At 41.8% G+C, this 57,671-nt stretch carries 46 protein-coding genes, 2 tRNA genes, 3 rRNA genes and 2 pseudogenes (2 of these 53 running past the window's edge); 43 read left to right on the top strand and 10 right to left on the bottom strand.

What is annotated here, in order from left to right; translation table 11 throughout:
- The 25 genes from J1N51_RS14715 to J1N51_RS05480 form a co-directional block, all read left to right on the top strand.
- A protein-coding gene (locus tag J1N51_RS14715; protein WP_082653641.1) for a GDCCVxC domain-containing (seleno)protein crosses the window boundary here: on the top strand, positions 1–167 show its 3' portion. 58 nt of this gene lie to the left of the window's left edge; the window shows 167 of its 225 coding nt (coding positions 59–225); its start codon lies off the left edge, out of view; it ends in the stop codon at positions 165–167.
- Between the two features lie 133 nt (positions 168–300).
- On the top strand, positions 301–681 hold the full coding sequence (locus J1N51_RS05595; RefSeq protein WP_058405787.1) for a hypothetical protein: 381 nt from the start codon (positions 301–303) through the stop codon (positions 679–681).
- 107 nt (positions 682–788) lie between these two features.
- Entirely contained in the window at positions 789–1,286 is a 498-nt protein-coding gene (locus J1N51_RS05590; protein ID WP_004589252.1) for a DUF411 domain-containing protein, read from the top strand.
- Positions 1,286–2,713, top strand: coding sequence for a TolC family protein (locus J1N51_RS05585; protein ID WP_208832967.1), 1,428 nt, complete (start codon positions 1,286–1,288; stop codon positions 2,711–2,713). Before J1N51_RS05590 ends, J1N51_RS05585 begins: the two co-directional genes overlap by 1 nt.
- Positions 2,713–4,470 carry an efflux RND transporter periplasmic adaptor subunit gene (locus J1N51_RS05580; RefSeq protein WP_208832966.1) on the top strand — a complete coding sequence of 586 codons (1,758 nt, stop codon included), beginning with the start codon at positions 2,713–2,715 and terminating at the stop codon, positions 4,468–4,470. Before J1N51_RS05585 ends, J1N51_RS05580 begins: the two co-directional genes overlap by 1 nt.
- Before the next feature lie 14 nt (positions 4,471–4,484).
- On the top strand, positions 4,485–7,649 hold the full coding sequence (locus tag J1N51_RS05575; RefSeq protein WP_208832965.1) for an efflux RND transporter permease subunit: 3,165 nt from the start codon (positions 4,485–4,487) through the stop codon (positions 7,647–7,649).
- Positions 7,650–7,737: 88 nt separating this feature from the next.
- The gene (locus J1N51_RS05570; RefSeq protein ID WP_232842865.1) at positions 7,738–8,349 is read left to right on the top strand and encodes a PepSY domain-containing protein; all 612 of its coding nucleotides are present in this window, start codon (positions 7,738–7,740) and stop codon (positions 8,347–8,349) included.
- Entirely contained in the window at positions 8,349–10,181 is a 1,833-nt protein-coding gene (locus tag J1N51_RS05565) for a 2Fe-2S iron-sulfur cluster-binding protein (RefSeq protein WP_208832963.1), read from the top strand. Before J1N51_RS05570 ends, J1N51_RS05565 begins: the two co-directional genes overlap by 1 nt.
- Positions 10,182–10,207: 26 nt before the next feature.
- A complete protein-coding gene (locus J1N51_RS05560) occupies positions 10,208–10,555 on the top strand; it encodes a copper resistance CopC family protein (RefSeq protein ID WP_208832962.1) in 348 nt (115 codons plus the stop codon).
- 18 nt (positions 10,556–10,573) lie between these two features.
- Positions 10,574–11,470 (top strand): copper resistance D family protein, encoded by an 897-nt coding sequence (locus tag J1N51_RS05555; RefSeq protein WP_208832961.1) that lies wholly within the window; start codon positions 10,574–10,576, stop codon positions 11,468–11,470.
- A gap of 21 nt (positions 11,471–11,491) precedes the next feature.
- Positions 11,492–11,956 carry a YybH family protein gene (locus J1N51_RS05550; RefSeq protein WP_208832960.1) on the top strand — a complete coding sequence of 155 codons (465 nt, stop codon included), beginning with the start codon at positions 11,492–11,494 and terminating at the stop codon, positions 11,954–11,956.
- A gap of 27 nt (positions 11,957–11,983) precedes the next feature.
- A complete protein-coding gene (locus J1N51_RS05545; RefSeq protein WP_135923583.1) occupies positions 11,984–13,807 on the top strand; it encodes a copper resistance system multicopper oxidase in 1,824 nt (607 codons plus the stop codon).
- Complete coding sequence (locus J1N51_RS05540) at positions 13,804–14,664, top strand: copper resistance protein B (protein WP_004589262.1); 861 nt, start codon at positions 13,804–13,806, stop codon at positions 14,662–14,664. The genes J1N51_RS05545 and J1N51_RS05540 overlap by 4 nt, the downstream gene beginning before the upstream one ends.
- A 702-nt stretch (positions 14,665–15,366) precedes the next feature.
- Positions 15,367–15,789 (top strand): hypothetical protein, encoded by a 423-nt coding sequence (locus J1N51_RS05535; protein WP_208832959.1) that lies wholly within the window; start codon positions 15,367–15,369, stop codon positions 15,787–15,789.
- Between the two features lie 115 nt (positions 15,790–15,904).
- Positions 15,905–17,107 carry a porin gene (locus tag J1N51_RS05530; RefSeq protein WP_208832958.1) on the top strand — a complete coding sequence of 401 codons (1,203 nt, stop codon included), beginning with the start codon at positions 15,905–15,907 and terminating at the stop codon, positions 17,105–17,107.
- 13 nt (positions 17,108–17,120) lie between these two features.
- On the top strand, positions 17,121–17,648 hold the full coding sequence (locus J1N51_RS05525; protein ID WP_208832957.1) for a c-type cytochrome: 528 nt from the start codon (positions 17,121–17,123) through the stop codon (positions 17,646–17,648).
- An 82-nt stretch (positions 17,649–17,730) separates the two neighbouring features.
- Positions 17,731–18,144 carry a MerR family transcriptional regulator gene (locus tag J1N51_RS05520; RefSeq protein ID WP_138522053.1) on the top strand — a complete coding sequence of 138 codons (414 nt, stop codon included), beginning with the start codon at positions 17,731–17,733 and terminating at the stop codon, positions 18,142–18,144.
- A 101-nt stretch (positions 18,145–18,245) separates the two neighbouring features.
- Positions 18,246–20,489: a heavy metal translocating P-type ATPase gene (locus J1N51_RS05515; protein ID WP_208832956.1), complete on the top strand. Its 2,244-nt coding sequence runs from the start codon at positions 18,246–18,248 to the stop codon at positions 20,487–20,489.
- An 11-nt stretch (positions 20,490–20,500) separates the two neighbouring features.
- Entirely contained in the window at positions 20,501–20,854 is a 354-nt protein-coding gene (locus tag J1N51_RS05510) for a cupredoxin domain-containing protein (RefSeq protein ID WP_063529848.1), read from the top strand.
- A 14-nt stretch (positions 20,855–20,868) separates the two neighbouring features.
- Entirely contained in the window at positions 20,869–21,216 is a 348-nt protein-coding gene (locus J1N51_RS05505; RefSeq protein ID WP_208832955.1) for a P-II family nitrogen regulator, read from the top strand.
- Positions 21,206–21,541 (top strand): DUF2933 domain-containing protein, encoded by a 336-nt coding sequence (locus tag J1N51_RS05500; protein WP_063529849.1) that lies wholly within the window; start codon positions 21,206–21,208, stop codon positions 21,539–21,541. The genes J1N51_RS05505 and J1N51_RS05500 overlap by 11 nt, the downstream gene beginning before the upstream one ends.
- Positions 21,534–22,199, top strand: a complete 666-nt coding sequence (locus J1N51_RS05495) for a methyltransferase family protein (protein ID WP_169075955.1) — start codon at positions 21,534–21,536, stop codon at positions 22,197–22,199. The genes J1N51_RS05500 and J1N51_RS05495 overlap by 8 nt, the downstream gene beginning before the upstream one ends.
- A complete protein-coding gene (locus J1N51_RS05490; RefSeq protein WP_208832954.1) occupies positions 22,183–22,605 on the top strand; it encodes a hypothetical protein in 423 nt (140 codons plus the stop codon). Before J1N51_RS05495 ends, J1N51_RS05490 begins: the two co-directional genes overlap by 17 nt.
- Before the next feature lie 10 nt (positions 22,606–22,615).
- Positions 22,616–22,987, top strand: coding sequence for a cation transporter (locus J1N51_RS05485; protein ID WP_208832953.1), 372 nt, complete (start codon positions 22,616–22,618; stop codon positions 22,985–22,987).
- A gap of 47 nt (positions 22,988–23,034) precedes the next feature.
- On the top strand, positions 23,035–23,385 hold the full coding sequence (locus J1N51_RS05480; protein WP_208832952.1) for a hypothetical protein: 351 nt from the start codon (positions 23,035–23,037) through the stop codon (positions 23,383–23,385).
- 216 nt (positions 23,386–23,601) lie between these two features.
- On the opposite strand, the gene J1N51_RS05475 is transcribed toward J1N51_RS05480, so the two are convergent.
- On the bottom strand, positions 23,602–24,333 hold the full coding sequence (locus J1N51_RS05475) for a MauE/DoxX family redox-associated membrane protein (RefSeq protein ID WP_016708238.1): 732 nt from the start codon (positions 24,331–24,333) through the stop codon (positions 23,602–23,604).
- 1 nt (position 24,334) lies between these two features.
- Positions 24,335–24,709 (bottom strand): annotated as a pseudogene (locus J1N51_RS05470) (DUF305 domain-containing protein); the annotation flags it as partial.
- Positions 24,710–24,767: 58 nt separating this feature from the next.
- Here J1N51_RS05470 and J1N51_RS05465 point away from each other — a divergent pair.
- Together J1N51_RS05465 and J1N51_RS05460 are read left to right on the top strand one after the other, a co-directional pair.
- A pseudogene (locus J1N51_RS05465) lies at positions 24,768–25,187 on the top strand (PhoH family protein); the annotation flags it as partial.
- Positions 25,188–25,233: 46 nt separating this feature from the next.
- Complete coding sequence (locus J1N51_RS05460) at positions 25,234–28,839, top strand: PAS domain-containing hybrid sensor histidine kinase/response regulator (RefSeq protein WP_208832950.1); 3,606 nt, start codon at positions 25,234–25,236, stop codon at positions 28,837–28,839.
- Here the strand turns inward: J1N51_RS05460 and J1N51_RS05455 are convergent.
- From J1N51_RS05455 to nadK, 3 genes are all read right to left on the bottom strand, one after another.
- Entirely contained in the window at positions 28,822–29,802 is a 981-nt protein-coding gene (locus J1N51_RS05455; RefSeq protein WP_208832949.1) for a hypothetical protein, read from the bottom strand. The two genes, J1N51_RS05460 and J1N51_RS05455, sit on opposite strands and share 18 nt — an antisense overlap.
- Positions 29,803–29,844: 42 nt before the next feature.
- Positions 29,845–31,518 carry a DNA repair protein RecN gene (gene recN / locus J1N51_RS05450; RefSeq protein WP_208832948.1) on the bottom strand — a complete coding sequence of 558 codons (1,674 nt, stop codon included), beginning with the start codon at positions 31,516–31,518 and terminating at the stop codon, positions 29,845–29,847.
- Between the two features lie 125 nt (positions 31,519–31,643).
- Positions 31,644–32,525, bottom strand: a complete 882-nt coding sequence (gene nadK / locus J1N51_RS05445) for an NAD(+) kinase (protein WP_208832947.1) — start codon at positions 32,523–32,525, stop codon at positions 31,644–31,646.
- Positions 32,526–32,611: 86 nt separating this feature from the next.
- On the opposite strand from nadK, the gene hrcA reads away from it, so the two are divergent.
- Entirely contained in the window at positions 32,612–33,640 is a 1,029-nt protein-coding gene (gene hrcA / locus J1N51_RS05440) for a heat-inducible transcriptional repressor HrcA (RefSeq protein WP_208832946.1), read from the top strand.
- Positions 33,641–33,702: 62 nt separating this feature from the next.
- Positions 33,703–34,302: a nucleotide exchange factor GrpE gene (gene grpE / locus J1N51_RS05435; protein WP_208832945.1), complete on the top strand. Its 600-nt coding sequence runs from the start codon at positions 33,703–33,705 to the stop codon at positions 34,300–34,302.
- A 101-nt stretch (positions 34,303–34,403) separates the two neighbouring features.
- Here grpE and J1N51_RS05430 read toward each other — a convergent pair whose 3' ends face one another.
- Positions 34,404–35,054, bottom strand: a complete 651-nt coding sequence (locus J1N51_RS05430; protein ID WP_208832944.1) for a DUF2959 domain-containing protein — start codon at positions 35,052–35,054, stop codon at positions 34,404–34,406.
- A gap of 136 nt (positions 35,055–35,190) precedes the next feature.
- On the opposite strand from J1N51_RS05430, the gene dapB reads away from it, so the two are divergent.
- The 5 genes from dapB to trxA all read left to right on the top strand — a co-directional run bounded on the left by dapB (position 35,191) and on the right by trxA (position 42,022).
- On the top strand, positions 35,191–35,994 hold the full coding sequence (gene dapB, locus J1N51_RS05425; protein ID WP_208832943.1) for a 4-hydroxy-tetrahydrodipicolinate reductase: 804 nt from the start codon (positions 35,191–35,193) through the stop codon (positions 35,992–35,994).
- Positions 35,995–36,185: 191 nt separating this feature from the next.
- Positions 36,186–37,322, top strand: a complete 1,137-nt coding sequence (gene carA / locus J1N51_RS05420) for a glutamine-hydrolyzing carbamoyl-phosphate synthase small subunit (RefSeq protein ID WP_208832942.1) — start codon at positions 36,186–36,188, stop codon at positions 37,320–37,322.
- A 27-nt stretch (positions 37,323–37,349) separates the two neighbouring features.
- Positions 37,350–40,568 (top strand): carbamoyl-phosphate synthase large subunit, encoded by a 3,219-nt coding sequence (gene carB, locus J1N51_RS05415; RefSeq protein WP_208832941.1) that lies wholly within the window; start codon positions 37,350–37,352, stop codon positions 40,566–40,568.
- A gap of 1 nt (position 40,569) precedes the next feature.
- Positions 40,570–41,049 (top strand): transcription elongation factor GreA, encoded by a 480-nt coding sequence (gene greA / locus J1N51_RS05410; protein ID WP_208832940.1) that lies wholly within the window; start codon positions 40,570–40,572, stop codon positions 41,047–41,049.
- A 124-nt stretch (positions 41,050–41,173) separates the two neighbouring features.
- Positions 41,174–42,022: a thioredoxin gene (trxA, locus tag J1N51_RS05405; RefSeq protein WP_208832939.1), complete on the top strand. Its 849-nt coding sequence runs from the start codon at positions 41,174–41,176 to the stop codon at positions 42,020–42,022.
- A gap of 62 nt (positions 42,023–42,084) precedes the next feature.
- Here trxA and J1N51_RS05400 read toward each other — a convergent pair whose 3' ends face one another.
- Complete coding sequence (locus tag J1N51_RS05400; protein WP_208832938.1) at positions 42,085–43,413, bottom strand: NAD(P)/FAD-dependent oxidoreductase; 1,329 nt, start codon at positions 43,411–43,413, stop codon at positions 42,085–42,087.
- Positions 43,414–43,423: 10 nt separating this feature from the next.
- Entirely contained in the window at positions 43,424–43,996 is a 573-nt protein-coding gene (locus tag J1N51_RS05395; protein ID WP_232842864.1) for a GNAT family N-acetyltransferase, read from the bottom strand.
- A gap of 728 nt (positions 43,997–44,724) precedes the next feature.
- Between J1N51_RS05395 and J1N51_RS05390 the strand changes: the two genes are divergently transcribed.
- From J1N51_RS05390 to rrf, 5 genes are all read left to right on the top strand, one after another.
- Positions 44,725–46,260: ribosomal RNA gene (locus J1N51_RS05390) — 16S ribosomal RNA — on the top strand.
- Positions 46,261–46,329: 69 nt separating this feature from the next.
- Positions 46,330–46,406: transfer RNA gene (locus J1N51_RS05385), tRNA-Ile, on the top strand.
- A gap of 101 nt (positions 46,407–46,507) precedes the next feature.
- Positions 46,508–46,583: transfer RNA gene (locus J1N51_RS05380), tRNA-Ala, on the top strand.
- 417 nt (positions 46,584–47,000) lie between these two features.
- Positions 47,001–49,876 (top strand): 23S ribosomal RNA (locus J1N51_RS05375).
- A 111-nt stretch (positions 49,877–49,987) separates the two neighbouring features.
- Positions 49,988–50,102 (top strand): 5S ribosomal RNA (rrf, locus tag J1N51_RS05370).
- The 16S, 23S and 5S rRNA genes sit together here with 2 tRNA genes alongside, the layout of an rRNA operon.
- 297 nt (positions 50,103–50,399) lie before the next feature.
- On the opposite strand, the gene J1N51_RS05365 is transcribed toward rrf, so the two are convergent.
- On the bottom strand, positions 50,400–52,589 hold the full coding sequence (locus J1N51_RS05365) for a response regulator (RefSeq protein WP_208832937.1): 2,190 nt from the start codon (positions 52,587–52,589) through the stop codon (positions 50,400–50,402).
- A gap of 108 nt (positions 52,590–52,697) precedes the next feature.
- Entirely contained in the window at positions 52,698–52,997 is a 300-nt protein-coding gene (gene yhbY, locus J1N51_RS05360) for a ribosome assembly RNA-binding protein YhbY (protein ID WP_208832936.1), read from the bottom strand.
- Between the two features lie 85 nt (positions 52,998–53,082).
- Here yhbY and rlmE point away from each other — a divergent pair, with 85 nt between their 5' ends.
- From rlmE to glmM, 4 genes are all read left to right on the top strand, one after another.
- Entirely contained in the window at positions 53,083–53,712 is a 630-nt protein-coding gene (rlmE, locus tag J1N51_RS05355) for a 23S rRNA (uridine(2552)-2'-O)-methyltransferase RlmE (protein ID WP_208832935.1), read from the top strand.
- A 48-nt stretch (positions 53,713–53,760) separates the two neighbouring features.
- Positions 53,761–55,716: an ATP-dependent zinc metalloprotease FtsH gene (gene ftsH, locus J1N51_RS05350; protein WP_208833333.1), complete on the top strand. Its 1,956-nt coding sequence runs from the start codon at positions 53,761–53,763 to the stop codon at positions 55,714–55,716.
- 123 nt (positions 55,717–55,839) lie between these two features.
- Positions 55,840–56,658 carry a dihydropteroate synthase gene (folP, locus tag J1N51_RS05345; protein WP_208832934.1) on the top strand — a complete coding sequence of 273 codons (819 nt, stop codon included), beginning with the start codon at positions 55,840–55,842 and terminating at the stop codon, positions 56,656–56,658.
- A protein-coding gene (gene glmM / locus J1N51_RS05340; RefSeq protein WP_208832933.1) for a phosphoglucosamine mutase crosses the window boundary here: on the top strand, positions 56,651–57,671 show its 5' portion. Its footprint extends 314 nt past the window's final position; the window shows 1,021 of its 1,335 coding nt (coding positions 1–1,021); it begins with the start codon at positions 56,651–56,653; its stop codon lies off the right edge, out of view. The genes folP and glmM overlap by 8 nt, the downstream gene beginning before the upstream one ends.

The following is a 57,671-nucleotide window of genomic DNA, read 5'->3' as shown; positions in this document are numbered from 1 at the left end:
TTGAAGAAATGCCGACAAACGCTTGTCAGTGGTATTATGAATGTGAATCGTGCAAAGTTTTGTTAAAACCATTAAAGGGTGACTGCTGTGTTTACTGTTCATATGGAACAGTAAAGTGTCCACCAATTCAGGAAGGACATAATTGTTGCTCTCATACTGGTGATTAATTAGTTATTTTTTCTCGACTATATTCACTATTCTCCTGTATTAATCAAAATTTTTAAAAGCACCACGGTTTATCATTTACTTAGATATGACTTTAATTTAGTATTGTGATGGTATTTTTCTTAAGAGAACTTTATGTTTAAACCACTTTCAAAAGTCTTAGTTGTTGTAGCTATGCTGATTGCCTTTGTTGGGCAAGCATTGGCTTATACTGCTATGTCTTGTGAAATGTCATCAGGTTCTCACGAATCACACATGAACATGGATCATTCCAAAATGAGTCATCATGAAGGAATGAATCATGGGGATATGAATAAAAGCAGTAATGGTCAATCAGAAGATTGTTGTGACGTTGAATGTATTTGTCCTGCAAATGCTTGCTCATCTACGACAGTCCTAAATTCCAGTATTGATTCGACAGATATTCAAATATTCAGTGAATCTGTAGCTGCTCTGCAATCTAAACAACCTCATTCAATTTCCACTTCCCTTTATCGTCCACCAATTTTTGCCTAATACAGGATTAGTGCGTCCAAATTTCGCGCACATGTAATTAATTTTTCTGTTAGTCAATATAGCGTCGTAGCGCTATAGATATTTTCCAGCGATGTCTGGGGGCAAAAATGATCAATAAGTATTTAAAAATAGCAGTAGTAATGCTGCTTTCACCTGCGTTTGCAAACGCCAACGAACATAACCATGCACACAATAACGACGTAACACCTTTGGAGTTAATCGTTTATAAAACCCCTACTTGTGGGTGTTGTAAAAAATGGATAACTCATATTGAAGACAAAGGGATCGTTGCGCATTCCAAAGATTTCCGAAACATCGGCAACATCAAAACTAAGTATGGTATCAAACCTAATTACCGTTCATGCCACACGGCAGTGAGTAGAAATGGATTTGCCTTTGAAGGTCATATACCTGCTAAATTTATTCAGCAGTTCTTATCAGAAGAACATCCCAATGCGATTGGGCTTTCAGTTCCAGCAATGCCAGTTGGCTCTCCCGGTATGGAAGTCGATGACCGCTTTATGCCATACAACGTGTTAATTCTATTTAAAGATGGAACGAGCAAAGTCTATGCAAAAGTTAAGACATACGAGGAGCAATTCTAATGAAATTGAACTCTTCAAACCTTACTTCACTTTCAACTGCATTAATACTCGGCTTATCTGTATTCTCAGCTCAAGCTGAGAAAGTAGTGTCGCTTGAACAAGCTATCACCTTAGCTCAGCAAAATGATCCTTGGCTTCATGGTAGCCGATTGAAACAAAGTGCAGTTGAAAATAGAAGTATTGCTTCAGGTACTTTGCCTGATCCGAAAGTATCGCTAGGGATAATGAATTTACCAACAGATACTTGGGATTTAGATCAGGAAGGAATGACTCAGCTAAAGGTTGGCGTCTCTCAAATGTTTCCGAGAGGCGACAGTCTAGAGATCAAGCAAGATCAGTTACAAATTGAGTCCACGAAATTTCCACTGCTACGAGAGGATCGTAAAGCTAAGTTGAAAAGCCAAGTGTCACAACTTTGGTTAGATGCTTACTTAGCCCAGAAAACTATTAAATTGATTGAAGATGATTGGTCTCTCTTTGAGCAGATGGCGGAAGTGGCTAAAGCTAGCTATTCAAACGTTGTTGGTAAAACTAGACAGCAAGATGTTATTCGTGCTCAATTGGAAATAGTGCAGTTAGATGACAGATTAACTTCGCAAAAGCAGAAACTAGAAACGACAATCGCTCGCCTTAATGAGTGGCTTCATATTTACGATGCTGACCGATTGAATGAATCATTCAACTTTGACGCGCAACCACTAGAGTTTAGCGTCTCAAAAGAATTGCCTTCGATTCAATTGAATAATCCAACAGTCCTAAAAGCATCTAATTACTCAAGAAATCTATTGGCTCAGGCTCTTGCTAATCATCCAGCCATACTTGCAATTGATGTAAAACGCAAAGCTTCAGAAAAAGGAGTTGAGTTAGCCAAACAGCAATATGAGCCGCAATGGGGTGTCAATGCGAGCTATGCCTATCGTGACAATATGCCTTCTGGTGATAGCCGAGCTGATTTATTTTCTGTTGGGGTAACGTTTGATTTGCCTTTGTTCACTGAGAATAGACAAGATAAGCAAGTTGCAGCTTCTATTGCTGATTCAGAAGCTATAAAAACCGAGAAATTATTGCTGACAAAACAAATGATCAGTGCGGTGGAAAAGGAGCTTAGACAGCTTAAACGTTTATCTGACAGGCAGTCTATTTATCAAAAACAACTTCTCAAACAAACGCATGACCAAGCTGAAGCGTCATTGACGGCTTACACCAACGATGATGGTGATTTTGCCGAAGTTGTTCGAGCAAGAATCGCAGAATTAAATGCCAGAATAGCAGCCTTAAAAATTGATGTTGACGCACTTAAAACAGTTGCTCGCATTAACTATTTCTTTTCGTACTCTCAAACTAACTCAAATGCTGAGCATAAGCCAATGCACACTTCGCACAGAATGAATCAACACTTATCCAATCAGCAATTTGGAGAAAAATAATGTCAACGAATACTAAAACACCAAATTTGAAACTAGTAGCCGCCATCATCATTGGGGCAGCACTAGGTGCTGGAGCATTAAGTTTATATCAAGGTACAGGTTCAAGCGGTAATGGCAATGAAGCTACATCAGGAGAGAAAAAACCGCTGTATTGGGTTGCACCGATGGATTCTAATTACCGTCGTGACAAGCCCGGTAAGTCGCCTATGGGTATGGATTTAATTCCTGTGTATGAAGAAGGATCATCTGGTGATGACTTTGGCCCCGGAGCCGTAAAAATCGCGCCTCATGTAGTGAATAATCTTGGGGTTCGCACTGCTCCTGTTGAGCTTAAAAATATGCATACTGAAATATCAACCGTAGGTTACGTTCAATATGATGAAGATAAGCTAATTCACATCCATCCACGTGTAGATGGTTGGATAGAAAAGCTCTACGTCAAAGCCGCAGGTAATCCTGTTGAGAAAGGGCAGCCTCTATATACACTATATTCTCCTCAGCTAGTTAACGCGCAAGAAGAACTATTAATAGCTATAAAGCGCAATAATAGTTCCTTAATTGCGGCGGCCAAAGATCGGCTTAAAGCGTTACAGCTTTCAGCAGACTTTATTCAAAAGCTAGAAAAGACACGAAAGGTTCAGCAAAACATCACCTTTTACTCCCCTCAGGCAGGTGTTGTTGATGGTTTGAAGATTAGAGAGGGTTTTTATGTAAAGCCGGGAAACACCATATTAAGCATTGGTCAGCTAGATCAAGTTTGGGTTGAAGCAGAAGTGTTTGAACGTGACGCAGCCTTAATTAAAAAAGGACTTCCTGTATCAATGACACTGGATTATTTACCCGGTGAGGACTGGGCTGGTGTCGTTGATTATGTTTATCCAACATTGAACAGTAAAACACGCACACTCCGAGTGAGATTGAAATTTGATAACACAGACTATCAATTAAAACCAAATATGTTTGCACAAGTCTCTATTCACGCTAATCAAGCTGATAGCACCATCCTCGTGCCTAAAGAAGCCGTTATTAGAACAGGTAAACAGGACAGAGTAGTACTTGCGTTAGGTGATGGGCAATTTAAATCTATTGAAGTGACTATTGGCCGGGTTGATATCGACAGCATCGAAATATTAGACGGCTTAAATGAAGATGACGTTGTGGTGACATCTGCCCAATTCTTGATTGATTCTGAATCAAGTAAAAGCTCTGACTTTAAACGAATGACTCATGATGAAGTGCCTAACTCTGTTTGGATGCAAGGGGATGTTAATAGTGTTATGGCAGGGCACCGCATGGTTAATATTTCACATGGCCCTGCTGAAGCTTGGGATTGGCCTGAAATGGTTATGGATTTTACTGTGGCTGAAAAAGTCGATATTGACTCATTAAAGTCAGGTCAATCTTTGCACTTTGAAGTGAGCAAAACCGAAGACGGTGGATATGAAATTACTGGAATTCATATCATGAGTGAGCCTGAAGTATCATCAGCAACAGTATCTGGTTTGATCAATGCGATTGATATTGATACACGGATTCTAAATATTAGCAGAGGCCCAATAGAGAAATGGGATAGACCTGCTGCGACGATGGATTTTATCATCGCGGACAATATAGAAATGGTTGATTTCAATGTCGGTGATAATGTCACTTTCACTTTTGAGGTTAGAGATGACTTAGTTATCACTGACATTTCTCTTGAATCAGATGAACAACACGGCAAGGAAAATAAAGCTGCTGTTGATCATTCTAATCATTAAGTGGGAGAAAAATAATGATTGAATCAATTATTAGATGGTCTATCGGCAATCGTTTCTTCGTTATCTTAGCTACCTTAATTTTGATTGGTGGTGGGCTATTTTCAATAAAGAATACGCCTGTTGATGCACTACCAGATTTATCTGACGTTCAAGTAATAATTAAAACGAATTACCCCGGTCAGGCACCGCAAGTTGTTCAAGATCAGGTTACTTATCCACTGACAACTGCAATGTTGTCTGTTCCCGGCGCTGTTACTGTTCGTGGCTATTCATTTTTTGGTGACTCATTTGTTTACGTCATCTTTGACGAAGACACTGACTTATATTGGGCAAGGAGCAGAGTACTTGAATATTTAAGTCAAGTAGCCCCTTCGCTACCCGCTAGTGCGCGTCCACAACTAGGGCCAGATGCGACAGGTGTTGGCTGGGTTTACCTATATTCTCTTGTAGATAAAACGGGCAACTTGGATATTAGCCAATTGCGTAGTATTCAAGATTGGTTCTTAAAATATGAATTGCAAACTGTCCCCGGAGTGTCAGAGGTTGCTGCCGTTGGTGGAATGGTTAAACAATATCAAATACAAGTCGATCCCGATAAGTTAAGAGCCTACGGTATACCACTTAGTCACATTCAAATGGCCCTTAAGCGTGGTAACCAAGAAACAGGTGCCTCTGTTGTTGAAATGGCTGAAGCAGAGTACATGGTTACCGCAACTGGCTATATCAAAAGTATTTCCGACATAGAGTTGATCCCTCTTGGTGTTAACGCACAAGGAACCCCGCTTACCATTGGCGATGTGGCGGAAGTCAACCTAGGTCCACAAATGAGACGAGGCATTGCTGAACTAAATGGTGAAGGAGAAGTCGTTGGTGGTGTTGTTGTTATGCGCTTTGGTGAAAATGCACAAAAAACTATTGATGGAGTAAAAGCCAAATTAGAAGAGTTAAAAAAAGGTTTACCCGAAGGAGTTGAAATAGTTACGGTTTATGATCGCTCTGGCTTAATAGGAGAGGCGGTAGAAAACCTATGGAGTAAATTGCTCGAAGAGCTTGCTGTCGTCGCGATTGTATGTGTTGCATTTCTGTTTCATTTGCGATCTTCGATTGTTGCAGTTGTCACTCTACCTATTGGCATCTTAGCTTCATTTATCATCATGCATATGCAAGGTATCAATGCGAATATTATGTCATTAGGTGGTATCGCTATTGCAATTGGTGCGATGACAGATGGCGCAATAGTGATGATTGAAAATATGCATAAGCATATGGAAAAGACACCGCTAACGGATGAAAATCGTTGGCAAATAGTCTCGAAAGCTGCAAGTGAAGTCGGTCCAGCACTATTTTTTAGTTTGCTCATCATTACAGTCTCATTCTTGCCAGTATTTATTTTGGAAGCGCAAGAAGGAAGAATGTTTTCTCCACTTGCTTACACAAAAACATATGCAATGGCCGCATCAGCAGGCTTAGCGATAACATTAGTTCCTGTTTTAATGGGGTATTTTATTCGAGGAAAAATTGTTTCAGAAAAGAAAAACCCTTTAAACAGACTGCTTATTGCTATCTACATGCCTGTTTTAAAGCAAGTTATGAAGTTTCCTAAATCGACAATAGTAGCAGCAATATTAGTGACGATTGTTGGTTTTTGGCCTGTCGATAAAATTGGTAGTGAATTTATTCCTCCTTTAGACGAAGGCGATCTTATGTATATGCCGACTACCTATCCGGGAATTTCCATTGGTAAGGCAAGAGAAATTCTACAGCAGACAGACAAGCTAATTAAAACAGTGCCAGAAGTTGAAACAGTATTTGGTAAAGTAGGAAGAGCTGAAACTGCAACTGATCCCGCGCCTCTAACTATGATTGAGACCTTCATTCAGTTGAAGCCTCAAGAAGAGTGGCGTGAGGGAGTTACAACAGAATCTCTAAAAGCTGAGTTTGATAAGTTGGTTAAGTTTCCGGGCTTGACGAATGCTTGGGTTATGCCAATCAAAACTCGTATTGATATGTTGGCAACAGGTATTAAAACGCCAGTAGGTATCAAAGTAGCAGGAGCTGATTTAAATACGATTCAAGAGATAGGGCAACAAATAGAGCAATTGTTACCAGAGGTGACAGGAACCGCTTCAGTTTATTCTGAACGAGTTGCAGGTGGACGATATATCAAAGTTGATATTTCTCGTGAGAAAGCAAGTCGTTTTGGATTAAACATCGATGACGTACAACAAGTAGTTTCAACTGCTATTGGTGGGATGAATGTCACTCAAACAGTAGAAGGTCAAGAGCGTTATCCTGTCAACTTGCGATACCCACAAGATTATCGTGACTCTCCAGAGCAGTTGTCGCGCTTGCCTGTTGTCACTCCAAATGGACAACGCATCGCACTAGGTGACGTAGCTGAAATAAAAGTAGAAGTAGGCCCTCCGGGGATCAAGAGTGAAAATGCACGTATTAATGGTTGGACGTTCATTGATATAGAGGGCGTTGACGTAGGTACTTATGTTGAAAGTGCAAAAGAGCATTTAGCTAAAAATCTTATATTACCAGCAGGTTATTCGATTACTTGGGCTGGTCAATACGAATATATGGAAAGAGCCAAAGCCAAGCTTACTTACGTTGTTCCATTGACGCTCGCCATTATTGTTATTTTGCTTTATTTGAACTTCAGAGCGTTTAGCGAAGTTGCGATCATCATTGTGACTTTACCGATGGCAATGATCGGTGGGTTATGGTTGATGTATTTAGAAGGGTTCAACTTCTCTGTAGCAGTTGGTGTAGGCTTTATTGCTCTGGCTGGAGTAGCTGTTGAGATTGGCGTAATAATGTTGGTATATCTCAATCAGGCGCTCGCTGAACTTAAGGAAAAAGCGAAAGAGCGAGCAGAACTCATCTCAGAAGATGAATATCAAGATGCCTTATTGCACGGTGCAGGCTTACGAGTGCGCCCTGTTATGATGACGGTTGCCACAATCATTATCGGTTTAATGCCTATTTTATATGGTACAGGTACAGGCTCTGAGGTAATGAGTCGTATTGCAGCACCTATGGTAGGCGGAATGACAAGTGCTGTTTTGTTAACACTAATTGTGCTTCCAGCCATTTATTCAATCGTTAAAAAGCCTGAAGTAAATGCCTTTAATAAAGAGCTTTCTAACGCGGAGCTAAAGAATAATGCTTAGCAGAGTTAGGAAGTACCATAAATGGCTAATGGCTTTTGTGGGAGTACAGTTCCTTTTCTGGTCTATTACTGGCGTGTATATGGTGAGTATGGATATTCACTATATACACGGCGAAACCTTGGCTATAAGTGATGAAGCCAAGATTGATTTAGCTAGTGTGGATTACTCCATTGCAAAGCTAGCTGCGAATTACCCTGAAGCTAGCCAAGTCACACTTACTCAAAGCATGGGCCGTCCTTTGTATTCTTTTATTAATGGAGAACAGGGGAAAGTAGCAATTGATGCTAAAACTGGGGCTGTTCGTCCACCTGTTGATGAATTCAAAGCTAAAGAAATCGCGCATTACCACTACGTAATGAATCATGAAATCAACGGCATAAGGCTGATTCAATCAGTCACAGATATGCCTGCTGAGTTGTCGCCAAGACACTTACCCGTTTGGAGAGTAACGTTTGACCAATTCGCCATACCGACATTTTATATAAGTCAACAAACAGGGGCAATTGTTGCCAAGCGACATGATTACTGGCGCTTGTTCGATTGGATGTGGCGTTTTCACATTATGGATTACGATGATGGAGAAAACGTATCTAACTGGTTTTTGTTCTTAGTTGCAACTCTAGGTCTAATGGGCGCAATTACTGGCGCTGTATTGACTTATTATCGAGTGCTTTCTCCAAATAAAAAGGGAGTCATTTGATGCGACTATTCAAGTTAAATACATCGGTACACAAATGGCTTTCTTTATTTGTTGGTTTACAACTGCTTATTTGGTTGGGAACGGGTCTTTACTTCAATTTGATGGATCACAGTAAAGCCAGTGGTAATGAGCTTAGAGTTCATTCTCATCTTGAAGGTAACATTACAGACTTTATCTTTACACCTATTAAAGACATTACTAGTGAAGCACCTCAAGAAGTAAAACTTATATGGATTTTACATCAGCCTTACTATCATTTTGTGTTCGATAAGGGCCAGCATAGCTACCAAGAACGCCACTCAAAGCTATTTGATGCTGTAACAGGAAAGCCATTTAATCTGTCTGAAGAACAAGTACTAACTTTGGCAAAAAACTCTTACTCAGGTGAGGGCAAGCTAGCTACTCCAGTGTTATCTCAGCCCCCATTTTCTGATCACGTAAGGCAACAAAATCCTATGTGGCAAGTTGTCGTTGAGGATGAGAATAATACAACTATTTATTTAGATAGTATTACAGGCCAAGTGCTTCGCCATGCCAATGATGATTTCAGATTGAAAGATCTGATGATGAAGCTTCACTTTATGGACTATGGCAATTCTGGCGGATTTAACCATTGGTTGATCATTGCATTTGCTTTTGCAACGCTATTCCTTTCAGTTACTGGTGTTACTTGGCTGATACAACAGTATCAAAATGGTTTGCTGAAGCTAAGTTGGGGCAGCAACAGGCAAAAAGTATCAGTGACTTTTTCCAATGAAAATACTATCGCCGACGTCTCAGCAGATGCTAATTCAACAGTATTAGAAGGACTAGCAAGTTCACACGTATACCTATCGTCAAGTTGTGGTGGCGGCGGTACATGTGGCAAATGCATGTTCTTAAGTTCAACTCAATTACCTATCACACTTTCTGAGCAGGAACATTTATCAGATGAGCAGCTAAAGGAAGGTTATCGGTTAGGGTGTCAGCATCGGTTCTCTGAAATTAGCTCAATTGAAGTTAATACGGATCTCAATATTGAAAATCATGAGCTAGTTGTGGTTGCGACTAACTTCATTACTCCTTTTATCAAGGAAGTGAAGTTTAAAGTGAAATCAGGAAAACGATTGGCATTTAAAGCTGGTGCATATATGCAATTTGAAGTGCCAGCAGGGATGAATAGTTTACGCCCAGATGATATGCCAGAGAACTATGAAAAATACTGGGAAAGTTACTCTCATGGAAGATTTTCTCATGACGGTGTAACTCGTCACTACTCATTAGTTAACTTTGACGAGGAATCAGATGAGTTAACGTTTAATATCCGCTGGCAAACTGCTAAGGATGGTTTTAGAGCAGGTATAGGTTCAAGCTATTTAGGTTCACTACAAGTGGGTGAAACGATAATCGCAAAAGGTCCTTTTTCTGATTTTTACGCTACTTCAAATAAAAAGGTTCGTCGCATCTTTATTGGTGCTGGTTCAGGACTTGCCCCACTGAGATCCATTATTTTTGAACAGTTGAAAAAGCACCATTTTCAAGGTGATATGGCACTCATCTATGGTGCTCGAACTGAAGATGATTTGCTGTATCACAACGAGTTGAACTTGTTGAGTGAGCAGCATAAAAATTTTTCTTATATTCCTACACTTTCTAACCCTTCAGAACAATGGGAAGGACACTCAGGCTATGTGCAGCATGTGCTATTGACTCATTTGGTTAAAGGAATAGAAGCCTTTTCAACAGAGTTTTACTTATGTGGTCCTGAAGCAATGATGAATGAGCTAGAAAGCATAATTGCAGACGTTGGTATACCCAGTAATCAAATTTTCAAAGACAAGTTTTGTCGTTAATTCCTAAATTAAAAATAGAGGTAAATATGAAAACATTAATAAAATTTTTAACCGTAATCAGCGTTGTTTTTAGTAGTGCGGTGTTTGCGCATGTGCATCTTGAAAAAAGCGTGCCTGCTGATAATGCAATGCTAATGAAGACTCCAGAAGAGTTAACGTTGGTATTTAGCAAAGAGGTTCGTGTAGTCAAAATTACTTTGAAAAATAAGCAAGGCGAAAAAATTAACTTTGGTTTTAAGCCTTTAAAAGAAGCCAGTACTGAATTTACATGGAAACTACCGAAGCTAACACCTGCGAACTATATAGTTGATGTGACTTTCTTAGGTAAAGATGGACATAAAATGAAAGATAGCTTTGGCTTTATGGTCCACTAATCTAATGGAGTGATTGCTATGGAAATGTATATCTGGAATACAGTCATTGTATTGTCAAAAATTGTATTTTACGTCGGCTTTGCCTGTATTGCTGGTTATACATTTTTCAGGCAAATTTTTAAGCACAACGAATCTCATAACAATTCGGTAATAGCGAACCTAAAATGGATAAGGGCTTCGATTTTCGTCGCTTTGATTGCTAATGGTGTTTGGTTCTTCGCTAGTACTGGTGCGATGGCAGAAGAAGGCATTCAAGGAGCTTTTGACCCTGATATTTTAGACATAATGTGGGACTCTTCTATCGGTGATGGAACTTTACTTAGAGGTCTTGGATTAGTTCTAGCGATATTTGCGATAACGTCACACATTAAATTCAAATCTGTGGTGCTGAGCAACTGCATAAAACAAAGCATTTTAGGGCTTAGCCTTATAGTGCTTTCCTACACCTTTACCTTTATCGGCCATGTATCTGAGCTAGGAGTGTTCGAAAAAATATTGCTGATGCTCCATGTGCTTGTTATGGCTTGGTGGTTCGGAGCGTTGTTTCCACTTAAACAAGCTTGCCATGAACCGGACTATGAGCAGCTCTACTCATTGATGGACAAGTTTGGAAGGCAAGCAAGTATCGCGGTGAGTCTATTGTTAATTGCTGGCCTTTGGTTAGCTTTTCAATTAGTCGGAAATGTTGAAGAAATGTTTAGTTCAAGCTATGGGCAAACACTGTTACTTAAATTAGCTCTCGTGACTTCGATATTGGGCATCGCAGCTAAGCATAAATTAAAACTCGTCCCACAACTTAAAAATAAAGATGGCAGAGAAGCACTATCTAAATCTATCTCGATAGAAATGGTAGTAGCTTTTGCCATTTTATCTGTAACGGCTGGACTTACTAGTGTTGTTGGCCCTGCAAATTAAAACTTAAAAGAGAAAATAAAAATGAAAACAATAAATATATTACTCGTTTTATTAATGACGTTTAGCTTCGCAGCAAGCGCTCATGGTGATAAGAACAAAGACAAAGGTTTGTTTAAAGGTATAGATACCCCTGCCGCAAAAGTTGTTTTGGCATTTCATCAAGCACTAGAAACGGGTAATAAGGATCTAGCAAGAGCACAGTTGGCTGATGATGTGACCATCTACGAGGGAGGTCGTGTTGAAAGAAGTGCTGATGAATACGCCCATCACCATATGCTGTCGGATATGAAATATCTCGCTTCTGTGAAGAGCAAAACACTAGAACACCAAGTGACGGTACTTGGAAACACCGCTATATCTGCTTCACGTAGCCACACTCAAGGTACATACAAAGGCAAAGAGCGTGATTATCAAGGCATGGAAACAATGGTTCTCGAAAAGCAAAACGGTGAATGGAAAATCAAGCACATTCATTGGTCACATTAATTTATTGTTCAAACAACGGAGAGTAAAATGAGAAATAACAATCCATTACATCAAGTTTCTACGCCACGTAGACGCTTTGTACAAGGATTAGCTGCTGGCGGTGTATTAGCTGCTTTTCCAAGTGTTCTTCATGCAGCTTCATCTTTGCTTGCTGGAACTTCAACAGGTACTGCGCCCGAACTAAGTGGGGAAGTCATAGATCTGGTGATAGATGAGTCACCAGTAAACTTCACAGGTGTTGTAAGAATGGCTACAACAATCAATGGCTCAATACCAGCTCCTACCTTGCGCCTCAGAGAAGGTGATGACGTTACTATCAGGGTAACGAATAAATTATCAGTGCCGAGTTCAATTCATTGGCATGGGATCATTCTTCCGTATCAAATGGATGGCGTACCGGGTATTAGCTTTAAAGGTATAATGCCGGGTGAAACCTTTGTTTATAAATTTAAGCTGCAACAAAGCGGCACATATTGGTATCACTCACACAGTGGTTTTCAAGAAATGACAGGTATGTACGGCGCATTAATTATTGAGCCAAGAGAAAAGGATATTATTAGTGCTGACAATGAGCATGTCATCCAATTGTCTGATTGGACTGATGATGACCCAATGGATTTGTTTCGCAAGTTAAAAGTACAGAGCGATGTATTTAACTTTAATCAACCTACTGTTCCAGAGTTTTTTGATGACATTTCAAATAGCAGCGTTTCAAATGCGCTACAACGCCGGGAAATGTGGAATAAAATGAGAATGAACCCTACAGATCTTGCAGACTTATCAGCATCTGCAATGACTTTTTTAATGAATGGTTGTGCGCCTTTGACAAATTGGCGTGGAATGTTTAAAGCTGGCGAAAAGGTTAGGCTTAGATTTATTAACGGTTCTAGCAATACGTTTTTTGATGTAAGAATACCTGAGCTGAAGTTAACAGTTGTACAAGCTGATGGACAAAATGTTGAACCTGTGACAGTAGATGAATTTAGATTTGGTCCCGGTGAAACTTATGATGTACTTGTCGAGCCAAAAAATGATGCATATACGATTTTTGCACAAAGCATGGATCGCTCAGGTTATGCTAAAGGTACTTTATCAATGGCACCTAACGTTGATGCACCAGTACCTTCTTTAGACCCCGTTGAATGGTTAACGATGACAGATATGATGGGCAATATGACCCATGATAGTGTGCATTCTACAATGGCTGATACGGCAGGTATGTCGGGCATGAATTCTAATAAAATGGATCATAGTGCAATGGGTCATGGAGCGATGGCAATGGATCATAGTAAACATGGAATGACTAAAAACCCATTAGCTGTTGCTAGCACTAAAGTGCGTCATGCAAAAACAGAGTATGGAGCTTCTGTTGATATGCGTGTTGATATGCCTAGAACAAACCTTGATGATCCCGGTATAGGTTTACGTAAAAATGGACGCCGTGTTTTAACACTTGCAGATTTACATTCTCTTGAGGGAATTACAAACCAGCAAGAGCCAGAGGCTGAAATTGAATTACATTTAACTGGAAACATGGAGCGTTATAGCTGGTCATTTGATGGCTTGGAATTTGGAAAAAGCACGCCAGTTCACATGAAGCATAATCAACGTTTAAGAGTTATTTTACAAAACGATACAATGATGACACATCCCATGCACCTGCATGGTATGTGGAGCGATTTGGAGAATGAAAAAGGTGATGTACAGGTTCGTCGCCATACTATCCCTGTACAACCAGCGCAAAGAATTAGTTTTTTAACAACACCTCATGACGTAGGTCGCTGGGCATGGCATTGCCATTTATTATTCCACATGGATGCAGGTATGTTTAGAGAGGTAGTTGTATCATGAAAAAATTAATACTAACCAATACGTTAAGACTATTATTAATAGGTTTGCCCCTTATAAGTGTATCTGTATCTGCAAAAGATGAGATGACTGAGATGGGTGATTCTAAAATGCAAGCACAAGGTGGAGATGCACCTAAAGATGCTAGAGACCCCCATGCTTATGCAGCAGGTACAACTTTGACTGAAGGCCCTTATGCACTCAGTAGCGACAAACGACTGACTTTGGCAGATGAGCATTCATTTTACGCGCTACTAGGGGATCGTCTTGAATATAATGAGCAAACAAACGCAGGTGTTTTTGACTTTCAGGCATGGTATGGCACTACTTTTGATAGATTAGTCATCAAAACTGAAGGAGATTTTAGCGAAGGTAATTTAGAGGAGAACCAAACAGATTTTCTATGGGGCCACGCAATATCTGCTTATTGGGATACACAAGTCGGTATTCGACTTGATTACAATAACGAAGGTGAAAACCGCAAATGGCTAGCTTTTGGTTTACAAGGTCTAGCCCCCTACTGGTTTGAAATTGATATGACTGCGTATTTAGGAGAGCAAGGTAATAGTGCATTTTCGATCGAAGCTGAGTATGAGCTATTACTTACTCAAAAGTTAATTGTTCAACCACGAGCAGAGTTGACGCTTTACGGTAAGGATGACGTCCAAAATAACCTTGGTAGTGGCTTGTCTAGCAGTGCTATTGGTTTTCGGGTTCGTTATGAGTTTACCCGCCAGTTTGCTCCCTATGTTGGCGTTGAGTGGACAAATAAATTTGGTAATACAGCCGACTTTGCGAAGTTAAATGGGCAAAGTACGCGTGATACTGCTTTTGTTGCAGGTATCAAGTTCTGGCTCTGATGTGAAGAAATACTATATTGACTTGATGAGAGCTACCGCAACTATTATTGATGGTAGCTTTCGTTTTTTGGGATTTAAACCATTTTAGTTATGTTAGGAAAGGCCTAGCTAATAGTTTTTTTGGAAAGAACTAAGAGCAGTAATAGTAAGCTACTTCTTGTTTTCAGTCGGTGCCAGTCTGGTGTATACCTATCAAGGTGGAATATCAGCTAAGAAGTAAAGTTGGCGAATGTTTAAGGTTAAAGAGTCAAGCCAAAAAACATCGCCATTGAAAGACGTACAATAGGCTATTTTATCACTTTTGATGAACGGGAATTGGGTGTGCTCGGGATAGAACCGATTGTTGCAAAGTACTGCGCTTAAAGCTGAACAATTCGAAAAATGATCCCTTTCTCAATACCTAGTTATGAGCGTAGGGTTTTTATTTTTTTTAATGGTGCTCATGCTTGGCTTCAATCTCATGAGTATAAATTAGACACCCCTTTTATACTTGTTAAGTTTAAGCTGTTTAAAAAAGTAAAAAGTAAAAAGTAAAAAGTAAAAAGTAAAAAGTAAAAAGTAAAAAGTAAAAAGTAAAAAGTAAAAAGTAAAAAGTAAAAAGTAAAAAGTAAAAAGTTTAGGTTTTAGTTCAAAGTTTGATCAAGATCATAAAATTATTTTTTCAAAGTGGCTAATATTGTAGGTGCTAAAGAAGGAATGATAATGTTTGGACTTTTCAGGTGGTTTAAAATAGTGATAATAACTGTGTTGCTTACGCAGCATAGTTTTGTTACAGCTAAACCAATGAATTGTGAAGAACATCAAAATGGATCTTCCGATACGCATATTATGCAACCAAGCAAAAATATGCACCATCAAACAATGCATGACAATACCCACCATCACACTGAAAATTTGCAAGATTCTAAACACAATCATGCTGATGAAGACTGTGAAAAATGTAAAGCGGGCGATTGTGTTTGTTGCGAAGGTGGCTTTTGTGCAAGCTTTCATTTAAACGCCTATCTTGTGCAAGAGGAAGAAGAAAGTAGCAACAATAGTAACTTAGACTTAATTATTCAACGGATACCCCCGCCAGCCTCTGGCATCCATCTCTTACCTTATCGTCCCCCAATTATTGGCTAACCACGGGATCAGTGCGTCTTTTTTTCGCCAGTCCCATCAAAAATAGAATGATTTACTGATTGGTTTAAATAACCAACTGTTTTGAACAATTAGCACAATATTTTTGGGAGCCATGATGAACATGCTCAAATTATTGCCATTTGCAATAGCTACCGCTGTTGCGAGTGGGCAACTCTTAGCGAATGAACAACAAAATAATAGTCGCTTCGCGTTAGCGGGGTATGGAGACGTAAAATTCGAAGACAGTAAATTGATGGATACAAGTGCATTCAGTGCGCGATTTGTACCTATATTCTTGTTTAGTCTCAGTGACAAAATGCATATAGAAGCTGAAACTGAGATCTCAGTCGATGAAAACGGGGAAACTGAAGTCGAGCTTGAATACGCTGATATTCATTATTTCCTTTCTGATAGAACTACTTTTACCGCAGGTAAATTTCTACTCCCATTCGGCCAGTATGGGCCGAATCAACACCCTAGTTGGATTAATCGCTCAGCGTTCTCTCCCGGTATTTATGGTGGGTTAGGCGGTCATGGTGGCTATCAACCTATGCAAGGTTTACTGCCTGTGATGAGTGATATTGGTGTTGGCATTCAACACATTATTCCTTTGGGTAAAAATCAAAAAATATTCTTTGACGTATACGTGACCAACGGACTTGCTGCCGAAGCGCCTCATGCTGATGAAGAAGATGCCCATGATGAAGAGCCTGTGCAGGATGAACACGAAGAAGAGGTTGTTGATGAACATGCGGAAGAGGAAGACGAGCATGAAGAAGTTGATGATCACGCTTTGGAACTTCCTGAACTAGCGTTTGAAGCAACTAGTTCGGATAACAACTCTGACAAAGCATTTGGGGGTCGTATTGCGTATGCCTTTCTTCCGGGCATTGAGGTTGGCGCTTCCTATTACACGGCAAAATATGATGATGATGAAGAGCTAGGATTTACAGCAACTGGCTTTGATATCAACTGGATTGGTAACCATTACATCGTCAGAGGGGAATACATCAAAACAGAAACCGATGCCTTCGAAGAAGATGAACATGAAGAAAACAATGTGATCACATTTGATCGCAATGGCTGGTATCTCCAAGCAACTTTTATGGCTGGGAAAATGTTCAATGTATTGCAGGGAACAGATTTCGTCGTTGAATATGCTGAGACCAATAAAATTAACGAAGCAGAGCGTTGGGCTTATGGCATTAATTACTGGTTAGACAGCCGAGCTGTCATTAAGGCTACATACGAAGATACCACCGTTCACGATGGTGAAGATGACAAGCGTTTCGCTATTCAATATAGCTATGGCTTTTAAGGGGGATACTTAGATGAGAACAATTATACAAATATTACTGGTTGTCAGCTTATCTCTTGTGTCTGCTTTTAGCTCCCATGCAGAAGAGAAAATTTCCGGTGCAGAAGTGATCAATAACAACTGTGCAAGATGCCATAACGCTCGCGCTGTTCATGAATTTTCTATTCCTGAATGGAAAGTCATTATGCCGCATATGCGAGAAAAGGCGCATTTAACAGGTAAAGAAACGCAAGCTGTTCTTGAATTTTTGGAACTAACTAGCCAAAGCGTACCTTTGGCAAAAAAAGTAGCGCCAGAAAAGATAATAGCGCCTGACGGAAAGCAATTGTTTACTCAATTTGGTTGCCAAGGCTGCCATTCATTGAAAGGTGATGGTGGCACTGTTGGCCCAGCGCTAGATGAAACGATTAAAAACAAAGGGATCGGCTTCTTTATTAAGAAGCTCCAGAAGCCTCAGTTTAATAACTCATCTTCGCCTATGCCCAAAATGCCGCTAAACGAGCAACAGATAAAAGCAATAGCTGAGTACATTAAATCATAAGGAAGCGCTTGACCTGTGTCTTAGACACAGGTCTAAGCTGTAGGTGAGAGTACAAACTTAGGTGAAAAACTAAGGAGTAAATATGAAAGTAACAGAGCTGGCAAAAAGCCTTGGAACGACTGCTGATACGGTGCGCTATTACACGCGATTGGGACTGTTAAAACCTGCTAAGTCAGTGAACGGCTACAAGTCATACTCGAATAAAGAGGTATCGAGACTTAAATTCATTTTAAGTGCCAGAAACCTTGGTTTTTCCGTTGCTGATATCAAGCAAATTCTTAATGAATCTGAAGATGGTAAAAGTGCGTGCCCATTAGTCAGAAGTCTGATCAAAGAGCGGCTTGAAGAAACAGAAAAACAGTTTCAAGCAATGTTGGCACTTCGAGGAAAAATGTCTTCAGCTCTTTCTCAATGGGAAGAAATGGAAGACAAAGCACCGACTGCAAACATGGTTTGTCATCTCATCGAAAACTTTGAACAAATTAAAAAGGCATAGGAGGAAAAATGGTGACTACTAATACAAATTTAGAAACCGAATCAGGCTGTTGCTGTCAGGCAAAAGCTCAATCCTCTTCGTGTAAAAGTAAGGAGAATACGTTGGAGAAAGTATCACATAACCAACAGCTCATCATTGAAGGAGCTGGGTGTGCTAGCTGTGTAGGCAAAATTGAAGGGGCGTTAAAGGCAACTCTTGGTGTAGTCAGTGCGGAAATGAATTTTGCTGATAGGACTGTAACAGTTTCTGGGACAGCTAAGACAGAAGAATTGATCAAAGCTGTTGAGTCTGTGGGGTATAACGCGAAGCCAATTGATGATAGCTCGGCAACAGATGCGCTTGACGAGAAAGAGGCGGCGGATTGGGCATATTACAAAAAGCTAATGCGCGATACGTTTATTGCCCTTTCACTCGGCGTTCCTTTGATGATCTACAGCATTGTGGTTGGAGAAATGACGGTTGAAACAAACCTTGAACGCATGTCTTGGCTGGTTGTAGGCATTTTAACTTTTGGTGTTATGTATTTTTCAGGTAAGCATTTTTATGTTGGCGCTTGGAAAAGCTTTAAAAACCACTCCGCAAATATGGACACTCTAATAGCTTTAGGAACAGGTACAGCTTGGGTGTATTCGATGGTTGTCGTGTTTGCACCTGACGCCGTTCCATTGATGGCACGGCATGTTTATTTTGAAGCTACCGCCATGATTATTGGCTTAATTGATTTAGGTCTGGCATTAGAAATAAAGGCCAGAGGTAAAACCTCTGAAGCTATCAAACGTCTTATCGGCTTGCAGGCCAAAACGGCAACCGTAGTTCGTGATAGCAAAGAAGTTCAGATTGGTATTGAGCAGGTTTTACTTAACGATATTGTAAAGGTAAAACCGGGCGAAAAAATTCCCGTCGATGGTGTGGTATTGGAAGGGCACACCTCTATTGATGAGTCCATGCTGACAGGCGAGCCTATGCCTGTTGAAAAAGCCGAAGAAGATGAGGTTGTCGCTGGTACTTTGAACAAATCAGGCATGATTATGTTTAAAGCCACACGTGTTGGAAAAGACACGGCGCTTGCGCAAATCATCAATATGGTGAAACGAGCACAAAATTCTAAACCGCCGATTGGCCGCTTGGCTGATGTTATTTCAGCTTTTTTCGTGCCTGTCGTGATGATCATCTCTGTGTTAAGTGCGCTAGCATGGCTTAACTTTGGACCTGAGCCTGCAATTGCTTTTGCCATCGTATCAGCAACTACAGTACTCATTATTGCCTGCCCATGTGCTTTGGGCTTGGCAACGCCCATGTCTGTCATGGTCGGAGTAGGAAAGGCCGCAGAAGCAGGCGTGCTTATTCGAAACGGTGAAGCACTGCAAACCGCCTCTAAAATCACTGCCATGATTTTAGATAAAACGGGCACTATTACTGAAGGGGCACCTAAGGTAACCGATATTGTTTTAGCAAAAGCTACGGACGAAAAAGACGTACTACAGCTTGCTGCAAGTTTAGAGAGCGGCTCAGAGCACCCTTTAGCGCAAGCGATTGTTGAAAGTGCGTTAGATAAGGATATTGAGTTACTAAAAATTGAAGCGTTTAACGCCATTACGGGTTTTGGTGTAGAAGCAAACTGCAACAATAAAGCCCTGCTTTTCGGAAACGATAAACTAATGAAGTTAAAAGGCATTGACCTTACAGGTTTCGTTGGAAAAGCCCAGTCTTTAGCAAAAGAAGCTAAAACACCAATGTATTTTGCTGTTAATGGCGAGCTGACAGCAATTATTGCTGTTGCAGATCCTATTAAGTCAGACTCAATTTCCGCGATTAAACGGCTTCAAACCAATGGGATTCGCGTCATCATGTTAACGGGCGATAACAAGGAAACCGCCGCCGCTGTTGCCAAAAAAGCGGGTATTAGTGAGTTTCTTGCTGAAGTGCTGCCAGAAGATAAAGCCAACAAGGTGAAAGAGCTACAAGAAGGCGGCGAAATTGTTGGTATGACAGGAGATGGCATCAACGATGCTCCTGCGCTAGCGTTAGCCGATGTTGGCTTCGCCATAGGCACAGGGACTGATGTAGCTATCGAAAGTGCTGACATTACCCTAATGCGTGGTTCACTTCATGGCCTAGCTGATGCCATAGCGGTAAGCAAAGCTACTTTACGAAATATAAAACAAAACTTGTTTGGCGCGTTTGTCTATAACGTAGCCGGGATTCCTTTTGCTGCGGGGATTCTATATCCCTTCTTTGGCATTCTGCTTAGCCCTGTAATTGCAGGTGCTGCAATGGCGTTTTCGTCATTGACTGTAGTGTCAAATGCAAATCGACTTCGCTTGTTTAAAGCAAAAGAGAATTAAGGAGAAACACGATGATGTTAATTAACTTATTAGGCTTAGTGTTAATCGCACTGATTGTTTGGTGGTTTTGGCTATACAAACCCAATAAAACAATTGTTCAAGGTAATGAAGTACTCATTGAAGTGAGGGATGGCGTGTATTCACCATCCTCAATCCAAGTGTCTGCTAGTCAACCTGTCACTCTGAAGTTTATGCGCAAAGATCAATCACCCTGCGCTGAAACAATGCTTATTCCATCATTGGAGATAAGCGAGCAGCTTAAATTAAATGAAATTACTCAAATTACCTTATTGAACTTATCACCGGGAGAGCATGAGTTTCATTGTCAGATGCAAATGTATCGCGGTGTCTTAAAGGTTGTTTAGAAGGGGTTATGAACATGAAAAAAGTGACCGCCATTTTCGATGAAATGGTGTTAACACGAGTAGAAGAGGCACTACTTTCACATGGCTATAAAGGCTTTACCATTCATAAAGCAACGGGCAGAGGTGCATATGCTGATACTTACAACAGAAATCACTTATCAGCACATATAGTTATGACAATTTATGTTGCTTTTGATGATGCAGAACATGTTGCTAAAGTTTTGCTTGATGCAGCGCATACCAACGTTGAAGGAGAAGGATTAGTTAGCGTCTCTCCTGTGGATAATCTCTACTGGATAAATTCTAAGTCTGAAGCTTCAGCGGAAGATTTACGGTCAATAGGAGGCCAACATGAAAAATGAGCACCCTAAATTTTGGTCTACACCCACAGGTTGGGCTGCATTGGTGCTTATTGCCGCAGCCACCTATTTTTTAATCTTTGAACATGGACAACATGTACTGCAATTTCTTCCTTATTTGATTTTATTGCTATGCCCGTTGATGCACGTATTTATGCATGGCAGTCATGGCAAACATGGCCACGATCATTCACATGCGCCTGATGAGAAAAAGGAAGAGAGCTTTCAAGAACTCACGGATAAAAATGCTGCCTATCGTGACGGCTACATACAAGGTTTAGAAGAAGGACGTAAGGAATCACATAAAAAGGAGAACAGTGATGAATGAGACATATGATTATGGCTTATGGTCAATGGTGATACTGAACTCAGCAATTTTTATCTTTTTTGCCTTTAGTTTTGTCAAACCAAAAACATCTACTGATTGGCGAAGCCTTGGAGCGTTCTCCGCCTTTATTGTTGCCCTATTTACTGAAATGTATGGCTTTCCTTTAACTATCTATTTTCTATCGGGATGGCTGACGGAGACCTATCCAGAAGTAAACTTCTTTGCGCATGAAAATGGGCACTTGTTACATACTTTCTTTGGTTTTGAAGGTGATGCCCATTGGGACCCATTTCATATAGCGAGTATGGTGTTTATTGTCGCTGGCTTCTTTATGTTGTCTTCAGCATGGAACGTATTGCATCACGCGCAAAAACACCATCAATTGGCTACTACAGGATGGTATGCGAGGTGTCGTCACCCACAGTACGTAGCTTTCATTCTAATCATGTTTGGCTTTTTATTGCAGTGGCCGACCATCCCAACACTTGCGATGTTTCCAATCTTAGTCGTTGTTTACGTCAAGCTAGCGAAACGCGAAGAGACACAAGCTATTGCCGAGTTTGGTTCGGAGTACCACAGGTATATGGAATCGACACCAAGTTGGATTCCAAATTTTAATAAGAACATAGAAGGTAAAAATCATGAAAACGTTAGGTAAATCAATTTTATTTGTCAGCTCACTATTGGCGGCCACAAGTTTATTTGCTCAAAACAATGAGCATAAACATGAAGGTGCGAACAATTCTGATATGCATCAAGGCATGGCAATGTCGCATGAGAACATGGGAAAAATGCATAAAAAAATGATGGAAATGAAAAAGGAAGTCCATGCTATTAAAACTGAAAATAATCCTGAAAAGCAAAAGCAGATGATGGCTGAACATCACCGCTCGATGATGAAGATGATGCAATCCATGCACAAAAACATGGAAGCAATGCCAATGCATAAGCAAATCAAGATGGCTGAACATCATCTGGAAATGATGGAAAACATGATGCCGAAAATGAAAGAAAAAATGACAGAAATGAAAGACAAAAAACAAAACCATTCGCACTCACATTAGGAGATAAATTATGAGCGATTTAGATCATAGAGTTGGCGTTAGAGAGCAAAATTTAGTTGTTCGAAATCTAAAGCTTAGCAATGTCACAGAAGAAAGCTGTGACGAGTTAGTAAAAGAAATTGATCAGCTTTTTGGTATAGATGAAGTCAGTTACAACATCAAAGAAGGTGAAATACACCTTGCCTATGATGCAGTAAACATAAACCTTGATGGGATTGAGGAAGTTATTCGCAAACATGGTGCCGATGTTCATGATGATTGGTGGACACACACGAAAGAAAGCTACTACAAATTTGTTGATCAGAATGTAAAAGACAATGCTGCACATAAGCCGTGGAGTTGTCACAAAGTTCCTCCGGGTGCAGGCCGGAAAAATAAGTAAGCTTACGATGAGCTTGCTCAGTTAATAAGTTAGATGAGGAAAAAATGATGAAAACATCCAATATAAAAATTCTTTTGCTAGTTGTATTCGGTATCTTTTTGGCAGGTTGTTCGAATACTGCGTTTTATCACAAAAATATGATGAGAGGCCAAGTGGTTGAGCAGTCTACTGATCGAACTCTGATTTGTATTGGTGCCAAACATGGCGCAGAGATTGGACAAAAATACAGTGTTATTAGATTCCATGAGGAAATTGCGCCGGGTGAAGGTGATGATCCGTACACCATTGAAAAAGTGGGAACGGTACAAATTACTAAAATTGTGAATGATCACTTCGCAACGGTAAAACTTCTATCTGGTGACATTGCGGCGAAAGATATGGTGGAACTTGAAAACTAATAAAGTGGTGGCGAAAGCCACCACAAGAGCATAACAATAAAACTTAATGAAAAAGCTTTAGTGTTATTTTGTACAACCTTTGAGATTGTTTGCTCAGTTCTGGTTATCTTGATGCCAGTACGACAGAAAAAATGTTACATATGGATTAGAAAGGTGTGGGCTGGCATCCTAGGTCTAATCTTAACAGTTAAGGGGCCGCCGAATAGAGCTATACCTTTACATCAGCAGCATAATCAATGCTCCCGCGATCATAAATAAGTTTTCAGATAGCGATACAAATCCAAGTGGCACACTGCTATCGCCGCCTACACAGGCACACTTTAACTGGCGTTTGTCAATGTAAACGGCTTTGAAAACTGAAATTGCTCCAACTGTGCCGATAAACAATGAAAATGGTGCCACTGCGAGAGGCTGTAGTTGGGCAACCATACCAATACCTGCATATGCTTCAATGAAGGGATAAATATAACCATATCTTATCCATCTCATCGCTAGTAAATCATAAGTAATAAACGAATTTGTGAAACTGTATAGGTCTTTCAGTTTTTGCACCGCTAAGAGCGTCATTGAAAAAGCTATAAATAGCATCAGTGTTCTGATGGAGATAAATGAGCCGGAAGCAAAATGTTGAGATGCGACAGCAAGAAGTGCAGCTATCGAGAAAATGGCTACAACTGGCGTGTAGGTTGTGCCAGTTTGACCTGCTTCATCTTTACCAAAATACTCTCTTAAGTCATCGTATCCTCCGACACGCTTTCCTTCAATAAAGGTTTGTGGCGTAGTTTTGACATCATGCTTATCTTTGAAGTCATCAGCTTGTTGTCTTGACGTGAGCTTATGATCTTCTACATCATACCCTTGCCTCTCCAGCAAATCTTTCGACCTTAAACCATAGGGGCAGATATGTTCGTCAGTGACCATTCTGTACAGGGTAGCTGTCTTAGTCATCTTAGTCTCCTTTGTTCAGTGTGCCTTCAAACTTTGGGAGCGGTCGTTGCTCAGCCTGAGCTTGTGAGCTGACCTTTCCATTTTCAGAAATATCCTTAATCAGCCATTCCATTTCTTTTATTTCTTTTCGTTGGGCTTTAATAATACCATTTGCCAATTCACGCACGCGTACATCCTCCAAAGTTGAATGCTCACTAGTAAGAATAGCAATGGAGTGATGAGGAATCATCGCTTTCATGTAGGCAGTGTCAGAAATTGTGCTTTGAGAGCGAACAAGATAAAGACATATGGCGAACAGTATTGTCGCCAATAGAAAAATAGCCATGTTGAGCTTCTTGTTACTGTACATGCCAAGCATAAAGGCCAGCATGATCATTTATTTTATTCTATTGTGTATTTTAGTTTTTGACAACGTAAGTGTGGATCTTAGGAAAACTGAAGAAGAAAAAATGGCGCCTTGGCTAGCGGCGATAACAGACTCGCTAGAAGTGCTCCACAAACACGACGAAAACCCCAGCAGTTCGCTTAACTACATCATGGAAAAAGCCAATGTGCAGTTTAAGTCAGTCAACTTTATGCGTGGAAGAAGTATTCAAAATGCGGTGGTGTTACTAGACGAGTGCCAAAACTTAACAGCATCGCAACTAAAAACCATTATTACCCGTTGTGGAGAAGGGACAAAACTTGTTTGTTCTGGTAACCTTGCTCAAATTGACAGCAATTACCTCACTGCGGTGACTTCTGGTTTGACTTATATTGTCGAGCGATTCAAAGACTTTGAAGGCAGTGCAACGGTTAATTTAAATGGCGTGGTACGCAGTCGCTTAGCGCAGTTTGCAGAAGAAAATTTATAATTTTGCATGACAAAGTAGGGCGGCGCTTTTTAAAGAGCAAAAATTAGTGAACTCCTTTGTCAAAGGCAAAATAGCAAAGATCATCGTTTTAGGTCTGTTCATTATGGTTGTAGGAACAACCATTGTGAGCAGCCGCTTTGCGATTGAACGCAAAGCAGAATTAATCTCATCAGAGTTTGATGCTCATCAAGAGCGAGTGAGTTCTCTTGATGAACAGTTCAATGGGTTAGTCACCCAATTATCTAGTGCTGCACGGGTACTCAACTCGAGTATCGAGCAAAATGCGCGCTTCGAGCAAGAGTACAACCAGTTTGGCGATGAAAGCAATATTATCGAGTTGCGTTACTCTCTGCTTCAAATTCCTTTGTTATCCCCTTCAAAGAAGCAAAATCTTCAAAATGTGTTTGATCCGAATGTGCACTACGTACTTCTCAACGATGCGACGTTTTTACCGTTGTTGAAGTTATTGAAAGAAAGCCCACTTGTTACAGACTCAGCATTAATAGCTGATGTGGGTAACCATGAGTTTCAATTGGCAAGTCTGACGGATGATTTTGACTTGCCTTTGCCTTTAATGGATTGGTTAGATCAAAACCGCGACCGTTGGCTCAACAACACCGAAGTTGGTGAAGTGGAGTTTGTCCCGCCATACATATATCGAGGTGAGCCAAAAAATTATGTTGTCGTAAATGTTCCAGTGACCAACTTTAAACCTGTCTATTTGGTTTTGGAATTACACTCGCATACACTTAATTTTGTTAATTCTACCGATGAAAAATATGTTTTGTGGCAGACCGCGAATCAACGAGTCGTCGCATCAAATATTGACGTTAGTCAGGATTACTCGGCTAATATTCAAAGCTTACTCGCAACCCGATATATCCCCTCATCATGGCATGAGTTAGCGTTCGCTGATCGTCTCAACATAGCCACTGCTTCCACTACAAGTCTGGTTGAAAATACGGCCTCTCCGGGGAGCCAATGGCTTATTTGGCAAAGTGAGTTTAAGTATGCTCCTTTAAACGTTTTTGTCTTTAAAGAGGCGAATCAGCTTGTGTCTCAATGGCATAAAGATGTTTTTGTTTATGCATTACAAATGTTCACTCTTGGTGGCCTGTGCCTATTGGTATTTATCTGGGGGGTTTACACGGTTTTATTTAAGCCTTTTTCGCTTCTCATGGGTTATATCGAGCAACAAAACTCCTTGTATGAACTTGATGACGTTGAGCCGCCATCAGGTTGGGAGCCATGGTTTGAAAAGATTAATAACTCGTTTTCGGATAACCGAAAATTGTTTAATTCGTTAGTGGCAAAAAACAAAGAGCTTGACGATAAAGTCCAGGAGCGGACGCGGGCATTGCAATTACAAACCATGCAAAAAGATCGTAACTTGGCGCTGAATAGAGCCATTATCAACTCTATGCCAGATCTCATTTATTACAAAAATGTCGACGGAACGTTTGTTGGTTGTAATCGAGCATTTGAAAAGTTTACCGGGGTAAAAGAAGCAGACTTAGTAACCAATTTGGTGGAAGATGTTTTTGAGGCTGATGTTGCTGCAGAGTTGTCAAAGTTTGACTTTCAAGCATTAAAAGGTCGTCGATTGTTCTCAGCGAAAGTGTGGCATAGCTCTGAAACAAGTGGTGATGTGTATATTAACTGGCTCGTTTCGCCTGTTGTAAATTTAGAAGGTGAATTACTTGGAACAGTCAGTCTAGGCCGTGACATTACAGAACAGGAAACCAGCTTTAGACAAGTAGAGCAAGCACGAAATGCGGCAGAAAGCGCAAACGTAGCCAAGACCGAATTTATTGCCAATATGAGTCATGAGATCAGAACTCCAATGCACGCCATATTGGGAATGATTGAGCTGTTAAATAATGCCCAGCCGAGTCCAATTCAAAAGAGCTATCTCACTGTTGCTGAGAGTTCCTCAAGGCACATGCTAAAAGTGATCAACGAAATCCTGGATTTCTCCAAAATGAATGCCGGTAAGCTGGATCTTAATATTGAGCCTGTGGATTTTAATGAAATCATGGATATTTCATTTGCTAATAGTTTGTCCTCGGCGATGGAAAAAGAACTCCTGTTAGACATCGACTTGCCGTTGGACTTTCCGGTAGCGATATTGGCCGACAAGATCCGACTCAGTCAAATTTTTACCAATTTAATAAACAACGCGGTCAAATTCACTGATAAAGGAAGTGTGGTATTAAGTGCCAAAATCCTCGCTCAAACAGACGGAGAATATACGATTGCATTTAGTGTAACGGATACCGGGCGGGGCATCGCAAAAGAGCAACAACAAAAGGTCTTTGACGCATTTGCTCAAGCTGATGCTTCAACCACGCGGCAATATGGTGGTACCGGTTTGGGGCTTGCCATTGTTTTTCAGCTCGTTGAATTGATGGACGGTGAAATTACGTTAGAAAGTGAACTTGATGAAGGGACTACCGTCACGGTGACTATGACGTTAAAAGGTCATGCAAAAAATAGATTTTCTATTAATCACTTGTCTAATTGGCTTTTGTTTGAACCGAAAACTGCCAATGCGGAGCTGTTAGCCAACAAGCTTCGAAGTGCCAAACAATTGGTTCGTGTCGCACACAGTCATTCAGAGTTATCGGATAGCCGATTTGATGTATTAATCTGTCGTCCTGAATTGTTGATCATGGTGCCGGATAATATTATCCAAGCGATAAAGTCGGGAGAAGTAGAGTATCAGCCAATCGTCTTTAATATTTCTCATTTTGTTTCGAGCGAGCTCGATGATTTACCGTTTAGACAACTGTTGTCGTTACCCTTTACGAGCTGGGATTTAATCAACAACCAAGACAGTCGTGTCGACCTGACTGAAAATGAAATCCGATTGGATCATTTAGACATATTAGTAGTTGAAGACAACTACGTGAACCAACAGGTTATGCGAATGATTTTGGAATCGTCGGGTGCGCGGGTTCATATCGCTGAAAACGGATTAGCAGCGCTTAGAAAACTAAATGAATCAAAATATGATGCAGTATTATTAGATATTCAAATGCCGGTAATGGACGGCTTGACTTGCGCTCGAAAAATACGAGAATCCAGCCAATTTAATAATGTTCCAATCTTAGCAATGACGGCTCACTCCGCACGAGAAGATTACGAGCGTTCATTTGAAGCTGGTATTGATGTTCATTTAGAAAAGCCAATCGATAAAGCAAACTTACTAAAAGTTATCGACAGTTATACTAAAGAGGGTGAAAGCGGTAAGTTTGTTCCGATCCCAGCTTCTATTGGTGATGCTGAAGCTAAAAAGTCTGAAGTCAATTTGTCGGAATTACCAGTCATAGACAAAAAGGCCCTATTGTCGCAATTTGCTAACGATGAAAATACGATGCAAAAGTTACTTGTGATTTTCCTTAAATCAAAAGAAAAAGAAATGTCACAGTTTGTTGAACAATTAAAAACTCAAATCTCACCTGATGTGTTTGCAAAGCTTCATAACTTCCAAGGCATGTTGGCTAATATCAGAGCTGAAAAGGCTGTAGAAGCAACTAAGCGATTGCGCATTGCCCTTAAGCAAGGTGAAAAATTAGAAACAACAAGAGCAATTGCATTGTGGCAGTCGGTAATTACTGAGTTGTTTGGTTTTTTAAGGAAGTTTGACTAACTCTGTGCGATACATCTTTGAATCGATATAGCGCAACGATGATTCAGCGGCATCAGCAAACCCGATCAAGGCAGGTCCTACCGGCTCGAGTAACGCATAGTCGTAGCCGTCAATTTCAATCGTTTTGTCGTCTTGTAGGTACGAAATGTTCATTCCCAACAGGGCGTGCTGCGGTAAATAAATGATCGCCATTCTTAGGTTTGGGTAAAGCTGCCGCATAATGTGCGCCATCAAGGTCACCTTACTGTCACAATCCCCTTTATTTTGATTAATTAAGTGAATTGGTGGGACAAACCCAGCACCGTTACTTGTTGCCCGCTCAACCATCTCATCGTAGGGAATCGTCTGAATCCAGCCTAATAAAAAGCTCGCCATTTCTCTTGGTGTTGCGTTAGGACGTTTTTGCTTTAAAGCCTCAATGAGAGGTTGAATTGGCTCTGGTTGTTCTAGAATAAACCGCACGTGATCCGGTTTGAAAGTTACCGTATCAGCTAATGGACGAAAGTCATCAAACTCAATATACAGCTCTTTGGCTAAGTAGTTTTTTAAGGACTGTTCATAAACCTTCTTGAGTTGCTGTGAGGTCTGTTTTATCCAGCTGGTGTCGCGACTTGAAATTTCGAATTCGATGTCTTCCACTCTTGGTAATAGTTTGACAGAACCTTTACGTGGGTCGAGTTTGGCAATCGCTTTTTTTAATTCCCTGATTGAATACATTCTGAGTAAAGAAGGTCTGAGGGCTTTGAAGTGGCGGTAATTGTTACCAACGAGGCGTTTGTCTAATGCGAAGTTTAGTTGTTGGATAGTGTCGTCTTTATCTTTCCATTGATAGCTATACTCAATGGTAGAAGAGGTTTCGTGTTTAGAAAAATCTAACTGCTCTGCGTTAGTGTAATGGCTATTAGTAATGATAAAAAAAACGGAGGCGAATAGAATACAAAGCGCTTTAAAAGAAGTGTGCACATTAGCCTCCGGTCAAATTTAAAATCAGTAATCTGTGTCTTGTTAAGCCGCCTTTGCCGTTAATAGCAGCTCTTCTGCGTTTGCTCTTGTTGTATCTGAAATTGCATCACCACCAAGTAGTCGAGCCAACTCGTCAATACGTTGCGGGTCTGACAATAAACTCATTTTTGTCTCAGTGATGTTATCGACATTAAACTTGTTTACAAAGTGTTGCTGGTGGCCAAAACAAGCGACTTGAGGTAAGTGAGTAACACAGATGACTTGAGTGTTTTGACTCAACTGTTTCATCAGCTTACCTACTGCTGATGCCGTAGGTCCTGAAACTCCGACATCGACTTCATCAAATAGCAATGTTGGTGTTGTTACACGCTGTGCAATGATCACTTGAATCGCTAAACTAATCCGACTTAGCTCACCGCCCGATGCGACTTTAGCCAATGGTTGCAGCGCTTGCCCTAAGTTGGCACTTACTAAAAACTCGACTTGGTCAAATCCAGACTTAGAGGTTATCGACGAGTCAGTGTTAACCTTGAGCTCGAATTGCGCGCCATCCATATTCAATGACTGCATACTCGCAGTGATTTGTTTGGTAAGAGCTGTGGCACTTTGCTTCCGAGTATCAGAAAGTTGCTCTGCAGCAAGTTTGTATTCTTCTAACGCTTGTTGTTGCTCCACTGCAAGTTGCTCTAGTCGATCATTAGACTCACCAAACTGACTTAATTCGTCAGCGAGCTTTTGAAAATGTTCGGGTAGTACCTCTGGCTCGACTTGGTGCTTACGAGCCAAGTCAACTAAAGTGCTCAAACGAGCTTCAATTTCGAATAGGCGCTCAGGATTTAGCTCGAGTCGGTCGGTATAGCTACGCAACTCATTGACCCCTTCTTCCAATTGAATAAGCGCATTGTTGATCAGTTCTGCTGCTGGTTCTAACTCGGCGTCAATATTGGCTGATTTATTTAACATCGACAGTGCATGTTGAAGTGCGCTGTATGCGTTGCCTTCTTCACCTTCGTATAGCAATTCGAGTGATTGTTGGCTGTCAGCAAGTAGACCTTGAGCGTGGTGCAAGCGTTTGTGCTCGGCTTCAATTTCGGCATATTCGCCCACTTGTAAATCAGCTTCTTCTAACTCTTGAACCTGATACTCTAGGAGTTGCTTTTGAGCGCTAAACTCTTGTTGTTGCTCGAATAACTGTTGATACTCTTTACCAATACTTTGCCAACGTCGATAGCTCTCTTGTACTCGGTTTAAGATTTCGTGATTACCTGCGTATTCGTCGAGTAGGTCCCTTTGATGTTCGGGTTTTGTCAGTAATGTATGAGCGTGTTGACCGTGAATACTGACTAATTGAGTACCAATTAATTTAAGTTGTGCGGCAGGAACAGGGGTTCCATTGATATAAGCTTTAGAGCGACCTTCCTTTGAAATAACTCGGCGCAGGATACACTCGTTATCGTAACCTAAATCTCGATCGTCTAACCATTTCTTAGCTTGTGGTAGGTGGCTGAGATCAAAACACGCGATAACTTCTGCTTTGTCGGCACCAGTGCGAACCATGCCAGCATCACTGCGTTCTCCAAGAGCCTGAGCAAGGGCATCAATCGCAATAGATTTACCTGCACCTGTCTCACCCGTTATCGTAGTCATACCTTTATGCCAATTCACTTCTAATTGGCGAACGATTGCAAAATTTTTGATAGCCAAAGAAACTAACATCGGAAAGTCACTTAAAATAATTGTACTGTTGGTATATACAGTAATTGGTTTTTTAATTGCTGTCCAATAAAAATGCGTCCAGTTTTTATTCTTTTTTGTTTGGAAAAAATATAAGCAAACAGGCTTTAATAATTTTGTTTGCCCCAATTCAATTTTTTGCGAAGTACATCATAGTAATCGTGGTCGATTGGGTGGATTAGGCGCAGGCCTAATGGATGTTTTTTTACGATAATTTCATCCCCTGGCAAAACGGATAAAACCACATGGCTGTCACAGCTAATTTGAAGTTGAGCATCATTATCGCTGCTGACAATGATTTTTATTTCGTTGTCCGCGTCAATAACAAGTGGGCGACTCGTCAGGGTATGTGGAAACATAGGTACTAAAGATACTGCGTTAAGACTTGGATGAACAATAGGACCACCACCAGACAAAGAGTAAGCAGTGGAGCCTGTCGGTGTGCTTATGATCAATCCGTCAGAGCGTTGGTGAAACACAAATGAGTCGTTAATGTAAGCTTCAAATTCGATCATGTGGGCAACTTTATCAGCGTGAAGTACCACTTCATTCATCGCAGAATTTGTTGCCTTGACGGTTTGGTGTCGGTGAACACTTACGTCTAACAAAAAGCGCATTTCTGTAGTGTATTCTCCCTGCAATACTTTTGTAAGGCAGGCCTTAAAGTTATCAGGGTTGAGGTCGGTTAAAAAGCCTAGGTTACCCCGATTTACGCCAATAACTGCGACATCAAATCTACTTAGTACTCTTGCTGCACCTAACATGTTGCCATCACCACCCACAACAATGGCCAAGTCACAGCGTTTGCCAAGTTCTACGACATCGGCAACATCTGGTTTTTTATCTTTGATGTGATGAGCAATGTTCTCTTCGACAATGACACGGTAACCCTGCTCGCCTAAGAACTCATAAAGCTCCTGCACGGTTTGCATGGTTGCTTCATGATTTGCTTTGCCTATGACGCCAATTGTTTTAAAGTGTTCTGCCATTGTAATTTTCCAAATTGCCCTAATACAGCATAGTAGGCGTTATAGCTTGTTTCATCCTGAATTAGAAGTCAGAGATATAAATTTAGATGACAAAATTAAATAAAAATCAACGTGCTGAGTATGTCCTCAACTTAGTAATAAAAAGCTATCTTGAGTTAGGGGTACCTATTTCCTCAAAGTTTGTCGTTGATACTTCTGACATTCAGGCCAGTCCCGCTACCATCCGAAATGTGATGGTCGGACTCGAACAAGATGGCTTTATCTATTCACCGCACACCAGTGCAGGGCGAATTCCTACCACCCGTGGTTTGCGTTATTTCGTCAACCAATTACTTAGTTTCGAATCAGCGGATCAAGGCAAGTTACAACAACTAACCGCCAACCTTGTCAATTCTGCAACACCACAAGAAATGTGTAACAAAGCGGCTCGAATGATAGCCGATATGACCCGCTTAACGGGCTTAGTGGCGATGCCCAAGTCAAATGATGCGGTGATTAGACAGCTCGAGTTAGTGCGTCTTGCCGACCAAAGGTTACTTTGTGTGTTAATTGATCAGCATGACGAAGTTCAAAACCGAGTGGTTGACTTGCCTTTTTCGGTGGCAGACTCAGTATTGCAACAAACATTACAAATGCTCAACTCTGCGCTAGCAGGCTTTTCTCTAGAAGAGGGTCGGCAGCGTTTGGGGTATTTTTTAAAACAGGCTAACCCCGAGGTGAACGAACTGGTTCGACGTGCGTTGTTTGGTGACTCAGTTGAATTGACGGAACAAGTGTTATTTAGGACCTCGGAAACCCGTCTTTTAAACAGTGAAATTGCTACCGAAACTGAAGATTTAAAACAAGTATTAAAAGCGGTAGAAAATTTCAATTTACTGCAGCCTATTTTTTCGGCCTGCTGTTCAAGTGACAGTGTTCATGTGTTTATTGGTGATGAAATGGGCGTGCCTGCATTGGCTAAATGTACCATGGTGGCTAAGTCTTTTAAGAAAGATAACAAGGTTGCGGGTGTAATGGCAGTTGTCGGCCCAACAAGAATAGATTATGAGTCGGTGATTTCTGCAGTAGATTTATCTGCGAATATTCTCACCTCGGCCTTGAATCGTCGACAGTAATCCCCATAATACGCACCAGTATTTAATTTAGAAACCCGTATTAGTTTGGAGTAGTAAGACTCATGTCTGATCAAGAGCCTATTAAACAAGACGAAAACATCGAAGCTGAGCAAGCAACAGAAGCAACGGAACAAGTTGATGCGACTGAGCAAGCAGAAGCGACCAATGAAGTATCAGCAGAAGAGCGCATTGCTCAGTTAGAAGCAGAGTTAGCCGCTGCTCAAGCAAAAGTACAAGAACAACAAGACTCTGTAGTTCGTGCAGCAGCTGAAGTAGACAATATTCGTCGCCGTGCAGCAGTAGATGTAGAAAAAGCCCATAAATTTGCACTAGAGAAGTTTGCCAATGAGCTACTTCCTGTTATCGATAACCTAGAGCGTGCTATTCAGTTCTCTGATAAAGAAAATGAAGCATTGAAGCCAGTACTTGAAGGTATTGAGCTGACTCAAAAGTCTTTTGTTGATGCAGTTTCTAAGTTTGGTGTTGAAGTGGTTGACCCGCAGGGTGAGAAGTTTAATGCAGAATATCACCAAGCAATGGCAATGCAGCCATCTGCTGAAGTAGAACCAAATACGGTTATTGCAGTAATGCAAAAAGGCTTTACGTTGAATGGTCGTTTATTACGCCCAGCAATGGTAATGGTTTCAAAAGCCGCTGAATAAAAAGCTCGCTTGATAAAACTGCTATAAAAACAAACAGTAAATAAAAAAGCACCAAAAGGTGCTTTTTTTGATTTTGTAAGTTAAGTAATATTCTTTAAGAATTAACCCTGAGCTTTAAGGGTATCAATAAACTCATTAGAGTCTTCAATCGCTCGGCTCATGTCTGTAATAAGCGCAGATATTTCAGTTTTAAGAGAATCAAATTCACCTTTAATCGCTGCTATAGCCGCTGCGTTTAAGTTATGTTTTAGATAAAGAACGTTGTCTTTTAATGTTGCCAAAATTGGCGCCATCTTCGATTCAGCCCGTCGCATGCTACGCAATAACTGATTAAATTGACGCTCTGTGTCTTTTAGCTTGCGTTCACTTGCTGCACGAAGGCGTTGATTGGAGTACTGTTGGAGTTCTTCTTGCCATTCGTCAAACAAGTCTTCTGCCACGTCCTCTACCGCGTCAATTTTGTCACTGACGCGCTTTGCTGCCGCCTCACTGGATTCATAATCATCATTGAGTTGGTTGTAGACCTTTTCTATTTCGCCACCATCAAAATTGGTCAGGGTGACCAAACGCTCATACGCAGTCTGAAACTCTTCTTGAGTATCTGTTTGAGCATCACGAGCATCTTCTACTCGGTCGACCAAAATGTCGCGTTTGTGAATTCCCACTTTTTCCATAGCGGAGTAATAGGCTGTTTGGCAACCGCTTAAGACTATTGGCGCAGTTAGGCAAACACTAAGAATAATGTGCTTCATATTGGTCTCTCATCGCTGTGATTTATCACAGTATATGTAAAATATGACCAAAAACTACTATTTATCATCAAACTGCATATATAAGTCTTACTGCTTTGGTGTAGACTTTTGACCATATGCAATGTTGGAAAGAATTATGACAAATATTGGAATCTTTGGTGCAAATGGCCGTATGGGCCGTCGTTTAATTGAAGCAGGCATCGACTACCCAGAAGCAAAAGTAGCGGCCGCGTCGGTGAGGGCAACCTCGACTATTATAGGGGCTGATGTTGGTGAGCTTATTGGAATAGAAAACTATGGCACTAGTGTAAAAGAAGGAACATCGTCTCTGATCTCCGAAGCTGATGTTTGGATTGACTTTACCCTACCTGAGGCGCTCGATAATCATGTGGCTCAGTGTGTTAAACACGGCAAAAACATGGTTATTGGAGTTACGGGTATTTCTGAACAACAAAAAGAAATGCTAAAAAAGGCCAGTGAATCAATTGCCATTGTTTACGCAACCAACTTTAGTACCGGTGTTAATTTAATGCATCGTTTACTTGAAATTGCAGCGTCTACTATGGGGCACACAGCGGATATCGAAATTGTTGAATCACACCATAAGTATAAAAAAGACGCTCCTTCTGGCACGGCATTGTCTATGGGCGAAGCGATAGCGAAGGGGTTAAACGTCAATTTGGCCGATGTTGCTGAATATAATCGAAATGGTATTGTCGGTGAGCGCAAACAAGGTTCAATTGGCTTCGCAAGCCTAAGAGCTGGTGACATTGTGGGTGAACACACTGCTTTGTTTGCAGATATTGGCGAAAGGCTCGAAATAACTCATAAAGCAACTGACAGACTTACCTTTGCTAAAGGTGCAATAAGGGCTGCGGCATGGTTGTCTAAAAAAGAAAATGGACTTTTTGACATGCAAGATGTTCTAAATTTTAAATAGTTGTGTTATAAAATTAGGTCCTTTAGGAAGATTTTGATATTAAACACTTATTTTTACGTTTTTTTGAAATTTTCCTAGCCTAATTTTGATCTCTTGGCTACAATAACCGGAATTTGCCTAATGTTTATAGGCTAAGGTTAACCGGAAGCAGAAAAATCCCACGTTCTGCTCAATGATGCTAGGAGGTTATCTTGACTCAACCCGCGCTTTTAGTTCTGGAAGACGGAACTATATTTCGAGGATCTGCCATCGGCGCAGAAGGTATTTCTGTCGGTGAAGTTGTCTTTAATACTTCCATGACAGGCTACCAAGAAATTCTCACCGACCCCTCATACGCTGAACAAATCATCACCCTCACTTATCCCCACATCGGCAATTACGGCACCAACTCTGAAGACGAAGAAAATGACAAAATCTGGGCAAAAGGCCTAGTTATTCGCGATCTTCCTTTAGTGGCAAGTAATTTCCGAAGTGAGCAAGATTTGTCGAGCTATTTAAAGTCTAACAACGTTGTTGCAATTGCAGATATCGATACGCGAAAGCTAACTCGAATTCTTCGCGACAAGGGTGCGCAAAGAGGCTGCATTATCACTGCAGCTGAAATGACAGCCGAAATCGAGCAACAAGCTTTAGCCGCGGCAAAAGAGTTTCCTGGCCTTAAGGGTATGGACTTAGCCAAAGTGGTCTCATGTAAAGAGATGACGACTTGGAATATGGGCAGTTGGGAGTTAGGTAAAGGTTTCTCTGAGTTAGAAGACCCTAAATTCCACGTAGTGGCTTATGACTTCGGTGTTAAACGCAACATCCTTCGTATGTTAGTAGATCGCGGTTGTAAATTGACGGTTGTTCCTGCGCAAACTCCGGCTAAAGATGTTTTGGCATTGAATCCAGACGGTATCTTTTTATCAAATGGTCCAGGTGACCCTGAGCCATGTGATTACGCGATTGAGGCGATCAAATCATTCTTAGAAACAGACATTCCAATTTTTGGTATCTGTCTTGGTCATCAATTACTAGCATTAGCAAGTGGTGCTCAAACGGCAAAAATGAAATTCGGTCACCATGGCGGTAACCATCCTGTTCAAGACTTAGCTAATAAACGAGTAATGATTACTGCTCAAAACCACGGTTTTGCGGTTGAAGAAGACTCGTTACCAGCAAACTTGGAAGCAACTCACAAATCTTTATTTGATGGTACGTTGCAAGGAATTCGTCGTACGGACAAGCCAGCATTTAGTTTTCAGGGACACCCTGAAGCAAGTCCTGGTCCTCATGACGCAGCGCCATTGTTCGATACCTTTATCGAACTAATGAACGAACGTAAGTAAAACAGACCGAATTAAGAGAATTTAACTATGCCAAAACGTTCCGACATCAAAAGCATATTATTATTGGGTGCGGGTCCAATTGTTATCGGTCAAGCGTGTGAGTTTGACTATTCTGGTGCGCAAGCCTGTAAAGCATTAAGAGAAGAAGGGTATCGAGTCATCCTAGTTAACTCGAACCCTGCAACTATCATGACTGACCCAGAAATGGCTGATGCCACATACATCGAGCCAATTCACTGGGAAGTCGTCGAAAAAATCATTGAAAAAGAGCGTCCAGACGCAGTATTACCGACCATGGGTGGTCAAACTGCTTTGAATTGTGCGCTTGATTTAGAAAAGCACGGTGTATTAGAAAAATACGGCGTGGAAATGATCGGTGCGTCAGCGGATGCCATCGACAAAGCGGAAGATCGCAGCCGCTTTGACAAGGCAATGAAGGACATTGGTCTTGAATGTCCTCGCGCAGAAACCTGTAATACGCTTGAAGGCGCTTACGATGTTTTAACTCGCATTGGTTTCCCTTGTATTATTCGTCCTTCTTTCACCATGGGTGGTACTGGTGGTGGTATCGCGTACAACAAAGAAGAGTTTGACGAAATTTGTCGCCGTGGTTTGGACCTTTCTCCAACAAACGAACTTCTTATCGACGAATCTTTGATTGGTTGGAAAGAGTACGAAATGGAAGTGGTTCGCGACAAAAACGATAACTGTATTATCATTTGTGCGATCGAAAACTTTGACCCTATGGGTGTTCACACGGGTGACTCAATCACTGTTGCGCCAGCTCAGACACTAACGGATAAAGAATACCAAATTATGCGTAATGCCTCTTGTGCGGTATTGCGTGAAATCGGTGTTGAGACGGGTGGTTCAAACGTACAGTTTGGTATCAATCCAAAAGATGGTCGTATGGTTATCATCGAGATGAACCCACGTGTATCTCGCTCGTCTGCACTAGCATCAAAAGCAACGGGTTTCCCAATTGCTAAAATCGCGGCCAAGCTTGCGGTTGGTTATACGCTTGATGAATTGAGCAATGACATCACTGGTGGTGCAACGCCTGCTTCATTCGAACCAACAATCGATTATGTAGTTACTAAGATCCCTCGCTTTAACTTTGAAAAATTTGCTGGTTCTGACGACCGTTTGACGACACAGATGAAGTCAGTTGGTGAAGTTATGGCGATTGGCCGTAACCAACAAGAATCAATGCAAAAAGCATTGCGCGGCTTAGAAGTTGGTGTTTCTGGTTTTGATCCAATTATCGACTTGTCTGCAGAAGATGCACATGACCGTATTATCCACGAATTGAAAGAGCCAGGTGCTGAGCGTATTTGGTACATTGCCGATGCATTCCGTAACGGTATGGACATTGAAGCTATCTTCAAACTTACCAACATTGACCCTTGGTTCTTAGTTCAAATCGAAGACATAGTAAAAGACGAAAAGCTCATTGCAGAGCGTGGCTTTGCAGGCTTGGATGAAGACTTCTTGCGTCGCTTGAAGCGCAAAGGTTTTGCCGATAAGCGCATCGCTGATGTATTAGCAATTAGCGAAACCGAAGTTCGCAAAAAGCGTCAAGGCTTCGGTATTCTTCCTGTTTACAAACGCGTTGATACTTGTGCCGCAGAGTTTAGCTCTGACACAGCTTACATGTACTCTTCTTATGACGAGGAATGTGAATCAAATGCGTCTGACAAAGATAAGATCATGGTTATTGGCGGTGGTCCTAACCGTATCGGTCAAGGTATTGAGTTTGACTACTGTTGTGTTCACGCGGCACTTGCGCTTCGCGAAGACGGTTATGAAACCATTATGGTTAACTGTAACCCAGAAACTGTATCGACAGACTACGACACTTCTGACCGTTTGTACTTTGAGCCAATCACGCTTGAAGACGTGCTTGAAATTGTACGTGTAGAAAAACCAAAAGGCGTTATCGTTCAGTACGGAGGTCAAACACCTCTTAAGCTAGCTCGTGAACTAGAAGCGAATGGTGTACCAGTAATTGGTACATCACCAGATGCTATCGACCGCGCAGAAGACCGCGAACGCTTCCAACAAATGGTTGAGCGTCTAGACTTGCTACAACCTGAAAACGCGACAGTGACTTCAGTTGAGCAAGCGGTAAGCAAGAGTTTAGAAATTGGTTTCCCTCTGGTTGTTCGTCCATCGTATGTACTAGGTGGCCGTGCGATGGAAATCGTTTATGACGAAGCTGACCTGCGCCGTTACATGACAGAAGCTGTGTCAGTATCAAATGAAGCGCCTGTATTACTCGACCGTTTCTTGGACGATGCAATCGAAGTTGACGTTGATGCGATTTGTGATGGTAAAGACGTTGTTATCGGCGGCATCATGGAACACATCGAGCAAGCGGGTGTTCACTCGGGTGACTCTGCATGTTCACTACCTGCATACTCGCTACCTCGTAACATTCAAGATGTAATGCGAAAGCAAGTTCGTGATATGGCGCTTGAACTCGGTGTTATCGGCCTGATGAACACTCAGTTTGCAGTAAAAGACGGCAAGGTTTATCTAATCGAAGTTAACCCTCGTGCTGCTCGTACTGTACCGTTTGTTTCTAAAGCGACAGGCGTTCCTCTTGCTAAAGTAGCTGCACGTGTGATGTCTGGTAAAACACTTGCCGAACAAGGTATTACTGAAGAAATTATTCCTCCATATTACTCAGTGAAAGAAGTTGTTATTCCATTTAACAAGTTCCACGGTGTTGACCCAATTCGCGGACCAGAAATGCGTTCGACGGGTGAAGTAATGGGTGTTGGTAATACTTTCGAAGAAGCTTACGCAAAAGCACAATTAGGTGCGAGTATCGAATTAGCACGTGGCGGTAGGGCATTGATTTCTGTACGAGATGCGGATAAAGTCCGAGTTATTGATCTAGCCAAGAAACTAATTGAAGCTGGATTCGAACTCGACGCGACTCGCGGAAGTCACAAGACCTTAACTGAAGCTGGTATCGAAAGCCGCAAGGTAAACAAGGTATTTGAAGGCCGTCCTCACATTCTTGACCGTATCAAAAATGGTGAATACAACTATATTGTAAACACTGTGGAAGGCCGACAAGCGATTGAAGACTCAAAGACTCTCCGTCGTGGCGCATTACAATACAAAGCAAATTACACCACAACATTAAACGCAGCGTTTGCAACTTGTTTGGCGAACACTGCGGATGATCGTGGTAGTGTAGAGTCAGTGCAAAACTTACATAAGAGAATTCAATAAGATGAGTACTCAAGTACCAATGACAGTGCAGGGTGCAGAAGCCCTGCGTGCAGAATTACACGAATTAAAAACCGTTGTTCGTCCTCGCATCGTTGCAGATATTGCCGATGCACGTGAACACGGTGACCTAAAAGAAAATGCAGAATATCATGCGGCTCGTGAGCAACAGGGTTTTTGCGAAGGTCGTATTCAAGAAATCGAAGCTAAGTTATCAAACTCGCAGATCATCGATGTAACTAAAATGGAAAACAATGGCAAAGTTATCTTTGGTACCACTGTAACTATTTTAAATTGTGATACAGAAGAAGAAACGACGTATCACATCGTAGGTGAAGACGAAGCCGATATTAAAACAGGCAAAATCTCAATTGGTTCACCAATTGCGCGTGGTCTCATCGGTAAAGAGTTGGATGACGTAGTGACAATTAACACGCCAGCTGGCGCGGTTGAATTCGAAATTATCGAAGTTGAATACAAGTAATATTTGTATTCTGTCTCGTCATTGAGAATAAAAGCCAACGAGAGTATCGTTGGCTTTTTTGTTGGCCAAACTGACCTTTTATGGCCAGCGATACTGTTAAGATTAAACCAAAAAGAAGAGCGTTATGTCGTCGAATATAATTAATTTAACTGCTGCCAATATCCAGCAAGACTTGTTGGATGCGCCACAAGGTACGGTATTTGTAATCGATTTTTGGGCCGATTGGTGTGAACCCTGTAAACAGTTAATGCCGGTATTGGACAAGCTTGCCGCTGAGTTTGAAGGCCGCATGATATTAGCTAAGGTAAATTGTGACGCAGAACAACAATTAGCGATGCAATTTGGAATCAAAAGTCTGCCTACTGTAATGGTTTTTAAAGATGGTCAGCCTATTGATGGATTTGCAGGTGTTCAACCTGAATCTGAAATCCGAGCCATGTTAGAAAAGCACCTTCCTAAACCACAAGATGATTTGTATCAGCAAGCATTTGTTTTGCATCAGCAGAGCGATATGCAAGGTGCGTATCCATTGGCGACTCAAGCTTTATCCTACGAACCAGATAACTCTGCGTTTAAATTACTATTGGCTGATATTTCAATAGAGTTGGGTAAAGTAGCGGATGCAAAGGCATTAATTGAAACTATCAAAATGGCTGATCAAGACGCGCAGTATCAGCACGTCTTAGCAAAGATAGAATTAGCTGAACAAGCAGCAGATTCACCTGAGATCCGCGCTTTACAAGATGCGTTAGAAGCAAAGCCAGATTCACTTGAAATTAAGCGACAGCTAGCCCTTGCTTTAAATCAAGCGAATCGTCATGAAGAAGCACTCGAGCTGTCATTACAAATCCTGAAAAAAGATATGAACTTTGAAGACGTTAAAAAGGTGTTTGTTGATATGCTAAATGGATTACCGGATGGTGATCCACTTGCTTCAGCATATCGCCGTAAATTATACGCATTGATGTACTAAAGCAGTGTGTGATGATCAAGAATAGAACAAAGGCCAACTAGTTTGGCCTTTTTTACATATGTTTATCCGATTGCGTCTTTTATCCGGCCATATTGATAAAACAAACTTTGACCGATTCGTCTAAACGGTGCGAATGGGAACTTAGGCAATTCACTGTATAGAGGCGAACGGGTATTTTTTCCAACGATAAGGTTTGCTAGTTCATTTCCTGCCCATGCGCTAAAAGAGACACCCGAACCACAATACCCAGTGGCATAATAGATATCATTTTCGGTTTTGAATAAGTGAGGCATCTCATCAAAGGCGACAGATATCCAGCCACTCCAAACATAATCAATTGATACTTTTTCTAATCCTATAAAGGTCTCTTTTAATTCATTTAACAGACGCTGTTGATATTTAGGGTTACTTGCTGCTTTACCAGAAATAGCGCTTCGTCCACCAAACAAAATTCGATTGTCTGGTAACAGACGGTAATAATATTTTAATTCACGTGTGTCCATCATGACTTGATGGGACAAAAAGTTCGCTGCTTTAAGTTCTTCGACAGTCAAAGGCCTCGTAACAATAACACTTGTTAACACAGGTAAAATTTTATTAGCCAGTGGAGTGTTTAGCCCTTTGGGAGTATATCCATTGGTGGCAACAACTACTTTATTCGCAGTGATTTCTCCCTGATTGGTAATTATCTTGTGACCTTTATTTTGACTTTGCTCTAGGTCTATAACTGGAGAATGACTGTACAGCTTTACGCCTAGCTCTGTTGCCATCTTGGTGTATTGGTTAACAAGCTTAAGTGGATTAATGCCAAATCCATTTTTGTAACGAATCGCTCCATAAACTTTTTGATGGTCGACAAACTGTGATTGAAATTCAGATTTGGAGAAGGTTTCTACTTCATAATCAAAATTATTCGCAAGGTAATCAGCACTTTTTGATAGTTTCGAAAACCAATTGGGGCTATGGGCAAGCTTGAGGTAACCATTTTCTGTTTTGTCAGCTTTATCAGAAATCAATTCAACCCGAGATTGTACCAAGTCAATGGCATCCATGTATTGGGTGTGCAGTTCTTTGGCATTATCTTGCCCAAAGCGATCAACTAGCTGTTGGTAACTTAACCGTCCGCTACCCGGTAAAACAAAACCTGCATTTCGACTACTGCATCCCCAACCTATTGAGTTTGCTTCTACAACGGCGACATCAGTTACACCTTGTTGAGCTAGGTTGATTGCGCAATTTAATCCGGTATATCCACTACCTATAATAGCTACATCTACTTGCTTACTAGAATCAAGCGGTGAAAAACTTGGGCTCGAGGTTGTTGATTGCCAGTAAGAGTCTACAACGGGTTGTTGGCTGTTCAGTGTTTTGTCAACGAATGGATCGTACATCTTCACCTTATTATTCATCAGCAAATACTAAAATCATTTCAGAGGCGTCGCAGTAACAGTCTGTCCCACACAGAATACAGACGTAGTCAGGTAAAGAAGGATCATTGTTCCATCTTCTAGGATGAGTTTTTATCAATTGACCGCCTGCCTTAGTGAAATACTTAAATGAAGCATTACCTGGGCTTTGCATCCATATATGGCTAAGGCCAGCTTTTGCACCCATTTCTTTCAATGTCGCAACAGAAGTACGAAGTAATTGGCCACCTAGTCCTTGCCCTTGATAATCTGGATTTATTGTATTGCATTTGAAATATGCAACTTGCTCTTTGTCAACAGGCCAAAGTTCAGGTGTACACCATTGATCTAAATTCCAGTTATTAGGTGCGTAAGTAATTCTAAAACCGACTAATGTAGAACCGTCGTACATGACATAACTTGCATTCTGATCGTCTTTGGTACTTTTACCTAGCATTTCTTCTATCGATGGTAAGTCTAAATATCCATCGCCATGAACGAGGTTACCGAGAGATATGACGTTTTCAAAATCGTCTTGTGAAAGGTGCTTGATAGTATATTTTGACAATTTAATCACCTGTAATGAAGTAACCACTACCGGAGTCGACAAGTTACTTTTAGTTATTATGTTTTGAATAGTTATAGTGTAACAAGCTTTACCCTGTTTTATATACGTATACTTTAATCCGTAACCTAACTATTAAGAAGGGGAAACTGGAAGGACTTGTTTTGCTGCTTTTTGACACTTTTAGGACGAAGCAAGAAGTAAAACTTAACGATTTTGGTTGTTTTTTGCCAGTCTTGTTTGTTTTTTGTTCGTTCGGTGTGCTTTTTACATAAAAACATGAAAAAGAGGTTGCGCTCTTGTTAAAAATCCCTAGAATGCGCACCTCGTTGTTAGGGAGACATCAAATAGCTCGAAACATAATGTTTATAAGCGGTTTGAGACTTCAAGCGGTTTCGAAAACTTTAAAAAAAGATTGAGAAAAACGTTGACAACAAAACGACGCAATGTAAAATGCGCGTCCCGGTTGAGACAGAGTCTTAACCAGAACTGGAAATGTTCTAAACGGTCGAAATAAACAATCATCCATGATTGATTTCGACACTCGAACTTCCATGTTCGTCGTTCTTTAACAATTTAGTAATTAATTATTTGTGTGGGCACTCCGTTGAGTAGTAACAAAATAAGCTAGAGTCTCTTATGAGACAGGCTAGCAACTTGTAAACTATTCATTGAGTGTCTGAACGAAAATTTATTTGAACAGAATTCGATGAGTAGTGATTAAACTTTTTAAAGTGAAGAGTTTGATCATGGCTCAGATTGAACGCTGGCGGCAGGCCTAACACATGCAAGTCGAACGGTAACATGAACTAGCTTGCTAGTTTGATGACGAGTGGCGGACGGGTGAGTAATGCTTGGGAATTTGCCTTTAGGTGGGGGACAACAGTTGGAAACGACTGCTAATACCGCATGATAGCTACGGCTCAAAGGGGGCTTCGGCTCTCGCCTTTAGAGAAGCCCAAGTGGGATTAGGTAGTTGGTGAGGTAAAGGCTCACCAAGCCGACGATCCCTAGCTGGTCTGAGAGGATGATCAGCCACACTGGAACTGAGACACGGTCCAGACTCCTACGGGAGGCAGCAGTGGGGAATATTGCACAATGGGCGCAAGCCTGATGCAGCCATGCCGCGTGTGTGAAGAAGGCCTTCGGGTTGTAAAGCACTTTCAGCGAGGAGGAAGGTTAAGTAGTTAATACCTGCTTGATTTGACGTTACTCGCAGAAGAAGCACCGGCTAACTCCGTGCCAGCAGCCGCGGTAATACGGAGGGTGCGAGCGTTAATCGGAATTACTGGGCGTAAAGCGTACGCAGGCGGCTAAGTAAGTCAGATGTGAAAGCCCCGGGCTCAACCTGGGAACTGCATTTGAAACTGCTTAGCTAGAGTGCGACAGAGGGTGGTAGAATTTCAGGTGTAGCGGTGAAATGCGTAGAGATCTGAAGGAATACCAATGGCGAAGGCAGCCACCTGGGTCGACACTGACGCTCATGTACGAAAGCGTGGGTAGCAAACAGGATTAGATACCCTGGTAGTCCACGCCGTAAACGATGTCTACTAGCAGTTTGACTCTTAAGAGTTGTCTTGCGCAGCTAACGCATTAAGTAGACCGCCTGGGGAGTACGGCCGCAAGGTTAAAACTCAAATGAATTGACGGGGGCCCGCACAAGCGGTGGAGCATGTGGTTTAATTCGATGCAACGCGAAGAACCTTACCATCCCTTGACATCCAGAGAATTTTCTAGAGATAGATTAGTGCCTTCGGGAACTCTGAGACAGGTGCTGCATGGCTGTCGTCAGCTCGTGTTGTGAAATGTTGGGTTAAGTCCCGCAACGAGCGCAACCCTTATCCTTAGTTGCCAGCACGTAATGGTGGGAACTCTAAGGAGACTGCCGGTGACAAACCGGAGGAAGGTGGGGACGACGTCAAGTCATCATGGCCCTTACGGGATGGGCTACACACGTGCTACAATGGCAAGTACAAAGGGTTGCGAACTCGCGAGAGTAAGCGGATCCCATAAAGCTTGTCGTAGTCCGGATTGGAGTCTGCAACTCGACTCCATGAAGTCGGAATCGCTAGTAATCGTGGATCAGAATGCCACGGTGAATACGTTCCCGGGCCTTGTACACACCGCCCGTCACACCATGGGAGTGGGCTGCAAAAGAAGTGGATAGCTTAACCTTCGGGAGGGCGTTCACCACTTTGTGGTTCATGACTGGGGTGAAGTCGTAACAAGGTAGCCGTAGGGGAACCTGCGGCTGGATCACCTCCTTAATAGACTAGTTACACCTTCGAAGTGCCTACACAAATAATTAATTACGAAATATGAGAAGAGAATCCTGAAGGCCTGTAGCTCAGCTGGTTAGAGCGCACCCCTGATAAGGGTGAGGTCGGCAGTTCAAGTCTGCCCAGGCCTACCAATACTTCTTACTCTGCGTTATGTATCTCGTCGTTTAGCAGGCTAAACTTCCTCGATACATACCTTGATTAAAAAGCATTGGCTTACAGATACACTCAGTATGGGGCTATAGCTCAGCTGGGAGAGCGCTTGATTTGCATTCAAGAGGTCCGCGGTTCGATCCCGCGTAGCTCCACCATACTGAACGATTTCTCTTAAATAAAACTCTAAATAATACACATTTACAAAAGTGTTTATTCTTTAGAGTCTTTAATGACTCATGCTCTTTAACAATTTGGAAAGCTGATAAATAAGGTAAACATTATTGTTTATTAAATTTGTTATTCAACAATTTAAAAATAATTTTGATTATCACTGTAAGAGAAAACTCAAGCGTTATTTATGTCAAAACGAACATGCCTATACAACATGTTTCGTTAATAAATAAAAGACATGAAATTATACGACTCAGAGAGTTAAGCGCAGAGTAAATTGCTTAGTTCAACGCTATCGAAGGTTCGATTGAAGGAGTGTACTGAAAGGTACATGACTGATTGAGAAACAAGATAACGCCGAAATAAGTGATTTAATCAAGCGAGAACACTTAAGGTTGTATGGTTAAGTGACTAAGCGTATACGGTGGATGCCTTGGCAATTGGAGGCGATGAAGGACGTGTTAATCTGCGATAAGCGTGGTTAAGGTGATAAAAACCGTTATAGACCACGATTTCCGAATGGGGAAACCCACCCTTTTAGGGTATCGCTAAGTGAATACATAGCTTAGCGAGGCGAACCCGGAGAACTGAAACATCTAAGTACCCGGAGGAAAAGAAATCAACCGAGATTTCCTAAGTAGCGGCGAGCGAACGGGAAACAGCCGAATCAGCATGGTTTAGTGGAATGCTCTGGAAAGTGCAACGATAGTGGGTGATAGTCCCGTACACGACAAGCCATGTTGGACATATTAAGTAGGTCGGGGCACGTGAAACCTTGACTGAAGATAGGGGGACCATCCTCTAAGGCTAAATACTCCCAATTGACCGATAGTGAACCAGTACCGTGAGGGAAAGGCGAAAAGAACCCCTGTGAGGGGAGTGAAATAGAACCTGAAACCGTATACGTACAAGCAGTAGGAGCATACTTGTTATGTGACTGCGTACCTTTTGTATAATGGGTCAGCGACTTATATTTTGTAGCAAGGTTAACCGAATAGGGGAGCCGTAGTGAAAGCGAGGGTTAACTGCCCGTCTAGTTGCAAGGTATAGACCCGAAACCCGGTGATCTAGCCATGGGCAGGTTGAAGGTTGAGTAACATCAACTGGAGGACCGAACCCACTAACGTTGAAAAGTTAGGGGATGACCTGTGGCTAGGAGTGAAAGGCTAATCAAACCGGGAGATAGCTGGTTCTCCCCGAAATCTATTTAGGTAGAGCCTCGGACGAATACTTACGGGGGTAGAGCACTGTTTGGGCTAGGGGGCCATCCCGGCTTACCAACCCCATGCAAACTCCGAATACCGTAAAGTAATATCCGGGAGACACACGGCGGGTGCTAACGTTCGTCGTGGAGAGGGAAACAACCCAGACCGCCAGCTAAGGTCCCAAAGTTCATGTTAAGTGGGAAACGATGTGGGAAGGCTTAGACAGCTAGGAGGTTGGCTTAGAAGCAGCCACCCTTTAAAGAAAGCGTAATAGCTCACTAGTCGAGTCGGCCTGCGCGGAAGATGTAACGGGGCTAAACATGACACCGAAGCTGCGGCAGCGCATTTATGCGCTGGGTAGGGGAGCGTTCTGTAAGTGGTTGAAGGTGAGTTGAGAAGCTTGCTGGACATATCAGAAGTGCGAATGCTGACATGAGTAACGATAATGGGGGTGAAAAACCCCCACGCCGAAAGACCAAGGGTTCCTATCCCATGCTAATCAGGGTAGGGTAAGTCGGCCCCTAAGGCGAGGCAGAAATGCGTAGTCGATGGGAAACAGATTAATATTTCTGTACTTTTAATCATTGCGATGGGGGGACGGAGAAGGCTAGGTGAGCACGGCGTTGGTTGTCCGTGTGAAAGTATGTAGGTTGACTGCTTAGGTAAATCCGGGCGGTTAGAACTGAGATACGAGACGACGCTCCACGGAGCGGAAGTCATTGATGCCATACTTCCAGGAAAAGCCTCTAAGCTTCAGATGATTAAGAACCGTACCCCAAACCGACACAGGTGGTCAGGTAGAGAATACTAAGGCGCTTGAGAGAACTCGGGTGAAGGAACTAGGCAAAATGGTACCGTAACTTCGGGAGAAGGTACGCCGGTGCTGGTGATGAGACGCGCTCTCTAAGCTGGTGCCGGTCGCAGTGACCTGGTGGCTGCAACTGTTTATTAAAAACACAGCACTCTGCTAAATCGAAAGATGACGTATAGGGTGTGACACCTGCCCGGTGCCGGAAGGTTAATTGATTGGGTTATCTTCGGAGAAGCTCATGATCGAAGCCCCGGTAAACGGCGGCCGTAACTATAACGGTCCTAAGGTAGCGAAATTCCTTGTCGGGTAAGTTCCGACCTGCACGAATGGTGTAATGATGGCCACGCTGTCTCCACCCGAGACTCAGTGAAATTGAAATCGCTGTGAAGATGCAGTGTACCCGCGGCTAGACGGAAAGACCCCGTGAACCTTTACTATAGCTTGGCACTGAACATTGAGCCTACATGTGTAGGATAGGTGGGAGGCTTTGAAACTTGGACGCCAGTTCAGGTGGAGCCATCCTTGAAATACCACCCTTGTATGTTTGATGTTCTAACATTGGCCCCTAATCGGGGTTGTGGACAGTGCCTGGTGGGTAGTTTGACTGGGGCGGTCTCCTCCCAAAGAGTAACGGAGGAGCACGAAGGTTTGCTAAGTACGGTCGGACATCGTACGGTTAGTGTAATGGTAGAAGCAAGCTTAACTGCGAGACAGACACGTCGAGCAGGTACGAAAGTAGGTCATAGTGATCCGGTGGCTCTGTATGGAAGGGCCATCGCTCAACGGATAAAAGGTACTCCGGGGATAACAGGCTGATACCGCCCAAGAGTTCATATCGACGGCGGTGTTTGGCACCTCGATGTCGGCTCATCACATCCTGGGGCTGAAGTCGGTCCCAAGGGTATGGCTGTTCGCCATTTAAAGTGGTACGCGAGCTGGGTTTAGAACGTCGTGAGACAGTTCGGTCCCTATCTGCCGTGGGCGTTGGATGATTGAGAGGGGCTGCTCCTAGTACGAGAGGACCGGAGTGGACGAACCGCTGGTGTTCGGGTTGTCATGCCAATGGCATTGCCCGGTAGCTATGTTCGGAATCGATAACCGCTGAAAGCATCTAAGCGGGAAGCGAGCCTCGAGATGAGTCATCCCTAGACCTTTAAGGTCTCTAAAGGGTCGTTGAAGACTACAACGTTGATAGGTTGGGTGTGGAAGCGCTGTGAGGCGTTAAGCTAACCAATACTAATTGCCCGTGAGGCTTAACCATACAACGCTTAAGTGTTCTCGAGCACTGATAATCAAATTACCTTACAGCTTTCTAATTGTTAGAACATATTCGTAAACGGTGTTTTAGGACATCGATTACAAAACAGCTTTGCCTGGTGGCAATAGCGCTGTGGAACCACCTGACTCCATTTCGAACTCAGAAGTGAAACGCAGCTGCGGCGATGGTAGTGTGGCATTTGCCATGCGAGAGTAGCTCACCGCCAGGCTCCAAATAAACAACCCCTTGCAGGAAACTGCGAGGGGTTTTTTATTGCTTGCGATTTATCTATTCGAGCATGGCAACCCCATGCGACTAATTCGTCTGGAACGAATTAGAACAGCTTTAGCTGGCCCGAAGGGCGGAGGGCAGGATGTCCGGAGTAATGTAGCTCAACGCTTTATTGTTTAAACCGACAGTTTCGTTAAGATGCTTGCTCCCTAGCTCGGTCGTCGTTCTTTGCCATCCCTGGCACCACGACACTCGGACTCCTGTCCATCGTTTTTTATTGCCTGCGATTTCAGTTCTATAGATATTGTTTTATCTTATTAATGAGTAACTCTTGTTTGATGGGCTTCGTAAGAAAATCATTCATACCGGCTTTAATACAGTCTTCTTTATCTTGTTCAAATGCGTTTGCTGTAAGGGCTATTATTGGGACCGTACAGTTATATTCCTTTCTTAGTATTCGAGTCGCTGTAACGCCATCCATGTTCGGCATGCTCATATCCATTAATATTAAATCGAAGGTTCTTTGTTTATACCTTTCTATTGCCTCTAAACCATCATGTGCGATTTCAATAATAGCTTGTTCTTTGAAAAGTATGGCTTTAACTATCTCTCTATTTATCTGGTTATCTTCCACAATAAGAATGGCTTTGTTAGCAATTTCCTTTTTTACAAAGCTGGCGGTATCGACGATTTCATCTAAGACTTCATTAAAGATCAACTTATCGATAGGCTTGGGTACTTTTTTAAGGTTCGTTTCATTCTTTAAGACCGCTTCTAATTCTAAATCGAACACTTCTAGGGCTGCTGATGAGATGATTACGTGAGGTGGTAATTTCTTAAGTTCGTAAAGTGTTTTTAGTAAATCATTACCACTTAAAATTGGCATGGCTAGATCAGTAATTAAAATGTGAGTCTCGGGAATTTCTTGTAAATAGGCTTCGACGCTATTAAATACTTTACAGTTTAAACCTCTCTGATCTATTAAGGATTTCAGCCGCAATTGACTGGTTTCCAAGTCGTCTATGACAACCACATTAAATTGATTTTGAACAGGTATAATGGTCTCGAGAGCTTTATCAGCAGAGCTTTCTTCTGCTGGGATCTTAATTATGAATTCGCTTCCTGCACCAAGCTCACTTTTGATTTCTATAGTCCCTTTAAATAGATGAAGTAATTCTTTGGTGATAGACATTCCTAGTCCTGTACCACCGTATTTACGAGTTGTTGACTGGTCTGCTTGGGTAAATCTATCGAAGATATGACTTAATTGTTCATCACTCATGCCAATTCCTGAGTCTTTTATACTGATGAACAATTGGGAGGTTTCATTTAGGTCATTTGGGTCACTGAGCCAATCTACTTTTATTTCAATTGATCCCTTTGCCGTAAACTTAACAGCGTTGTTTATGATGTTATTAAGGATTTGGCTTAGTCGTATGAAGTCGGTCTTAATATAGGCGGGTACTAAGTCACTTTTTTCATAACGGAATTCTAATCCTTTATTAATACTTACAGCAGAGTAATTGGAAAGCACAGTATCAAGTAAGTCGTTTATGTTGACGGAGCGGTATTCTAGCTGTAACTCACCAGCCTCTACCTTGGATAAGTCTAAAATGTCATTAATTAAGTTTAATAATTGTTTACCTGAAGACTGAGCTTTTAATAAGTACTCTTGGCTTTTTTCTGGATATTCTAACGCAAGGTCCATCATGCCAAACATTCCATTCATCGGTGTTCTGAGTTCGTGAGACATTGACGCTAGAAATTCAGATTTGGCTTTGTTAGCTCGCTCGGCGTCAATTTGAAGGCCTTTAGCTCGGTTTGCACTCTCTACTTCGTTTTTTAAACTGGCAAATACAACCTTTTCCATAGGATAAAAGATAAATATCGCTTCGAGCACCAGCACGAGCATAATAATGAGCCAAAGGAAATAACGATATTTGTTGAGTTCTGCAATGTTTTGTTTAGCTTGATGTTCAAATGCAGCGACAACAAGGTTTAAGTCAAACAGTAGCTGTTCATAAAAAGCTTGGCTAGGTTCAAATTGTGAACTTACCGAATGGTTTTTCGAAGTGGGATTCTCATTGCGTAGTTTTTTATTAGCGTACTCTAGTAGTTGATTTATCCTTTGATCTATCGATTGAGGTGAGTTGAAATACAGCTTGTTAACAGACTGAGGCAAGGGACTTTGCGCTTTTAAGTAATCGTGATTTTGCTTGAATCGCTCTAATGCCTCAATGGTCAACTCTTTGTTTTGCCCTAGCTTTGAAGAATCAGTTTCACCGTCGTAAATGCGGTTTAAGTACAATGCTATCTTTTGTGACAGCATACGTTGTTCACCAGCCCTATTGATTACTGTAGATTCTACCTTTTGCTGCTCAAGCATAGTGGCGAATTGGTATTCACTTATAGAAACAAGAATAGCAATCACACATAGAGCAGAGACGTAAAAAATACGGAGTTTGAGAGGTGTTACGTTTTTCAACTTTTAACTCTTTAATTTTTCGATTGTTTCAAAGAGTATAGTTGTAGATTTAGAATTTTCAGGGATAAAAAAAGCAGGATTTAATCCTGCTTTTTGAAGTCGTTAATGTTATTTGGCTTTTGGCAAAATAATCTTTGGTTCTTTTGCTTGCTTGTAAAGAACGAGCGTTTTGCCGATAAGTTGTACTTTCGTTGCTTTTGATTCGCGAACGATAGCTTCAACGTATAGAGTTAGCTCTTCGCGGTCTTCCGCAGGGATCTTTACTTTGATCAATTCGTGGATCGCCAAAGCGCTTTCAATTTCTGCTAGTACGCCTTCAGTGAAACCGTTAGCACCTAACTGAACCACTGGCTTTAACGAATGGGCTTGGCCTCGTAAAAATTGGATTTGTTTGTTAGTTAATTTCATTTAGTCTCAATTTAACAATGATAATTACTTGAATTAACGATATTCTACCCCACCTTACGTGTATTACCAATTTATATACTAATTTATGGCAAAAGATAAACGTTCTGCGAGCAGTAAACGCTGGCTCGAAGAGCACGTAAACGATAAGTATGTTAAAGAGGCCAACAAACGAGGTCTGCGTTCACGTGCCTATTTCAAAATAGAAGAGCTGCAAAAAAAAGATAAGCTAATGCAACCAGGTGATACGGTTGTCGACCTTGGTGCAGCACCGGGTGGCTGGTCTCAATACGCCAGTGAACTTATCGGTGATAACGGCACTCTAATCGCCTGTGATATTTTACCGATGGATCCAATTGTCGGTGTCGACTTTCTTCAAGGTGATTTCCGAGAAGGGAGTGTCCTAAATGCCCTACTTGATCGTATAGGTGGAAATACGGTTGATTTAGTAATGTCCGATATGGCACCAAACCTAAGTGGCAATGATGCGATAGACCAAGCAGGGTCAATGTATTTGGTCGAACTTGCACTAGATATGTGTCATCAAGTTTTGGGTAAAAACGGTAAATTTGCAGTTAAGGTGTTCCAAGGCGAAGGTTTTGACCAATTCGTGAAAGATGTTCGTAACGCTTTTACAACGGTTAAAGTTCGAAAACCTGATTCGTCACGAGCGAGGTCTCGTGAGGTGTATATAGTAGCTACAGGTTACAAACTATAGTAACCTTAAATTAATTAATAACAGGAAGAGGTTATTCCTTTGAGTGATATGGTTAAAAACTTAATAATCTGGCTGATGGTTGCGGTTGCGCTAATGTCTGTGTTCAACACGATCACCCCAGATGAAGCTGGTAACGGTAGCGAAAACTACACGCAGTTTATAAACGAAGTGCGTCAAGGCCAGGTTCGTGAAGTTAAAATTAACGACCGCCAAATTAAAGGCATTAAACGCAGTGGTGAAAAATTTGAAACTTTCATCCCAACTGCATATGACAAAGATCTTTTAAATGATTTGATTGAAAATGATGTTCGCATCGTAGGTGTTCCGCCAGAGGAACCTTCGTTATTGGCGTCTATCTTGATTTCGTGGTTCCCGATGTTGCTACTCATCGGTGTTTGGATCTTCTTTATGCGCCAGATGCAAGGCGGCGGTGGCAAAGGCGCAATGTCCTTTGGCAAGAGCAAAGCCCGCTTAATGAGTGAAGATCAAATCAAAACCACTTTCAAAGACGTTGCTGGCTGTGACGAAGCAAAAGAAGAAGTTCAAGAGCTAGTGGATTACCTTAAAGACCCATCTAAGTTCCAAAAACTTGGCGGTAAGATACCGAAAGGCGTTCTAATGGTTGGTCAGCCTGGTACAGGTAAAACGTTATTAGCAAAAGCGGTAGCGGGTGAAGCAAAAGTACCATTTTTTGCAATTTCTGGTTCTGATTTTGTTGAGATGTTTGTTGGTGTTGGTGCGTCACGTGTTCGTGATATGTTTGATCAAGCTAAAAAGTCTGCGCCTTGTATTATATTCATCGACGAAATCGATGCTGTAGGTCGTCAACGTGGCGCTGGTTTAGGTGGTGGTCACGATGAACGTGAACAAACGCTTAACCAAATGCTTGTAGAAATGGATGGTTTTGAAGGTAATGAAGGTATTATCGTTATTGCTGCGACTAACCGCCCTGACGTATTAGACCCTGCATTGTTACGCCCTGGTCGTTTTGACCGTCAAGTAGTGGTTGGTCTTCCAGACGTTCGCGGCCGTGAACAGATCCTAAATGTTCACATGCGCAAGGTACCAATTTCTAATGATGTTGATGCAGCTGTAATTGCTCGCGGTACACCGGGTTTCTCGGGAGCAGACTTAGCAAACTTAGTGAACGAAGCGGCGCTATTTGCAGCTCGTGGCAACAAACGCTTAGTTGATATGATTGATTTTGAGCGTGCTAAAGACAAGATTATGATGGGTGCCGAGCGTAAGACTATGGTGATGGACGATGCCGAAAAAGAAATGACGGCATACCACGAAGCTGGTCACGCTATTGTTGGTCGCTTGGTACCAGAACATGATCCAGTTTATAAAGTGAGTATCATTCCTCGCGGTAGAGCACTTGGTGTAACCATGTATTTGCCAGAGAAAGATCGCTTTAGTCACTCTAAACAACACTTAGAGAGCAATATTTCTAGCTTGTACGGTGGCCGCTTAGCAGAGCAAATCATTTATGGTGACGAAAAAGTTTCGACTGGTGCATCAAATGATATCGAACGAGCGACTGATATTGCTAGTAAGATGGTGACTCAATGGGGTCTGTCTGAAAAGTTAGGTCCATTGTTATATGCAGAGGAAGAAGGCGAAGTATTCTTGGGCCGCAGTGCATCAAAGCATAAGAGCTTCTCTGATGAAACGGCTCGTCTAATCGACCAAGAAGTTCGTGCTGTTATCGATCGCAACTATGACCGTGCTAAGAAGATCCTAGAAGAAAACATGGACATTCTGCATGCGATGAAGGATGCATTGATGAAGTATGAAACTATCGATGCAAAACAAATTGATGATTTGATGGAACGTCGCCCAGTCCGTGAGCCAGCGGGGTGGGATGACAAAGGCAACAACAAAGGTAGCTCGGACAATAAAGCTGATTCAGAGTCTACCCCAGTTGAAACATCAAGCACTGACAGCATGTCTGAATCGGATTCAAATAATATTGATGAAGATGTACAACCAGACAACAAGTAGGTTGATCAGCTAATCAAATGTTAAAGGCTCCTTGTGGAGCCTTTTTTATTCGTAAAATTAGGTACTGTCTTGATAATTCAGACGCGTTATAATCAGCGCAATTAAAACCAGGGAATTACATTAATGACTATCGATTTATCTTCTCCTGTCATAATGGGAATTTTAAATGTAACACCTGATTCGTTTTCGGATGGTGGCAAATTTAATTCGTTAGATAACGCTTTACGCCAAGCTGAGTATATGGTCAAAAATGGCGCACGAATATTGGATGTTGGCGGTGAGTCGACAAGGCCTGGCTCACAACCAGTAGATGCCAAGACGGAGTGCGAGCGCGTTATTCCCGTTATTAAAAAGCTAAAGTCAGAGTTTGATTGTGTCATCTCGCTAGATACCAGTAAGGCTGAAGTTATGTCTGAGGGTTTAGAAGCGGGTATCGACATTATTAATGATGTGTGCGCGCTTGGTAACCCAGGTTCGTTAGAAGTTGCTGCGCAAACAGATGTTCCGGTGTGCTTGATGCACATGAAAGGGACACCTGCAACTATGCAAATAAAGCCTCACTACGAAGATGTTGTTGAAGAGGTAATGGACTTTTTTGACCAGCGGATCAACATATGTGAACAAGCAGGCATTCGCCGAGAGAGGTTATGGTTAGACCCTGGATATGGTTTTGGTAAATCATTAAACGACAATTACAACCTTTTACAAAACTTAGATCGATTTTCGAAATACAAACTGCCAATATTGGCCGGTCTATCTAGAAAATCTATGTTAGGTAACTTATTAAATTTAGAAACAAGTGATAGAATGGTGAGCAGTGTCGTTGCCGCTACGTTAGCACTTACTAAGGGGGCTAACATTCTTCGCGTTCACGATGTGGAAGAAACGCACCAAGCAGTACAAATATATAACGCCATGGTTAATGGAGTAGGAAATGAGTAAGAAGTATTTTGGAACGGATGGCATCCGTGGTTTAGTTGGCCAATCACCTATCACCCCAGAGTTTGCCCTTAAATTAGGTTGGGCGGCTGGTAAAGTGTTTGCAAGTAATGGCAACAAAAAAGTATTAATCGGCAAAGATACCCGTATTTCAGGTTACATGTTAGAGACTGCTTTAGAGTCAGGTCTCATTGCAGCAGGTGTGGATGTGGGTCTATTAGGCCCAATGCCAACACCGGCAATTTCATATTTGACCCAAACGTTCAGAGCTGACGCCGGTATTGTGATCAGCGCATCGCACAACCCTTATTACGACAACGGTATTAAGTTTTTCTCAGCAGAGGGCACAAAACTCCCAGATGAGTTAGAGCACGAGATTGAAGCTATGTTAGACCAAGAAATGGTCTGTGTAGAGTCAGAAAAACTCGGTAAAGCGTTCCGTATTAATGACGCTGCAGGGCGTTATATCGAATTTTGTAAGAGCCGCTTTATGCAGGACTCTTTAAAGGGCATGAAAATCGTTGTCGACAGCGCCAATGGTGCGACGTACCACATAGCACCAAACGTATTACGTGAACTTGGCGCAGACGTTATCTCAATTTTTGCCGAGCCAAACGGCTTGAACATCAATGACCACTGTGGTGCAACTCACACTGATGCGCTTCGCAAAGCCGTCATTCAACATGATGCGGATGTAGGTGTTGCTTTAGATGGTGACGGTGACCGTCTAATCATGGTTGATGAAAAAGGCATGGAAGTAGACGGTGATGAGCTTGTATTTATCATTGCACGTCATGCCCTTAAGAAAGGTGAGTTGAAAGGCGGTGTGGTTGGTACATTAATGTCAAACCTTGGCCTTGAAATAGCTCTGAAAAACTTAAGCATCCCGTTCAAACGCGCCAAAGTTGGTGACCGCTATGTGATGCAGCTACTAAAAGAAAACAACTGGTCAATTGGTGGTGAGTCATCTGGTCACGTAATTAACTTAGATCATATCCCAACCGGTGATGGTATTG

Source organism: Psychrosphaera ytuae (genome assembly GCF_017638545.1).
GTDB classification, from domain to species: domain Bacteria; phylum Pseudomonadota; class Gammaproteobacteria; order Enterobacterales; family Alteromonadaceae; genus Psychrosphaera; species Psychrosphaera ytuae.
The sequence above is the reverse complement of the archived record's forward strand: the minus strand, read 5'-3'. Positions and strand labels throughout refer to the sequence as shown.

What these genes read in the sequence shown, in the direction of transcription:
- J1N51_RS05520 (WP_138522053.1), top strand. Translation starts at nt 17,731, where the DNA reads ATGAAAGTAACAGAGCTGGCAAAAAGCCTTGGAACGACTGCTGATACG.
- yhbY (WP_208832936.1), bottom strand. Translation starts at nt 52,997, where the DNA reads ATGAAATTAACTAACAAACAAATCCAATTTTTACGAGGCCAAGCCCAT.
- J1N51_RS05580 (WP_208832966.1), top strand. Translation starts at nt 2,713, where the DNA reads ATGTCAACGAATACTAAAACACCAAATTTGAAACTAGTAGCCGCCATC.
- J1N51_RS05555 (WP_208832961.1), top strand. Translation starts at nt 10,574, where the DNA reads ATGGAAATGTATATCTGGAATACAGTCATTGTATTGTCAAAAATTGTA.
- J1N51_RS05400 (WP_208832938.1), bottom strand. Translation starts at nt 43,413, where the DNA reads ATGTACGATCCATTCGTTGACAAAACACTGAACAGCCAACAACCCGTT.
- nadK (WP_208832947.1), bottom strand. Translation starts at nt 32,525, where the DNA reads ATGGCAGAACACTTTAAAACAATTGGCGTCATAGGCAAAGCAAATCAT.
- J1N51_RS05485 (WP_208832953.1), top strand. Translation starts at nt 22,616, where the DNA reads ATGAGCGATTTAGATCATAGAGTTGGCGTTAGAGAGCAAAATTTAGTT.
- J1N51_RS05550 (WP_208832960.1), top strand. Translation starts at nt 11,492, where the DNA reads ATGAAAACAATAAATATATTACTCGTTTTATTAATGACGTTTAGCTTC.
- J1N51_RS05490 (WP_208832954.1), top strand. Translation starts at nt 22,183, where the DNA reads ATGAAAACGTTAGGTAAATCAATTTTATTTGTCAGCTCACTATTGGCG.
- J1N51_RS05475 (WP_016708238.1), bottom strand. Translation starts at nt 24,333, where the DNA reads ATGACTAAGACAGCTACCCTGTACAGAATGGTCACTGACGAACATATC.
- trxA (WP_208832939.1), top strand. Translation starts at nt 41,174, where the DNA reads ATGTCGTCGAATATAATTAATTTAACTGCTGCCAATATCCAGCAAGAC.
- dapB (WP_208832943.1), top strand. Translation starts at nt 35,191, where the DNA reads ATGACAAATATTGGAATCTTTGGTGCAAATGGCCGTATGGGCCGTCGT.
- hrcA (WP_208832946.1), top strand. Translation starts at nt 32,612, where the DNA reads ATGACAAAATTAAATAAAAATCAACGTGCTGAGTATGTCCTCAACTTA.
- rlmE (WP_208832935.1), top strand. Translation starts at nt 53,083, where the DNA reads ATGGCAAAAGATAAACGTTCTGCGAGCAGTAAACGCTGGCTCGAAGAG.
- J1N51_RS05535 (WP_208832959.1), top strand. Translation starts at nt 15,367, where the DNA reads ATGTTTGGACTTTTCAGGTGGTTTAAAATAGTGATAATAACTGTGTTG.
- J1N51_RS05480 (WP_208832952.1), top strand. Translation starts at nt 23,035, where the DNA reads ATGAAAACATCCAATATAAAAATTCTTTTGCTAGTTGTATTCGGTATC.
- J1N51_RS05495 (WP_169075955.1), top strand. Translation starts at nt 21,534, where the DNA reads ATGAATGAGACATATGATTATGGCTTATGGTCAATGGTGATACTGAAC.
- J1N51_RS05570 (WP_232842865.1), top strand. Translation starts at nt 7,738, where the DNA reads ATGGATATTCACTATATACACGGCGAAACCTTGGCTATAAGTGATGAA.
- J1N51_RS05590 (WP_004589252.1), top strand. Translation starts at nt 789, where the DNA reads ATGATCAATAAGTATTTAAAAATAGCAGTAGTAATGCTGCTTTCACCT.
- J1N51_RS05500 (WP_063529849.1), top strand. Translation starts at nt 21,206, where the DNA reads ATGAAAAATGAGCACCCTAAATTTTGGTCTACACCCACAGGTTGGGCT.
- J1N51_RS05530 (WP_208832958.1), top strand. Translation starts at nt 15,905, where the DNA reads ATGAACATGCTCAAATTATTGCCATTTGCAATAGCTACCGCTGTTGCG.
- J1N51_RS05565 (WP_208832963.1), top strand. Translation starts at nt 8,349, where the DNA reads ATGCGACTATTCAAGTTAAATACATCGGTACACAAATGGCTTTCTTTA.
- J1N51_RS05430 (WP_208832944.1), bottom strand. Translation starts at nt 35,054, where the DNA reads ATGAAGCACATTATTCTTAGTGTTTGCCTAACTGCGCCAATAGTCTTA.
- J1N51_RS05505 (WP_208832955.1), top strand. Translation starts at nt 20,869, where the DNA reads ATGAAAAAAGTGACCGCCATTTTCGATGAAATGGTGTTAACACGAGTA.
- folP (WP_208832934.1), top strand. Translation starts at nt 55,840, where the DNA reads ATGACTATCGATTTATCTTCTCCTGTCATAATGGGAATTTTAAATGTA.
- J1N51_RS05540 (WP_004589262.1), top strand. Translation starts at nt 13,804, where the DNA reads ATGAAAAAATTAATACTAACCAATACGTTAAGACTATTATTAATAGGT.
- J1N51_RS05545 (WP_135923583.1), top strand. Translation starts at nt 11,984, where the DNA reads ATGAGAAATAACAATCCATTACATCAAGTTTCTACGCCACGTAGACGC.
- J1N51_RS05525 (WP_208832957.1), top strand. Translation starts at nt 17,121, where the DNA reads ATGAGAACAATTATACAAATATTACTGGTTGTCAGCTTATCTCTTGTG.
- greA (WP_208832940.1), top strand. Translation starts at nt 40,570, where the DNA reads ATGAGTACTCAAGTACCAATGACAGTGCAGGGTGCAGAAGCCCTGCGT.
- J1N51_RS05575 (WP_208832965.1), top strand. Translation starts at nt 4,485, where the DNA reads ATGATTGAATCAATTATTAGATGGTCTATCGGCAATCGTTTCTTCGTT.
- recN (WP_208832948.1), bottom strand. Translation starts at nt 31,518, where the DNA reads ATGTTAGTTTCTTTGGCTATCAAAAATTTTGCAATCGTTCGCCAATTA.
- J1N51_RS05595 (WP_058405787.1), top strand. Translation starts at nt 301, where the DNA reads ATGTTTAAACCACTTTCAAAAGTCTTAGTTGTTGTAGCTATGCTGATT.
- carB (WP_208832941.1), top strand. Translation starts at nt 37,350, where the DNA reads ATGCCAAAACGTTCCGACATCAAAAGCATATTATTATTGGGTGCGGGT.
- ftsH (WP_208833333.1), top strand. Translation starts at nt 53,761, where the DNA reads ATGGTTAAAAACTTAATAATCTGGCTGATGGTTGCGGTTGCGCTAATG.
- J1N51_RS05510 (WP_063529848.1), top strand. Translation starts at nt 20,501, where the DNA reads ATGATGTTAATTAACTTATTAGGCTTAGTGTTAATCGCACTGATTGTT.
- J1N51_RS05585 (WP_208832967.1), top strand. Translation starts at nt 1,286, where the DNA reads ATGAAATTGAACTCTTCAAACCTTACTTCACTTTCAACTGCATTAATA.
- J1N51_RS05560 (WP_208832962.1), top strand. Translation starts at nt 10,208, where the DNA reads ATGAAAACATTAATAAAATTTTTAACCGTAATCAGCGTTGTTTTTAGT.
- grpE (WP_208832945.1), top strand. Translation starts at nt 33,703, where the DNA reads ATGTCTGATCAAGAGCCTATTAAACAAGACGAAAACATCGAAGCTGAG.